Annotated in this window: 58 protein-coding genes and 4 tRNA genes (2 of these 62 cut by a window edge); 11 read left to right on the forward strand and 51 right to left on the reverse strand. The window is 38.3% G+C overall.

Going from position 1 to position 57,671, the window contains the following annotated elements; genetic code table 11:
* From rplF to DKG80_RS15020, 34 genes are all read right to left on the reverse strand, one after another.
* Positions 1-115: the beginning of a 50S ribosomal protein L6 gene (rplF, locus tag DKG80_RS14855; RefSeq protein ID WP_109832154.1), read on the reverse strand. The gene continues 437 nt to the left of window position 1, outside the view; the window shows 115 of its 552 coding nt (coding positions 1-115); the start codon lies at positions 113-115; the stop codon falls past the left edge of the window.
* A gap of 9 nt (positions 116-124) precedes the next feature.
* Positions 125-520 (reverse strand): 30S ribosomal protein S8, encoded by a 396-nt coding sequence (gene rpsH / locus DKG80_RS14860; RefSeq protein ID WP_109832155.1) that lies wholly within the window; start codon positions 518-520, stop codon positions 125-127.
* 75 nt (positions 521-595) lie between these two features.
* Positions 596-865 (reverse strand): 30S ribosomal protein S14, encoded by a 270-nt coding sequence (rpsN, locus tag DKG80_RS14865; protein ID WP_109832156.1) that lies wholly within the window; start codon positions 863-865, stop codon positions 596-598.
* Position 866: 1 nt separating this feature from the next.
* A complete protein-coding gene (gene rplE, locus DKG80_RS14870) occupies positions 867-1,424 on the reverse strand; it encodes a 50S ribosomal protein L5 (protein ID WP_109832157.1) in 558 nt (185 codons plus the stop codon).
* A gap of 1 nt (position 1,425) precedes the next feature.
* Positions 1,426-1,740, reverse strand: coding sequence for a 50S ribosomal protein L24 (rplX, locus tag DKG80_RS14875; protein ID WP_109832158.1), 315 nt, complete (start codon positions 1,738-1,740; stop codon positions 1,426-1,428).
* A 30-nt stretch (positions 1,741-1,770) separates the two neighbouring features.
* Positions 1,771-2,139, reverse strand: coding sequence for a 50S ribosomal protein L14 (gene rplN, locus DKG80_RS14880; protein ID WP_109832159.1), 369 nt, complete (start codon positions 2,137-2,139; stop codon positions 1,771-1,773).
* Positions 2,139-2,396, reverse strand: coding sequence for a 30S ribosomal protein S17 (gene rpsQ, locus DKG80_RS14885; protein WP_109832160.1), 258 nt, complete (start codon positions 2,394-2,396; stop codon positions 2,139-2,141). The genes rplN and rpsQ overlap by 1 nt, the downstream gene beginning before the upstream one ends.
* A gap of 13 nt (positions 2,397-2,409) precedes the next feature.
* A complete protein-coding gene (gene rpmC / locus DKG80_RS14890; RefSeq protein WP_109832161.1) occupies positions 2,410-2,604 on the reverse strand; it encodes a 50S ribosomal protein L29 in 195 nt (64 codons plus the stop codon).
* Positions 2,605-2,622: 18 nt separating this feature from the next.
* Positions 2,623-3,042 (reverse strand): 50S ribosomal protein L16, encoded by a 420-nt coding sequence (gene rplP / locus DKG80_RS14895; RefSeq protein WP_109832162.1) that lies wholly within the window; start codon positions 3,040-3,042, stop codon positions 2,623-2,625.
* A 39-nt stretch (positions 3,043-3,081) separates the two neighbouring features.
* Positions 3,082-3,804: a 30S ribosomal protein S3 gene (gene rpsC / locus DKG80_RS14900; RefSeq protein ID WP_109832163.1), complete on the reverse strand. Its 723-nt coding sequence runs from the start codon at positions 3,802-3,804 to the stop codon at positions 3,082-3,084.
* Between the two features lie 6 nt (positions 3,805-3,810).
* Complete coding sequence (gene rplV, locus DKG80_RS14905) at positions 3,811-4,191, reverse strand: 50S ribosomal protein L22 (RefSeq protein WP_109832164.1); 381 nt, start codon at positions 4,189-4,191, stop codon at positions 3,811-3,813.
* A 7-nt stretch (positions 4,192-4,198) separates the two neighbouring features.
* Complete coding sequence (gene rpsS, locus DKG80_RS14910; protein WP_109832165.1) at positions 4,199-4,474, reverse strand: 30S ribosomal protein S19; 276 nt, start codon at positions 4,472-4,474, stop codon at positions 4,199-4,201.
* Positions 4,475-4,477: 3 nt separating this feature from the next.
* On the reverse strand, positions 4,478-5,302 hold the full coding sequence (gene rplB / locus DKG80_RS14915; RefSeq protein ID WP_109832166.1) for a 50S ribosomal protein L2: 825 nt from the start codon (positions 5,300-5,302) through the stop codon (positions 4,478-4,480).
* A 10-nt stretch (positions 5,303-5,312) separates the two neighbouring features.
* The gene (gene rplW / locus DKG80_RS14920; RefSeq protein WP_109832167.1) at positions 5,313-5,600 is read right to left on the reverse strand and encodes a 50S ribosomal protein L23; all 288 of its coding nucleotides are present in this window, start codon (positions 5,598-5,600) and stop codon (positions 5,313-5,315) included.
* 4 nt (positions 5,601-5,604) lie between these two features.
* On the reverse strand, positions 5,605-6,234 hold the full coding sequence (gene rplD / locus DKG80_RS14925; protein WP_109832168.1) for a 50S ribosomal protein L4: 630 nt from the start codon (positions 6,232-6,234) through the stop codon (positions 5,605-5,607).
* 2 nt (positions 6,235-6,236) lie between these two features.
* Positions 6,237-6,869, reverse strand: coding sequence for a 50S ribosomal protein L3 (gene rplC / locus DKG80_RS14930; protein WP_109832169.1), 633 nt, complete (start codon positions 6,867-6,869; stop codon positions 6,237-6,239).
* 190 nt (positions 6,870-7,059) lie between these two features.
* Entirely contained in the window at positions 7,060-7,365 is a 306-nt protein-coding gene (gene rpsJ / locus DKG80_RS14935) for a 30S ribosomal protein S10 (RefSeq protein ID WP_109832170.1), read from the reverse strand.
* A 12-nt stretch (positions 7,366-7,377) separates the two neighbouring features.
* On the reverse strand, positions 7,378-9,483 hold the full coding sequence (fusA, locus tag DKG80_RS14940) for an elongation factor G (protein ID WP_109832171.1): 2,106 nt from the start codon (positions 9,481-9,483) through the stop codon (positions 7,378-7,380).
* Positions 9,484-9,495: 12 nt separating this feature from the next.
* Positions 9,496-9,963, reverse strand: coding sequence for a 30S ribosomal protein S7 (gene rpsG, locus DKG80_RS14945; RefSeq protein ID WP_109832172.1), 468 nt, complete (start codon positions 9,961-9,963; stop codon positions 9,496-9,498).
* Positions 9,964-9,982: 19 nt separating this feature from the next.
* Entirely contained in the window at positions 9,983-10,363 is a 381-nt protein-coding gene (gene rpsL, locus DKG80_RS14950) for a 30S ribosomal protein S12 (protein WP_084373612.1), read from the reverse strand.
* Positions 10,364-10,475: 112 nt separating this feature from the next.
* Positions 10,476-10,805 (reverse strand): DUF3467 domain-containing protein, encoded by a 330-nt coding sequence (locus tag DKG80_RS14955; protein WP_109832173.1) that lies wholly within the window; start codon positions 10,803-10,805, stop codon positions 10,476-10,478.
* On the reverse strand, positions 10,798-15,108 hold the full coding sequence (rpoC, locus tag DKG80_RS14960; protein ID WP_109832174.1) for a DNA-directed RNA polymerase subunit beta': 4,311 nt from the start codon (positions 15,106-15,108) through the stop codon (positions 10,798-10,800). Before rpoC ends, DKG80_RS14955 begins: the two co-directional genes overlap by 8 nt.
* A 58-nt stretch (positions 15,109-15,166) precedes the next feature.
* The gene (rpoB, locus tag DKG80_RS14965; RefSeq protein ID WP_109832175.1) at positions 15,167-19,039 is read right to left on the reverse strand and encodes a DNA-directed RNA polymerase subunit beta; all 3,873 of its coding nucleotides are present in this window, start codon (positions 19,037-19,039) and stop codon (positions 15,167-15,169) included.
* A 144-nt stretch (positions 19,040-19,183) separates the two neighbouring features.
* Entirely contained in the window at positions 19,184-19,564 is a 381-nt protein-coding gene (rplL, locus tag DKG80_RS14970; protein ID WP_109832176.1) for a 50S ribosomal protein L7/L12, read from the reverse strand.
* A 40-nt stretch (positions 19,565-19,604) separates the two neighbouring features.
* Positions 19,605-20,135: a 50S ribosomal protein L10 gene (gene rplJ / locus DKG80_RS14975; RefSeq protein ID WP_109832177.1), complete on the reverse strand. Its 531-nt coding sequence runs from the start codon at positions 20,133-20,135 to the stop codon at positions 19,605-19,607.
* A 56-nt stretch (positions 20,136-20,191) separates the two neighbouring features.
* Complete coding sequence (gene rplA, locus DKG80_RS14980) at positions 20,192-20,890, reverse strand: 50S ribosomal protein L1 (protein ID WP_109832178.1); 699 nt, start codon at positions 20,888-20,890, stop codon at positions 20,192-20,194.
* A 13-nt stretch (positions 20,891-20,903) separates the two neighbouring features.
* Positions 20,904-21,347 carry a 50S ribosomal protein L11 gene (rplK, locus tag DKG80_RS14985; protein ID WP_109832179.1) on the reverse strand — a complete coding sequence of 148 codons (444 nt, stop codon included), beginning with the start codon at positions 21,345-21,347 and terminating at the stop codon, positions 20,904-20,906.
* Between the two features lie 2 nt (positions 21,348-21,349).
* Entirely contained in the window at positions 21,350-21,907 is a 558-nt protein-coding gene (nusG, locus tag DKG80_RS14990; protein WP_109832180.1) for a transcription termination/antitermination protein NusG, read from the reverse strand.
* Between the two features lie 17 nt (positions 21,908-21,924).
* The gene (secE, locus tag DKG80_RS14995; protein WP_109832181.1) at positions 21,925-22,116 is read right to left on the reverse strand and encodes a preprotein translocase subunit SecE; all 192 of its coding nucleotides are present in this window, start codon (positions 22,114-22,116) and stop codon (positions 21,925-21,927) included.
* Between the two features lie 27 nt (positions 22,117-22,143).
* Positions 22,144-22,216: transfer RNA gene (locus DKG80_RS15000), tRNA-Trp, on the reverse strand.
* 113 nt (positions 22,217-22,329) lie between these two features.
* Positions 22,330-23,517, reverse strand: a complete 1,188-nt coding sequence (gene tuf, locus DKG80_RS15005) for an elongation factor Tu (protein ID WP_109832182.1) — start codon at positions 23,515-23,517, stop codon at positions 22,330-22,332.
* Positions 23,518-23,632: 115 nt separating this feature from the next.
* Positions 23,633-23,704, reverse strand: a tRNA-Thr gene (locus DKG80_RS15010).
* A 64-nt stretch (positions 23,705-23,768) separates the two neighbouring features.
* Positions 23,769-23,841, reverse strand: a tRNA-Gly gene (locus tag DKG80_RS15015).
* 38 nt (positions 23,842-23,879) lie between these two features.
* Positions 23,880-23,965 (reverse strand) — tRNA-Tyr (locus DKG80_RS15020).
* Between the two features lie 233 nt (positions 23,966-24,198).
* Between DKG80_RS15020 and DKG80_RS15025 the strand changes: the two genes are divergently transcribed.
* Positions 24,199-26,076 (forward strand): M1 family metallopeptidase, encoded by a 1,878-nt coding sequence (locus tag DKG80_RS15025; RefSeq protein ID WP_245907018.1) that lies wholly within the window; start codon positions 24,199-24,201, stop codon positions 26,074-26,076.
* Here the strand turns inward: DKG80_RS15025 and DKG80_RS15030 are convergent.
* A complete protein-coding gene (locus DKG80_RS15030) occupies positions 26,068-28,548 on the reverse strand; it encodes a M1 family metallopeptidase (protein WP_109832183.1) in 2,481 nt (826 codons plus the stop codon). The two genes, DKG80_RS15025 and DKG80_RS15030, sit on opposite strands and share 9 nt — an antisense overlap.
* Positions 28,549-28,896: 348 nt before the next feature.
* On the opposite strand from DKG80_RS15030, the gene DKG80_RS15035 reads away from it, so the two are divergent.
* Positions 28,897-32,094 carry a glycosyltransferase family 117 protein gene (locus DKG80_RS15035; RefSeq protein ID WP_109832184.1) on the forward strand — a complete coding sequence of 1,066 codons (3,198 nt, stop codon included), beginning with the start codon at positions 28,897-28,899 and terminating at the stop codon, positions 32,092-32,094.
* Between the two features lie 97 nt (positions 32,095-32,191).
* Here DKG80_RS15035 and DKG80_RS15040 read toward each other — a convergent pair whose 3' ends face one another.
* The 7 genes from DKG80_RS15040 to DKG80_RS15070 form a co-directional block, all read right to left on the reverse strand.
* Positions 32,192-32,515 carry a T9SS type A sorting domain-containing protein gene (locus tag DKG80_RS15040; protein WP_109832185.1) on the reverse strand — a complete coding sequence of 108 codons (324 nt, stop codon included), beginning with the start codon at positions 32,513-32,515 and terminating at the stop codon, positions 32,192-32,194.
* 122 nt (positions 32,516-32,637) lie between these two features.
* Positions 32,638-34,158 (reverse strand): NAD(P)H-hydrate dehydratase, encoded by a 1,521-nt coding sequence (locus DKG80_RS15045; RefSeq protein WP_109832186.1) that lies wholly within the window; start codon positions 34,156-34,158, stop codon positions 32,638-32,640.
* Between the two features lie 80 nt (positions 34,159-34,238).
* Entirely contained in the window at positions 34,239-35,456 is a 1,218-nt protein-coding gene (locus DKG80_RS15050) for an NADH-quinone oxidoreductase subunit D (protein WP_109832187.1), read from the reverse strand.
* A complete protein-coding gene (locus DKG80_RS15055; RefSeq protein ID WP_109832188.1) occupies positions 35,453-35,956 on the reverse strand; it encodes an NADH-quinone oxidoreductase subunit C in 504 nt (167 codons plus the stop codon). The genes DKG80_RS15050 and DKG80_RS15055 overlap by 4 nt, the downstream gene beginning before the upstream one ends.
* Positions 35,956-36,477, reverse strand: a complete 522-nt coding sequence (nuoB, locus tag DKG80_RS15060; RefSeq protein WP_109832189.1) for an NADH-quinone oxidoreductase subunit NuoB — start codon at positions 36,475-36,477, stop codon at positions 35,956-35,958. Before nuoB ends, DKG80_RS15055 begins: the two co-directional genes overlap by 1 nt.
* A gap of 73 nt (positions 36,478-36,550) precedes the next feature.
* A complete protein-coding gene (locus DKG80_RS15065) occupies positions 36,551-37,036 on the reverse strand; it encodes an NADH-quinone oxidoreductase subunit A (protein ID WP_245907019.1) in 486 nt (161 codons plus the stop codon).
* Between the two features lie 99 nt (positions 37,037-37,135).
* Positions 37,136-37,891: a TerC family protein gene (locus tag DKG80_RS15070; protein WP_109832191.1), complete on the reverse strand. Its 756-nt coding sequence runs from the start codon at positions 37,889-37,891 to the stop codon at positions 37,136-37,138.
* Between the two features lie 359 nt (positions 37,892-38,250).
* Here DKG80_RS15070 and DKG80_RS15075 point away from each other — a divergent pair, with 359 nt between their 5' ends.
* The 6 genes from DKG80_RS15075 (at position 38,251) to DKG80_RS15100 (ending at position 45,347) form a co-directional block, all read left to right on the forward strand.
* Positions 38,251-38,667 carry a DUF1987 domain-containing protein gene (locus tag DKG80_RS15075; RefSeq protein WP_109832192.1) on the forward strand — a complete coding sequence of 139 codons (417 nt, stop codon included), beginning with the start codon at positions 38,251-38,253 and terminating at the stop codon, positions 38,665-38,667.
* 398 nt (positions 38,668-39,065) lie between these two features.
* Positions 39,066-41,498 (forward strand): TonB-dependent receptor domain-containing protein, encoded by a 2,433-nt coding sequence (locus DKG80_RS15080; protein WP_109832193.1) that lies wholly within the window; start codon positions 39,066-39,068, stop codon positions 41,496-41,498.
* Positions 41,499-41,877: 379 nt separating this feature from the next.
* Positions 41,878-43,425, forward strand: a complete 1,548-nt coding sequence (locus DKG80_RS15085; protein ID WP_109832194.1) for a glycine--tRNA ligase — start codon at positions 41,878-41,880, stop codon at positions 43,423-43,425.
* Between the two features lie 125 nt (positions 43,426-43,550).
* On the forward strand, positions 43,551-44,192 hold the full coding sequence (locus DKG80_RS15090; RefSeq protein WP_109832195.1) for a hypothetical protein: 642 nt from the start codon (positions 43,551-43,553) through the stop codon (positions 44,190-44,192).
* Positions 44,138-45,025, forward strand: coding sequence for a zinc-dependent peptidase (locus DKG80_RS15095; RefSeq protein ID WP_162555910.1), 888 nt, complete (start codon positions 44,138-44,140; stop codon positions 45,023-45,025). The genes DKG80_RS15090 and DKG80_RS15095 overlap by 55 nt, the downstream gene beginning before the upstream one ends.
* Position 45,026: 1 nt before the next feature.
* On the forward strand, positions 45,027-45,347 hold the full coding sequence (locus tag DKG80_RS15100) for a DUF721 domain-containing protein (protein ID WP_109832197.1): 321 nt from the start codon (positions 45,027-45,029) through the stop codon (positions 45,345-45,347).
* Here the strand turns inward: DKG80_RS15100 and DKG80_RS15105 are convergent.
* Positions 45,344-46,759 carry a hypothetical protein gene (locus DKG80_RS15105; RefSeq protein WP_109832198.1) on the reverse strand — a complete coding sequence of 472 codons (1,416 nt, stop codon included), beginning with the start codon at positions 46,757-46,759 and terminating at the stop codon, positions 45,344-45,346. The two genes, DKG80_RS15100 and DKG80_RS15105, sit on opposite strands and share 4 nt — an antisense overlap.
* 110 nt (positions 46,760-46,869) lie before the next feature.
* A complete protein-coding gene (locus tag DKG80_RS15110; protein ID WP_109832199.1) occupies positions 46,870-47,244 on the reverse strand; it encodes a Fur family transcriptional regulator in 375 nt (124 codons plus the stop codon).
* Between the two features lie 94 nt (positions 47,245-47,338).
* Between DKG80_RS15110 and DKG80_RS15115 the strand changes: the two genes are divergently transcribed.
* From DKG80_RS15115 to DKG80_RS15125, 3 genes are read left to right on the forward strand one after another with little or no spacing between them, the layout of a single operon-like run.
* Entirely contained in the window at positions 47,339-47,974 is a 636-nt protein-coding gene (locus DKG80_RS15115; protein ID WP_162555911.1) for a hypothetical protein, read from the forward strand.
* Positions 47,975-47,980: 6 nt separating this feature from the next.
* Positions 47,981-50,296 (forward strand): TonB-dependent receptor, encoded by a 2,316-nt coding sequence (locus DKG80_RS15120; protein ID WP_109832201.1) that lies wholly within the window; start codon positions 47,981-47,983, stop codon positions 50,294-50,296.
* Between the two features lie 5 nt (positions 50,297-50,301).
* Positions 50,302-50,889, forward strand: coding sequence for an LURP-one-related/scramblase family protein (locus tag DKG80_RS15125; RefSeq protein ID WP_109832202.1), 588 nt, complete (start codon positions 50,302-50,304; stop codon positions 50,887-50,889).
* Between the two features lie 126 nt (positions 50,890-51,015).
* Here the strand turns inward: DKG80_RS15125 and DKG80_RS15130 are convergent, their stop codons facing one another.
* From DKG80_RS15130 to DKG80_RS15160, 7 genes are all read right to left on the reverse strand, one after another.
* Entirely contained in the window at positions 51,016-51,363 is a 348-nt protein-coding gene (locus DKG80_RS15130) for a hypothetical protein (RefSeq protein ID WP_109832203.1), read from the reverse strand.
* Between the two features lie 182 nt (positions 51,364-51,545).
* Entirely contained in the window at positions 51,546-52,169 is a 624-nt protein-coding gene (locus DKG80_RS15135; RefSeq protein ID WP_109832204.1) for a YceI family protein, read from the reverse strand.
* Between the two features lie 423 nt (positions 52,170-52,592).
* Positions 52,593-53,426 carry an ABC transporter ATP-binding protein gene (locus tag DKG80_RS15140; RefSeq protein WP_109832205.1) on the reverse strand — a complete coding sequence of 278 codons (834 nt, stop codon included), beginning with the start codon at positions 53,424-53,426 and terminating at the stop codon, positions 52,593-52,595.
* A 41-nt stretch (positions 53,427-53,467) separates the two neighbouring features.
* Entirely contained in the window at positions 53,468-54,361 is an 894-nt protein-coding gene (locus tag DKG80_RS15145) for an ABC transporter ATP-binding protein (RefSeq protein WP_109832206.1), read from the reverse strand.
* A gap of 45 nt (positions 54,362-54,406) precedes the next feature.
* Entirely contained in the window at positions 54,407-55,507 is a 1,101-nt protein-coding gene (locus DKG80_RS15150; protein ID WP_109832207.1) for an ABC transporter permease, read from the reverse strand.
* A gap of 351 nt (positions 55,508-55,858) precedes the next feature.
* Entirely contained in the window at positions 55,859-57,253 is a 1,395-nt protein-coding gene (locus tag DKG80_RS15155) for a CmpA/NrtA family ABC transporter substrate-binding protein (protein WP_109832208.1), read from the reverse strand.
* A 68-nt stretch (positions 57,254-57,321) separates the two neighbouring features.
* Positions 57,322-57,671: the end of an alginate export family protein gene (locus DKG80_RS15160; RefSeq protein WP_162555913.1), read on the reverse strand. The gene runs 952 nt beyond the window's last position; only the last 350 of its 1,302 coding nucleotides appear in the window; the start codon falls outside the window, past its right edge; it ends in the stop codon at positions 57,322-57,324.

The following is a 57,671-nucleotide window of genomic DNA, read 5'->3' on the forward strand; positions in this document are numbered from 1 at the left end:
TATCAATATCTCTAGACAAAGTACCTTTAGCTCCTTTCACTGAAACGTTACCACCCTTAACCGTTACTTCAACACCCTGTGGTAGCGCTACTGGTTTATTTCCTATTCGTGACATTTCTTATAATTAATAAACGTAGCACAATACTTCACCGCCAACGTTATGCTCCTTAGCCTGCTTTCCTGTAATTACTCCTTTTGAAGTAGACATAATCGCAACCCCTAGACCATTTAATACTCTAGGAACATTCCCTGCTCCAGCGTATTTTCTTAAACCTGGCTTACTTACTCTTTCTAAATGGACAATCGCAGACTCTTTGGTCTGAGGATTGAACTTTAGCGCAATCTTAATCGTACCTTGAACACCACTATCCTCAAATCTATAATTCTTGATGAACCCTTGATCCATAAGAACCTTAGTGATTTCCTTCTTTATATTAGAAGCAGGAATTTCAACGATTCTATGGTTCGCTTTGATGGCGTTTCTTAACCTTGTTAAATAATCTGCTATTGGATCTGTCATTACAGTATATACTTTTAAGCCCCTTTAAATAAACGGGGCTGCAAAGTTAGTTAATATTTTTTAAACTCTAAACTTTTACCAGCTTGATTTAGTTACTCCTGGTATCTTACCTGCGCTAGCCATTTCTCGGAAAGTTACCCTTGAAATGCCGAATTTTCTCATATAACCTTTAGGTCTCCCAGTTAACTTACATCTATTGTGTAGTCTAACTTTTGATGAATTTCTAGGGAGTTTATCAAGACCTTCATAGTCACCCGCCGCTTTCAATTCAGCTCTTTTAGCAGCATATTTAGCTACAAGCTTTTCTCTTTTTCGCTCTCTGGCTTTTATTGCTTCTCTTGCCATCTTAGTTGCTGTTTTTCTTTGCGAAAGGCATACCAAATGCCTTTAATAATTCATAACTTTCTTCATCTGTCTGAGCTGAAGTCACAAAAGTGATATCCATACCAGCGATTCGATTGATTTTATCGATAGATATTTCTGGGAAGATAATTTGCTCTTTAACACCTAAAGTATAATTCCCTCTACCATCAAAACCTTTATCCTTTACCCCTTGAAAATCTCTTACTCTTGGCAATGCAATGTTCATTAATCTATCCATGAACTCATACATCTTATCTCCTCTAAGAGTTACTCTTGCACCAATCGGCATATTTTCTCTTAGCTTAAAGTTAGAAATTGCCTTCTTAGACAAAGTAGCAACAGCCTTCTGACCAGTAATCATTGTCAACTCTTCTACTCCAGCGTCAACCAATTTTTTGTCCGCAACAGCATCACCGATACCTCTATTGATTGAGATCTTTTCGATCTTTGGTACTTGCATAGTCGACTTGTATTGAAATTTATCTTTCAATACTCCTACAACTTCGTCTTGATATTTTGTTTTTAATCTAGGAATAGCCATCTTATATTACCTCTCCTGTTTTCTTTGAATATCTTACCAACTTGCCCTTGTCATCAAGTTTTCTACCAACTTTTGTAGCTTCTCCTGTTTTAGGATCAACTAGCATCAGGTTACTGATGTCAATAGACGCTTCTACTTTTTTAATTCCTCCCTCAGGGTTTTCGGCAGAAGGTTTAGTGTGCTTAGTTACCATATTCAAACCCTCAACAATAGCTCTACCCTTAGATGGGATTACTTCTAGAACAGCTCCAGTCTTACCTTTAGAATTTCCTGAAAGTACTTTAACTGTATCTCCTTTTTTTATGTGAAGTTTCATTTTCTTAATTCTTCTAACTTGAAAAAATGATTAAAGTACCTCAGGCGCTAAAGAAACGATCTTCATAAATTGCTTTTCTCTTAGCTCACGAGCAACTGGACCAAAGATCCTTGTTCCTCTAGGCTCACCACCCTCATTCAACAATACCGCAGCATTGTCTTCGAATCTGATATAAGAACCATCCTTTCTTCTTATCTCTTTCTTAGTCCTTACTACTACTGCTTTTGAAACAGTACCTTTCTTAAGGTTACTTGATGAAATAGCCGACTTAACTGTAACAACAATCTTATCACCTACAGAAGCATATCTCTTACCAGTACCTCCTAGTACACGGATACAAAGTACTTCTTTAGCACCACTATTATCCGCTACGCTTAGTCTTGATTCTTGCTGTACCATTATTTAGCTCTTTCTAAAATTTCAACCAATCTCCATCTTTTGCTTTTGCTCAATGGACGAGTTTCCATAATTTTTACTGTATCACCTTCTCCACAATCATTCTTTTCATCATGAGCATGGAACTTTTTAGTTTGGCTCACAAATTTACCGTAGATAGGGTGTTTCATTTTACGCTCAACAGCTACAGTAATGGTCTTGTCCATTTTCGTGCTGACGACCTTACCGATACGTTCTTTTCTTAAATTTCTAGTTTCCATCTTGTAACCTTAATTATTGAGCTATCTCTTTCGCTCTTAGTTCTGTGCTAATTCTAGCGATCAATTTCTTTGCCTCTCTCAATCTCATAGGATTTTCGATAGGCGTGATAGCATGAGCGAATTTCAACTTAGCTAAGCCTTCTTTTTCAGCAGCCAACTTGCTTTTCAACTCATCGATAGACAATCCTTTGATTTCTGAATTCTTCATGACGCTTTATTTAAAAACTTAGTCTTGATAATCTCTACTAACTACGAACTTAGTTCTGATAGGAAGCTTTTGTTCAGCTAATCTTAACGCTTCTCTAGCAAGTTCTCTGCTAATACCTGCAGACTCGAATAAGATAGTTCCAGGCTTAACAGTAGCTACCCAATATTCTGGAGCTCCCTTACCTTTACCCATTCTTACTTCAGCGGGCTTCTTAGTGATAGGTTTATCTGGAAAAATTCTAATCCAAACCTGACCTTCTCTTTTCATAGCTCTGGTCATAGTGATCCTTGCAGCCTCTATTTGTCTACTTGTGATCCATCCTGGCTCCAAAGCCTTGATACCGAAAGTACCGAATGCTAAAGTATGACCTCTCTGAGCCACTCCCTTAATTCTACCTTTCTGTGCTTTTCTGAACTTGGTTCTTTTCGGCTGTAACATATTCTATATCTTTTAATCCTTTCGGATATGATTCAATATTTATCTTCTTGCTCTTTTTGGTGCATCACCACGACCTCCAGATCTTCTTCCTCCTCCTTGTTGGTTTTTAGCCCCAACGTTAGGTGATAAGTCTCTCTTACCGTAGATCTCTCCTTTGAAAATCCAAACCTTAATACCAATCTTTCCATAAATAGTATCGGCTTCAGATACCGCATAATCAATGTCAGCTCTCAAAGTATGAAGAGGAATTCTACCTTCTTTGTACTGTTCAGATCTTGCCATTTCAGCACCACCCAATCTACCAGAACATTTGATCTTAATCCCTTCGGCGCCAACTCTCATAGTAGCAGCTATTGCTTGTTTCATAGCTCTTCTAAAAGAAATTCTAGCTTTAAGTTGCTGAGCAATCGACTGACCTACTAAAACAGCGTCTAATTCAGGTCTTTTTATTTCGAAGATGTTAATCTGAAGATCCTTTCCGGTCAACTGTTTTAATTCTTCTTTGATCTTATCAACTTCAGATCCACCTTTACCTATAACTACTCCTGGTCTAGCTGTATGGATAGTAAGTGTGATTCTCTTGATAGTTCTCTCAATAACCACTTTAGCAATACCGCCCTTAGGAATACGAGCACTAATGTATTTTCTAATCTTAGTATCCTCAACTAATTTGTCAGGGAATGTTTTGCCGCCGTACCAGTTAGAATCCCAACCTTTGACAACTCCTAATCTAAATCCTACCGGGTTTACCTTTTGTCCCATTTCTAATTAGTTTTCAGCTTTTTCAGTATTAGTTTCCTCTTGTGCATTATAGCTATCAACTACTAATGTCACGTGATTCGATCTTTTTCTAATTCGGTGAGCTCTACCCTGTGGAGCAGGTCTCAGTCTTTTCAAGATTCTACCGCTATCGACATAGATCGCTTTTACGTATAGATCAGCCTCTTCGAGTTTTTGATCCTCATTCTTTGCTTCCCAATTAGAGATAGCTGAAAGAAGAAGTTTTTCAATTTTAGGAGCACCAGACTTAGCTTCGAACTTCAATACGTTCAAAGCGTGGTTTACTCTTTGGCCTCTAACCAAATCAGCCACAACTCTCATTCTTCGAGGAGAAGTAGGCACGTTATTTAATTTCGCTACAGCTTCCATCTATACCTTATTTCTTCTTGTCCTTTTTATTAATGTGGCCTCTGAAATTTCTTGTAGGAGCAAACTCTCCTAGTTTATGGCCTACCATGTTCTCGGTTACAAACACAGGAATAAATTTGTTTCCATTATGAACTGCGAATGTATGTCCCACAAAGTCTGGAGAGATCATTGATCTTCTTGACCATGTTTTAATCACAGTCTTCTTTCCAGAATCAGTCATAGCTTGAACTTTGTTATCAAGTCTAAAGTCGATGTAAGGTCCTTTTTTAAGTGATCTTCCCATTACTTATTTCTTCTTTTTACCAATGATCATTTTGTTAGAATACTTCTTAGGCGTTCTAGTCTTCTGACCTTTAGCCATCACACCAGTTCTAGACCTTGGATGACCTCCTGAAGACTTACCTTCACCACCGCCCATTGGGTGATCAACTGGGTTCATAGCAACACCTCTTACTCTTGGTCTCTTTCCTAACCATCTGTTTCTACCAGCTTTACCTAATCTCACATTCATATGATCACCATTAGATACAGTTCCGATAGTAGCTAGACAAGTAGTAAGCACCAATCTCATTTCTCCTGAAGGAAGTTTGACAGTTGCATACTTACCTTCTCTTGCCATCAACTGAACATAAGAACCAGCACTTCTCGCCATTGCAGCACCTTTACCAGGCTTAAGCTCGACATTGTGGATAATAGTACCAAGGGGAATTTCAGACAATAACAACGTATTACCAACCTCTGGAGCAACACCAGGACCAGACACTAGCGTCTGACCTACTTCCAACCCCGCTGGAGCGATGATATACCTTTTTTCGCCATCTGCGTAGAATACTAAAGCAATTCTAGCAGTTCTCATTGGATCGTATTCAATTGTCTTCACAGTAGCAGGAATACCATGCTTCTCTCTTTTGAAGTCAATTGTTCTTAATTTTTTTTTGTGACCACCTCCAATATTTCTAACAGTCATCTTACCGCTACTGTTACGTCCACCAGAACGCTTGGTAGCTTTTGTCAACGATTTCTCAGGAGTCGAAGTAGTAATCTCGTCGAAGACAGGAGCTACTCTGTACCTCGTACCTGGAGTCATCGGTTTAAGTTTTCTTACAGCCATCTTCTATAAATTATACTTCTCCGTAAAAATCAATAATATCTCCATCAGCAACCTGAACGATTGCCTTCTTGTATGCAGAAGTTCTTCCTGAAATGATCTTCGACTTTGTATACTTAGTCTTAGACTTACCAGGATAAACCATTGTATTCACACTTTCAACAGTAACGCCATACGCTTTCTCTACTGCCTTCTTTATCTCTACTTTGTTAGCAGATTTATCCACAACAAAACCATACTTACCAGCTTCGTTTAATGCAGATACCTTCTCGCTTACAATTGGTTTCTTTAATATGCTCATCTTCTTATTTCGTTAATAAGTTATGAATCTTATCTACTGAGCCTTCGCAAAGAATCAAGTTATCTGCATTTAATAGATCATATGTATTGATCTGGTCAGCAGTAACCACATTAGCTTTTTGAAGATTTCTTGATGACAAGAAAACGTTTTTGTTATCGTCACCTAACACTAAAAGGGTCTTTTTATCAGCTACCGACAGGTTAGCCAGTAGTGCCGAGTACTCTTTAGTTTTTGGAGCGTCGAACGCAAAATCCTCAACGATCGCAATATTCTTCTCAGTAGCCTTGTAAGACAAAGCAGACTTTCTCGCTAAAGACTTTAACTTTTTATTCAGTTTCAACTCATAATTTCTTGGCTTAGGACCAAATACACGTCCTCCACCTCTAAAAACAGGAGATTTAATACTACCAGCCCTTGCTGTTCCAGTACCCTTCTGCTTTTTAATCTTCTTAGTAGAACCAGCAATTTCGGCTCTCTCCTTTGATTTATGAGTTCCTTGTCTTTGGTGAGACAAGTATTGTTTCACATCCAAGTAAATAGCATGATCATTTGGCTCAACACCAAAAACATCCTTATTCAACTCAACAGTTCTGCCGGTGTCAACACCGCTCTTATCTAATACGGATACCTTCATGACTATTTCTCTAGAATTACAATTGAATTTTTAGGACCAGGAATTGATCCACTTACAACGATGAGGTTCTTTTCAGGAACAATTTTTAACACTTGAAGGTTAGTTACCTTCACTCTGTCTCCTCCTGTTTGACCTGCCATTCTCATTCCTTTGAATACTCTAGCTGGATAAGACGCACCACCAATAGAACCAGGAGCTCTCAATCTATTGTGCTGACCGTGTGTAGCTTGACCTACCCCCCCGAAGTTGTGTCTCTTTACTACACCCTGAAAACCTTTACCTTTAGAGGTACCAACAGCATCCACGAAGTCTTCGACTTGGAAAACATCCTCAACCTTTAGTTCTCTACCTAATTCTACTCCTCCTTCGAACTCTTCTCTAAAGTTTCGGAATTCAACAACATGTTGTTTAGGAGTAGTCTTCGCCTTTGCGAAGTGACCATTAAGAGCCTTCGTAGTACGCTTTTCTTTTCGCTCGCCATAGCCAAGCTGAATAGCTTTGTACCCGTCAGTCTCTTCATTCTTAACTTGCGTTACGACGCAAGGACCAGCTTCTATCAATGTGCATGCGACATTACGTCCATCGGCACTGTAGATACTAGTCATCCCAATTTTTTTTCCAATGATACCTGACATCTCAGTTTTTACTCAATATTATTTTTCAATAAAATATACCTTTTTTGACGCTCTATGCGCAAAAGGAGTGCAAAGATAGTGAAAATCAGACGTTAGCAAAACTTTCACTACAAAATATCGTTGGCTAAGAGCCAAAAAAAGAACCCCAATCAAAATCAGGGTTCTTAATATTTCTACAAAGTCTTATCTATCAGACTTTAATCTCAACATCCACACCACTTGGTAACTCAAGTTTCATCAATGCATCAACTGTTTTTGCAGAGTTTGAATAGATATCTACCAATCTCTTGTAAGTACAAAGCTGATACTGATCTCTAGCCTTTTTGTTAACATGTGGAGATTTCAAAACTGTAAACTTTTCTTTAATAGTAGGAAGTGGAATAGGTCCACTTACTACTGCTCCAGTAGTCTTTACAGCTCTTACGATCTTCTCAGAAGATTTGTCAACCAAGTTGTGATCGTATGACTTAAGTTTGATTCTTATTTTCTGATTCATAATTCAAATATTTTAAGCTTCAGCTCCCTGTGATTTTTTAATCACTTCTTCAGCGATGTTTCTTGGAACTGGATCATAGTGAGAGAATGTCAGCGAGGCCGTAGCTCTACCAGATGTCATTGTTCTCAAATCAGTCACATATCCAAACATCTCTGAAAGTGGAACGTCCGCTTTCACTAGCTGTGAGTTTCCTTTAACATCCATTCCCTTCATGATACCTCTTCTTCTGTTAAGGTCTCCTGTTACTGATCCAGTATATTCATCTGGAGTAACAATCTCAACAGCCATAATTGGCTCAAGTAAAACAGGACTAGCTTTCTTTGCAGCCTCTTTAAAACCTAGTCTCGCAGCTAGTTCGAAAGATAGTGCATCTGAATCCACGTCGTGGAAAGATCCATGATAAAGTTTAACCTTCATGCTATCTACAGGGAACCCAGCCAAAGGACCATTTTCCATTGCAGAAGTGAATCCTTTCTCAATTGCAGGGATAAATTCTTTTGGAATTACTCCACCCACAATTTTGTTATCAAACTGAAGACCTACTTTATCAAAGTCTTCATCAACGGGAGACAATTCAAATACGATATCAGCGAATTTACCTTTACCACCCGATTGCTTCTTGTAAACCTCTTTGTGATCTACTAGTGACTGAATTGCTTCCTTATAAGCTACCTGAGGAGCACCTTGGTTGATCTCAACCTTGAATTCTCTTTTCAATCTATCGATGATGATATCCAAGTGAAGCTCTCCCATACCTCTTAAAATAGTCTGCCCCGTATCATGGTCTGTTTCTACTTGTAGAGTTGGATCTTCCTCAACCAACTTAGCAATCGCCATACCTAATTTGTCTACATCAGCTTGAGTCTTTGGCTCAATAGCGTATCCAATTACCGGATCAGGGAAAATCATTGATTCAAGTACCACTTTACGGTCTTCACTGCAAAGTGTATCACCAGTCTTTATATCTTTAAAACCAACTACAGCTGCAATATCCCCAGCATGAAACTGATCAATTTGATTTTGCTTGTTAGCGTGCATTTGAAAAATTCTGGAAATTCTTTCTTTTTTCAATGTTCTAGTGTTGAAAACATAAGAACCTGAATTAAGTACTCCAGAATAAGATCTAGTAAAACAAAGTCTACCTACAAATGGATCTGTTGCTATCTTAAACGCTAAAGCCGTAAACGGTTCGTCTGCAGAAGGATTGATAACTACATCTTCTTCAGTATCTACATCGGTAGCAGTCATCTCTTTTCTATCAAGCGGAGATGGAAGCAACTCCATAACATAGTCAAGCATTGTTTGAACACCTTTGTTCTTGAATGCAGATCCACAGAACATCGGAACAAATGCCATATCAATTGTTGCCTTTCTAGAAGCTTCAATAATCTCCTCTCTAGTAATAGAGTCTGGATCTTCGAAGTATTTCTCCATCAATCCTTCATCGTATTCGGCAACAGCTTCAAGCAACTCTTCTCTATATTGATCAACGTCGTCAACCATATCTGCTGGAATTTCAACTTCCTCAAAAGTCATTCCTTGGTCAGCTTCGTTCCAGATCATTGCTTTTTTCTCTACTAGATCAACGACACCTTTAAAAGTATCTTCCGCTCCAATTGGTAATTGGAAAGGAACAGCTTTGGATCCTAATCTTTCTTTTACTTGCTTACAAACTGCAAGAAAATCAGAACCTGCACGGTCCATTTTATTTACGAAACCTAGACGTGCTACATTATAGTTATCAGCAAGTCTCCAGTTAGTCTCGGACTGAGGTTCAACACCATCAACAGCAGAAAACAAGAAAACCAAACCATCTAATACTCTCAAAGATCTATTAACCTCTACAGTGAAGTCAACGTGACCAGGAGTATCAATGATATTAATATGATAATCTTGATTCTTATATTTCCAAAATACGGTAGTAGCAGCTGAAGTAATAGTGATACCTCTTTCTTGCTCCTGCTCCATCCAGTCCATGGTAGCAGCACCATCATGCACTTCTCCGATCTTGTGGCTTACTCCAGTGTAATAAAGGATACGCTCTGTAGTAGTTGTCTTACCGGCATCAATGTGTGCAGCGATACCGATATTTCGCGTTAAGCTAAGGTCTCTAGCCATTTTTCTTTATGATTAAAATCTAAAATGTGAAAATGCTTTGTTTGCTTCAGCCATTCTGTGTGTATCATCCTTTTTCTTTACAGCTGCACCTTCACCTTTAGATGCAGCGATGATTTCACCAGCTAAACGCTCCTTCATAGTTTTTTCGCCTCTTGATCTAGAGTAGGAGATCATCCATTTGATACCCAGTGAAGTCTTTCTAGAAGGTCTTACTTCAATAGGCACCTGGAATGTCGCTCCTCCAACTCTTCTTGACTTCACTTCAACTGAAGGCATGATGTTGTTAAGCGCTTTTTTCCAAGTCTCAAGACCATTCTCACCTGTCTTCTCTTCTACTATTGCCACTGCATCATAGAAAATAGAATAAGCAATACTCTTCTTACCGTCTACCATTAGGTAGTTCACGAATTTAGATACCAAGGTATCCTGGAACTTAGGATCCGGAAGAATATATCTCTTCTTTGGTTTCGCTTTTCTCATTATTCTTTATTGTATATAATTATTTTTTATCCTTAGGCTTCTTAGCACCATACTTAGACCTTCTCTGAAGTCTACCACTTACACCAGCAGTATCCAAAGCACCTCTAATAATGTGATATCTAACACCTGGTAAATCTTTAACCCTACCTCCTCTGATCAGTACAATCGAGTGCTCTTGTAGGTTGTGGCCCTCACCTGGGATATAAGCATTGACCTCTTTACCATTAGTCAATCTTACCCTTGCCACTTTTCTCATCGCCGAGTTCGGCTTCTTCGGAGTAGTAGTATATACTCTAGTACACACACCTCTTCGCTGCGGACACGAATCCAAAGCCGGAGACTTTGACTTCGATACCAAAGTTTTTCTACCCTTCCTTACTAATTGTTGTATAGTAGGCATTTGTTATAATTTAATTTACTACCGTTCAAATTTTGGGAACGCAAAAATAGGGATTGCAAAATTTCTAGCAAAATTTCACAACCCCTATTTTAAATATATTTATGTCAGGCACTTACGCTTCGCCTACTGCACCTCCGAAATTCATTGGGAATTTTGGAGATTCTTCGACTTGCTTAATAGGTCCAAACATTTTTTCATATTTCTGAATATTCTCTTGAAGTGCCAAAAACAAACGCTTGGCATGCTCTGGAGTAACAACTACTCTTGATTTCACCTTAGCCTTTGGTACTCCTGGCATCAATCGAATAAAGTCGATAACGAATTCAGAATTTGAGTGAGCAATCATCGCAAGATTTGCATAAACACCTTCTGCGATTTCTTCAGACAACTCAATGTTGATTTGATTGCCCGCTTGTTTCTGATTTTCGTCCTGCTTATTCATTTTCTTGTAAATCTTTAGACCTTACAAATTCTTGCTTAGCAGAAACTAAGTTATCATACTCTTCTTGAGACCCAACGATTAAATCTCCGTATTCTCTTCTACCTGTACCTGCTGGTATCAAGTGTCCAACGATTACGTTTTCTTTCAATCCACTTAAATCATCCCTTTTACCTCTAATCGAAGCTTCACTTAAGACTTTAGTGGTTTCTTGGAATGAAGCAGCAGATATGAAGCTTTCTGTTCCTAGAGATGCTTGAGTGATACCTTGAAGCGTTGGTTTAGAAACCGCAGGCTCTGCACTTCTAACAACTGCCAGTTTTAGGTCTTTCCTTCTCAAGCTAGAATTTTCATCTCTCAACTGTCGAGAAGTGATAATCTGTCCAGCCTTTAAGTTAGCAGAATCACCAGCATCCGTCACTACTTTCATATCCAATACAGAATCATTCTCTTCCATAAATCTCTGTTTATCTACAAGCTGATTTGGTAGGAAGCTAGTGTCACCAGCATCTAGAATTATTACTTTCTGCATCATTTGTCTAACGATAACTTCAATATGCTTATCGTTAATTTTCACACCTTGCAGTCTGTATACCTCTTGAATTTCATTCACTAAATATTCTTGTACTGCAGTAGGTCCTTTGATAGACAAAATATCTGCAGGAGTTACTGCACCATCAGAAAGCGAATAACCTGCCCTTACAAAGTCATTATCTTGAACCAAAATGTGTTTAGAAAGAGAAACTAGGTATCTTTTCTTCACTCCATCTTTAGACTCTACAAAGATTTCTCTATTTCCTCTTTTGATTCCACCGTATGTTACCACACCATCAATCTCAGAAACAACAGCCGGGTTAGAAGGGTTTCTAGCCTCAAATAACTCTGTTACTCTTGGTAAACCTCCAGTAATATCTCTTGATTTACCCATTGATCTCGGAATCTTAGCAAGAATCTGACCTGCAGAAATCTTATCCCCAATATCAACCGCCAAGTGTGCCCCTACAGGTATATTATAACCTTTAGACTCATCCTTGCCTTCCACAACTACGGCAGGATTCTTTGTTTTATCTTTTGTATCGATGATTACTTTCTCTCTGTGACCGGTCTGCTCATCAGATTCTTCCTTATAAGTAATACCCTCAATTATCGAGTCAAACTCCACAGTACCATCGAATTCAGACAAGATCACAGCATTATATGGATCCCACGCACAAAGTTGATCTCCTTTCTTCACTTTTTTCTTGTTTTTCACATTCAAGAAAGCTCCATAAGGTACATGATTACTGATCAAAGTCTTACCTGTTTCAGGGTCGTTAATTTTAATCTCGCCCGCTCTACCCATTACTACGTCTACAGCATCTCCTTCAGAGTTAGTAGTTTTCAAAGATCTTAGCTCTTCAAATTCTACGACACCATCGAACTTAGCCTGGATCGTTGCTTCAACTGCAATGTTCGAAGCAGTACCCCCTACGTGGAATGTTCTCAATGTCAGCTGTGTTCCTGGCTCACCAATCGACTGGGCAGCGATCACACCTACAGCCTCTCCTTTTTGAGCCATTTTACCCGTAGCAAGATTACGTCCATAACACTTAGAACAAACTCCTCTCTTCGCTTCACAAGTAAGTACTGATCTAATTTCTACTTCTTCGATAGCTGTCTCATCAACTTGCTCAGCTAACTCCTCTGTAATCTCGATTCCTGCTGGAATAATCAATTCTTCGGAGATAGGATCGTACACATCATGTACAGATACTCTACCTAAAATTCTTTCAGACAATGGCTCTACAATATCCTCATTGTCTTTCAGTGCTGAAACAACAAGCCCTCTTAGCGTACCGCAGTCTTCTTCGTTTACTACTACATCTTGCGATACATCTACCAAACGTCTAGTCAAGTAACCCGCATCCGCAGTTTTCAATGCTGTATCGGCAAGACCTTTACGAGCACCATGCGTAGAGATAAAGTATTCAATTACATCAAGTCCTTCTTTAAAGTTTGAAAGAATTGGGTTTTCGATGATTTCACCTACAGAACCTTGAAGGTTTTTCTGTGGTTTAGCCATCAAACCTCTCATTCCTCCGAGCTGACGAATTTGCTCTCTCGATCCCCTTGCACCTGAGTGCATCATCATGTAAATCGAATTAAAACCTTGCTTTTCCTCTTCTAATTGCTTCATTAGTGTTGAAGTCAACATAGAATTGATTCTGGTCCAAATATCAATAACTTGGTTATATCTCTCGTTGTCAGTTATTAGACCCATTTGATAATTGGCCCATACTGCATCTACTTCTTCTTTGGCTTGTGCGACAAGTCCTTCTTTCTCCTCAGGAATGTTAATGTCACCAAGTCCCATTGACAAACCTCCCTTGTATGCCGACTGGAACCCTAAGTGTTTGATATCATCTAAGAACTGTGCAGTTCTAGCCATTCCAGTAATCTTGAAGACTCTAGAAATAATCTGTTGAAGCTTTTTCTTCGAAAGAAGCTCGTCTACGAAACCTACTTCCTCAGGAACGAACTGGTTAAATATAACTCTACCAGCTACCGTTTCAATAACTTTAGTTTCTAACTCACCTTCCTCAGTTCTAACCGTAGTTCTTACTTTGATGAAAGCGTGCTTTGATAGTTTTCCTTCGTTAATAGCAATTACTACTTCTTCTGCACTGTAGAAAGTCATACCTTCTCCAGCAACCTTCTCCTCATCTGTACTTCTTTTACCTTTAGTAACATAGTAAAGACCCAATACCATATCCTGAGAAGGTACAGTAATAGGAGCTCCATTTGCAGGATTTAAAATATTATGAGAAGCGAGCATTAAAATAGATGCTTCCAAAATAGCCTCATGACCTAAAGGTACGTGAACCGCCATTTGGTCACCATCAAAATCGGCGTTGAATGCCGTACATGCTAATGGGTGAAGTTGGATAGCTTTACCTTCAATCAACTTAGGTTGGAAAGCCTGAATACCAAGCCTGTGTAGTGTAGGAGCACGGTTAAGCAGAACAGGATGTCCTTTCAAAACGTTCTCCAATATATCCCAAACAACTGGGTCCTTTCTATCAACTATTTTCTTAGCAGACTTTACAGTCTTAACAATTCCTCTTTCTATTAATTTTCTAATGATAAAAGGCTTGAAAAGCTCAGCAGCCATTCCTTTAGGAAGACCACACTCGTGCATTTTCAATTCTGGTCCTACTACAATTACAGAACGTCCAGAATAATCAACCCTCTTTCCTAGTAAGTTTTGACGGAATCTACCTTGCTTACCTTTAAGCATATCGCTCAAAGATTTCAATGCTCTATTTCCATCAGATCTTACCGCATTCACTTTTCTTGAGTTATCAAAAAGAGAATCAACTGCTTCTTGAAGCATCCTCTTTTCATTTCTCAAAATCACCTCTGGAGCCTTAATATCAACCAATCTTTTCAGACGATTGTTTCTGATAATAACTCTTCTATAAAGATCATTTAAATCAGATGTAGCGAATCTACCTCCGTCTAATGGCACCAATGGTCTCAATTCAGGTGGAATAACTGGAACCATCTTAATTATCATCCACTCAGGCTTATTCTCAATTCTAGTCTTAGCATCTCTGAATGCCTCAACAACCTTTAACCTTTTCAAAGCCTCTGCTTTTCTCTGCTGAGAAGTATCTGTGGCAGCTTGGTGTCTCAAGTCATAAGATAAAGTATCTAAATCTATCCTTGATAAAGACATCTCCAAAGCCTCAGCTCCCATTTTAGCGATGAATTTGTTTGGATCATCATCATCAAGCATTTGGTTTTCCCTTGGAAGTTTATCCAAGATATCTAAATACTCATCTTCAGTTAAGAAGTCATGCCTGTTGATACCATCTTCTTCCTTGATACCTGGTTGAATAACCAAAAAACGCTCATAGTAAATGATTTGGTCAAGCTTCTTAGTAGGAATTCCCAGAAGATAACCAATTTTATTTGGTAATGATTTGAAGTACCAAATATGAGCTACAGGAACCACCAACTCGATGTGCCCCATTCTCTCTCTTCTTACTTTCTTTTCAGTAACTTCAACACCACATCGATCACAGATAATACCTTTATATCTGATTCTCTTATATTTCCCACAATGACATTCCCAATCCTTTACAGGTCCGAATATTCTTTCACAGAATAGTCCACCCATTTCTGGCTTATAGGTTCGATAGTTGATGGTCTCTGGTTGAGTAACCTCACCATGCGAGCTTTCCAGAATAGATTCGGGAGAAGCCAAACTTACTGTCACTTTCGAGAAGTCGTTGTTCAGCTTTTTGTTTTTTCTGAATGCCATAATTATATCTTGATATATGTTAATGTCCCGAGGTTAGTCGGGACTGTTGTTCAAAAAATTAGTCTAAAGTGATTTCAAGAGCCAAACCTCTTAATTCGTGAACGAGTACGTTGAACGACTCCGGAATATTAGGTTTGTTCATATTCTCACCTTTAACGATAGCTTCATAAGCTTTCGCTCTACCAATTACATCATCAGACTTGATAGTCAAGATCTCTTGAAGAACATTAGCAGCACCGAAAGCTTCCAGTGCCCAAACTTCCATTTCTCCAAAACGCTGACCACCAAACTGAGCCTTACCTCCTAATGGTTGTTGAGTAATCAACGAGTATGGTCCGATAGAACGTGCGTGCATCTTATCATCAACTAAGTGACCTAGTTTCAGCATATATGCTATCCCCACTGTAACAGGTTGGTCAAACCTTTCACCTGTCAATCCATCATATAGATAAGATCTACCGTACTCTGGAAGCCCTGCCTCTGCCAATTCTGCTGCAACCTCTTCCATAGTAGCACCGTCAAAAATCGGAGTAGCATATTTTCTACCCAATTTGTATCCAGCCCAAGCCAAAACAGTTTCATAAATCTGTCCTATATTCATCCTTGATGGTACACCAAGAGGGTTCAAACAAATATCTACTGGAGTCCCGTCTTCTAGGAAAGGCATATCCTCTTCTCTAACAATCTTAGCAACAACACCTTTGTTACCGTGACGACCTGCCATTTTATCACCTACTTTCAACTTACGCTTCTTAGCTACATAAACTTTCGCAAGTTGAACAATTCCAGCTGGAAGCTCGTCTCCTACCTCTAGAGTAAATCTTTCCCTTTTGAAAACACCTGAAATCTCATTTCTAGCTTTATTATAATTCTTAACAAGTCTCACAATAAGCTCATTTGCGTGATCATCATCTGTCCAGTTTTCTAGAATTAAATCTGAAATTAAATTCACTTCTTCTGGGACATGATAACTACTTTCATCTCTGAAGATATTCTTGTCAGGGAAAATGTTTTGATCAATGTTATTAGCATTGAACTTGACACCTTTTGACATGATCTCTTCTCCAAACTTATGCTTAACTCCTTGCGAGGTCATACCTCCGATAAGTTCGACAAGCTTTTCTATAATTTCAGTTCTGAGCGCCAAAAGATCTTTTGAGTACTTTGCTTTAAGCAATTCTACTTCCTTTTTAGCCTTTGCCCTAAGATCTTTATCCTTCTTAGGTCTTGAGAATAGTTTTGTATCTATAACAACACCTCTCAATGATGGAGAGGCTTTCAAAGAAGCATCCTTAACATCACCTGCTTTATCACCAAAGATAGCCCTAAGTAGTTTCTCCTCAGGAGTAGGATCCGACTCTCCTTTAGGAGTAATCTTACCAATTAAAATATCTCCTTCTTTGATCTCCGCTCCTACTCTGATAATACCGTTTTCATCAAGGTTTTTAACTGCCTCTTCTGATACATTAGGAATTTCAGACGTTAGTTCTTCTTCACCTCGTTTAGTATCTCTAACCTCCAATTCATATTCATCGATATGAATAGAAGTAAAAACATCATCCCTTACAACCTTCTCAGAAATCACAATCGCATCCTCAAAGTTATAACCTTGCCAAGGCATGTATGCCACTTTAAGATTTCTACCAAGAGCAAGCTCTCCTTTTTCAGTAGCAAAACCTTCACACAGTGCTTGACCTTGTTTAACCTTATCACCTTTATAAACAATTGGCTTCAGATTAATACAAGTATCTTGATTTGTTCTTCTGAATTTTATTAAATCATAAGTAGTTTCCTCACTGCCGAATAATACCAACTTCTCATCGTCGGTTCTATCATATTTTACGACAATCTTTTTTGAATCTACATATGTAATAACTCCATCTTTTTCAGCTAAAACTAACGATCGAGAATCCAATGCAACCCTTTTCTCTAAACCAGTACCTACAATTGGAGCTTGTGGCTTCAATAAAGGTACAGCTTGGCGCTGCATGTTCGATCCCATCAAAGCACGGTTCGCATCATCATGCTCGAGGAATGGAATCATAGATGCTGCAACAGAAACAATCTGGTTAGGTGCAACATCCATATATCTAAGCTCCTTAGGCCCTACAACAGGGAAATCCCCTTCGTACCTAGCTTTAACTTTATCATTTAGGAATTCTCCTCCATCATTTAATGGTGCGTTTGCCTGAGCAATGTTATGCGTATCTTCTTCCTCTGCCGTTAAATATTTAACGTCAGCGGACATATCAACAACACCTTCATTTACCTCTCTGTAAGGGGTTTCAATGAATCCCATTTGATTCACTTTTGCATGAACACAAAGAGAAGATATCAAACCAATGTTTGGTCCCTCAGGAGTTTCAATTGTACAAAGTCTACCGTAGTGAGTGTAATGAACGTCTCTTACCTCAAAACCAGCTCTTTCTCTAGAAAGACCTCCTGGTCCTAGTGCAGACATTCTTCTTTTATGTGTAATCTCTGCTAATGGATTAGTTTGATCCATAAACTGAGATAACTGATTAGTTCCGAAGAACGAATTGATTACCGATGAAAGTGTTCTTGCATTGATCAAATCAATAGGCTTGAACTCTTCATTATCCCTGACATTCATTCTTTCCTTGATCGTTCTAGCCATTCTAGATAGACCAACACCGAACTGTGCGTAAAGCTGTTCACCTACCGTCCTTACACGTCTATTACTTAAGTGATCAATATCATCCACAACAGCTTTTGAATTGATCAACCCTATCAAATACTTAACGATAAGGATTATATCCTCAGTGGTTAATACCCTTGAATCGTTAGAAAGATCCAATTGAAGCTTTCTATTAATTCTATATCTACCTACATCACCTAAATCATATCTCTTGTCTGAGAAGAACAAGTTGTTAATGATATCACGAGCGGTTTGCTCATCTGGTGCCTCAGTATTTCTTAATTGTCTATAGATCTGCTCTACTGCTTCTTTTTCAGAGTTGGAATTGTCTTTCTGAAGCGTATTGTAAATAATAGAGTAATCTGTAACGTTAACATCTTTCTTGTGAAGAATAATAGACTTAGATCCCGAATCTAAAATAATGTCAATGTCCTCTTCTGTAATTATAGAGTCTCTTTCAAGAACAACTTCGTTTCTGTCAATAGATACAACCTCTCCTGTATCTTCATCAACGAAATCCTCTGTCCAAGTTCTAAGAACCCTTGCAGCTAATTTTCTATCAACTACTTTCTTCAGTTCTTTTTTATTTGCTTCGATTTCTTCTGACAATCCAAACAAATCGAGAATATCTTTATCACCTCCATAACCTATTGCTCTTAATAAAGTAGTTACAGGGAACTTTTTCTTTCTATCGATATACGCATACATAACGTTATTTACGTCTGTTGCGAATTCAATCCAAGAACCTCTAAAAGGAATAATTCTCGCTGAATATAGTTTCGTTCCATTAGTGTGCTTACTCTGTGCGAAAAACACACCTGGAGACCTATGTAATTGAGATACAATAACTCTTTCTGCACCATTTATCACAAAAGAACCCTTCGGAGTCATATAAGGAATATTCCCTAAAAACACCTCTTGTTCGATAGTTTCAAAATCATCATTATCTTCATCATTACAAGATAATTTCAATTTTGCTTTCAGAGGCACCGAATATGTCAGTCCTCTATCAATACTTTCATCTACATTGTACTTTGGTGGGTCTACCATATAATCAATGAACTCTAGGACAAAATTGTCTCTAGAATCAGAGATTGGGAAGTTTTCTGAAAATACTTTGAACAGTCCTTCTTGCACCCTTTTTTCTGCAGGTGTTTCCAATTGGAAGAAGTCCTCAAATGACTGCAACTGAACCTTCAAGAAATCAGGATAATCTATCACTGATTTGATCGAAGAAAAATTGATTCTTTCAGATGTATTATTACTAGCCAAGGCAGTACTATTTATTTGTTATCAATACAAGAAATGTTTCGCATCCAAGATTTGGAAATATAGAAACAGGAAAAGACCTGACCCCGATGCATCGGGGCCAGGTCTAATATTTTAGACGTTTTTTAATTAAAAACCGTCAAAGAATTACTTAAGCTCTACTTCAGCTCCAGCTTCTTCCAATTGCTTCTTAAGACCTTCAGCTTCATCTTTAGCTAGACCTTCTTTGATAGCTTTAGGAGCTCCGTCTACAACTTCTTTCGCTTCTTTCAATCCAAGACCTGTTAGCTCTTTAACAAGCTTAACGATTGCAAGTTTAGCTCCACCTGGAGATTTTAAGATCACGTCAAAAGAGCTCTTCTCTTCTGCCCCACCTTCTTCTCCTCCAGCAGCACCAGCTACCATTACAGGAGCAGCAGCAGCAGCTGGCTCGATTCCGTACTCATCTTTTAAAATTTCAGCTAATTCATTTACTTCCTTTACAGTTAAGTTGACCAACTGCTCAGCGAATTCTTTTAAATCTGCCATTTTCTTACTATTTGTAAATTAATAATTTAAACCTTGATAATTAACGTTCGGACAAAGTCTTAAGCAACCCTGATAATGTTTGTCCTCCACTCTGTAGAGACGAAATAACATTTTTAGCAGGAGATTGCAACAATCCAATGACTTCACCAATAAGCTCATTCTTAGACTTAAGCTTGCTAAGCGCACTCAGGTGTTCGGCACCAATGAAGAGATCGTAATCGATGGAAGCTCCCTTCAAATGTGGTCTTTGGTCTTTATCCTCTTTTTGAAATTTCTTGATCACATTAGCAGGCACATTCGCTGCTTCTGCACTTGTAAACATAACTCCAGTAAATCCTTTCAAAACTGTATCATTAAGTTCTGAAAAATCACCTTCTACATTTTCAAGCGCCTTTTTGATCAAAGTGTTTTTGATAACCTTATATTCAATACCAGCCTCGAAGCACTTTCTTCTCAAGTTATTTACTTCTTCTACTGTCATACCTGATGCATCAGTAAAATAGAAATTACTTGTTTCTTTGAACTTCTCAGTTAGTTCTTGAATAACAAGGGCTTTATCTTCTTTTGTCATTTTAATTTCTTTTGTAATTCCAACGTATTTCTACGGTTGAATTAGTTAAAAGACTATTATAAACCCGCTATTGAACCTTTGTCAACAGAGATGCCAGCACTCATAGTACTAGACATGCTAATACTCTTAAAATAAGTACCTTTTGCACTCGCAGGCTTCAACTTTGAAACTGTCTGAATTAACTCCATAGCGTTTTCTTCGATCTTCTCTGGTGAGAATGACACTCTTCCGATACTTGCATGGATGATTCCAAATTTGTCTACTTTAAAATCAATTTTACCAGACTTCACTTCTTTTACTGCTTTAGCAACGTCAAGCGTAACAGTTCCAGATTTAGGATTTGGCATTAAACCTCTAGGCCCTAAAACTCTACCAATACGACCAACTTTAGCCATTACAGTAGGCATAGTTATGATAACATCTACATCAGTCCATCCACCTTCGATCTTCTTAATGTAATCATCTAACCCTACGTGATCAGCACCTGCATCTTTTGCTTCCTGTTCTTTATCAGGTGTACAAAGTACAAGTACTCTAGTTTCTTTACCAGTTCCATGTGGAAGTGCAACAACACCTCTCACCATTTGATCTGCCTTTCTTGGATCAACTCCTAACCTTAAGTCAACGTCAACTGATGCGTCGAACTTACTCGTAGTGATATCTTTTACTATCTGCGATGCCTCCGAAAGAGAGTAACTCTTTGTTTTGTCATACTTTTCTGCAGCTAGCTTTTGACTTTTCGTTAATTTTGCCATTTTAATTCAATAATTAATTGGCCCAAGGGGCGTCTCCTGTTACATTTATTCCCATGCTTCTAGCAGTACCCGCTACTTGTTTCATAGCAGACTCTACTGTAAAAGCATTCAAGTCAGGTAGCTTGGTCTCTGCGATCTCTTTCACTTGATCCCAGCTTACTGATCCTACTTTGTCTCTGTTTGGTTGTGAAGAACCTTTCTTAAGTTTCGCAGCATTCATCAAAAGAACAGATGCTGGGGGTGTCTTAATAACAAAGTCAAAAGATTTGTCACTGTAAATAGTAACAAGTACTGGAAGTACTTGACCTGCTTTTTCCTGAGTTCTGGCATTAAATTGCTTACAGAAATCCATTATGTTAAGTCCCTTACTACCTAGAGCAGGACCTACTGGAGGAGAAGGATTGGCAGCGCCACCCTTTATCTGTAATTTTAAGTAACCACTAATTTCCTTAGCCATTTTTACTCTACTTTTTCAACTTGAACATAATTAAGCTCTACAGGAGTATTTCGGCCGAAGATTTTCACCATTACATTCAACTTCTTCCTTTCTTCAAATACTTCTTCTACCGTACCTGTAAAACCACTAAATGGACCATCCATTACATTAACACTCTCTCCCACTATAAAAGGAGTATCAAGCTTTTCTTCTAGCTCGTCTACCTCTTCTACTTTTCCTAAAATTCGGTTAACCTCATTTTGTCTTAATGGAACAGGGGTCTTAGAAGGACCTCCATCATTTGAACCTAAAAATCCAATTACACCTGGTATATTAGTGATTGTATGTTGTACCTCACCGTGATTGATGTCTGCAGAAATCAAAATATAGCCAGGAAAGAAATTCCTTTCTCTGACTCTCTTTTTTCCATTTCTCATTTCATACACCTTTTCAGCAGGTATCATAACCTGAGGAATGTATTCTTCCAGATTCATCCTGACAATCTCCGTCTCCAAGTAAGATTTTACTTTCTTTTCTTGGCCACTGACAGCACGAACAACGTACCATTTTAAATCACTCATAGTACAGGACTTTAGACTTAAAGATTATTATAGTACCAATCCAACATATTCTCGAAACCGAGATCTATCAGACCAATGAATAACGCGAAGATCAGGGAAGCGACTAAGACCAGAATAGAAGAACTTTGAAGCTCAGAATACTTGGACCATGTAACCTTGTGGACCATCTCGTCATAAGATTCTTTAATAAAGTTGATCAATTTAGTCATAGTACAAACCTTAACGTTTTTAATTAGCACGGGTCGAGAGACTCGAACTCCCAACCGCTGGTTTTGGAGACCAGTGCTCTACCAATTGAGCTAGACCCGTGTGCGGTTTTCCTTAAAAAAGGACTGCAAAATTAGATGATTATTTCAGATAAACAAACGCACTTCATTAAAAAATGAAGTGCGTTGTTAATTTTATATCTACCGATTAGACGATTAGTCTAAGATTTCAGTAACCTGCCCAGAACCAACTGTTCTACCACCTTCTCTGATCGCAAATCTTAGTCCTTTTTCAAGAGCTACTTTATTGATCAAAGTTACTTCGATAGTAACGTTATCACCTGGCATTACCATTTCAACTCCTTCAGGAAGTTTAATCTCACCAGTTACATCAGTTGTCCTTAGATAGAACTGAGGTCTGTATTTGTTAAAGAAAGGAGTGTGTCTACCACCTTCTTCTTTTGAAAGGACATAAACCTCAGCTTTGAAGTGAGAGTGAGGATTCACAGAACCAGGCTTACAGATAATCATACCTCTTTTGATATCCGTTTTCTCGATACCTCTTAAAAGTAGACCAACGTTGTCACCAGCTTCACCTCTGTCTAAGATTTTTCTAAACATCTCAACACCAGTGATAGTTGAAGTCATGTCTTCAGCACCCATACCGATGATATCTACAGGGTCACCTGTGTTAGTAACACCTCTTTCGATTCTACCAGTAGCTACTGTACCTCTACCAGTGATAGAGAATACATCTTCTACAGGCATCAAGAAATCTTTATCTACAGCTCTTTCTGGTAATGGAATATACTCGTCAACAGCAGCCATCAACTCGTCGATTTTAGCAACCCACTCAGCTTCACCGTTCAATCCACCTAATGCTGATCCAGCAATTACAGGAATATCATCACCTGGAAAATCATACTCAGAAAGAAGCTCTCTTACTTCCATTTCAACAAGCTCAAGAAGCTCTTCATCATCTACCAAGTCAACTTTGTTCATGAACACAACTAGCGCTGGTACACCTACCTGTCTTGAAAGAAGGATGTGCTCTCTAGTTTGTGGCATAGGACCGTCAGTAGCAGCAACAACGATGATAGCACCGTCCATTTGCGCAGCACCAGTAATCATGTTCTTTACATAATCGGCGTGACCTGGACAATCAACGTGTGCGTAGTGTCTGTTTTCTGTTTGGTATTCGATATGAGAAGTATTGATTGTAATACCTCTTTCTGCTTCCTCAGGAGCGTTATCGATTGCACCAAAGTCTTTTTGCTCAGCAAGACCTTTGTCAGCTAATACTTTAGAGATAGCAGCAGTCAAAGTTGTCTTACCGTGATCCACGTGACCAATAGTACCAATATTCACGTGAGGTTTCGAACGGTCAAAGGTTTCTTTAGCCATGTCTGAAAATTCCTATTTTAGTTAAAAATTCTGTTAAATATAAAAATCACCATACAACAGTGCATGGCTAATTAAAAAATTCAAAACTCTAATGGATTACCTGAGGGAGAGAATGAGCCAACGACGGGATTTGAACCCGTGGCCTCTTCCTTACCAAGGAAGTGCTCTACCCCTGAGCTACGTCGGCTTGATTGAATCTATCCGACATTGCCAGGCAAGCCTTAGCTACATCGGCATAGTTTAATAAAAAGAGCGGGAGACGAGGCTCGAACCCGCGACCTACAGCTTGGAAGGCTGTCGCTCTACCAACTGAGCTACTCCCGCTTATTAAACATTTTGATGTCCTCGACATCAATGGCCAATGGTGGGGGGAGCAGGATTCGAACCTGCGAAGACATAAGTCAACGGAGTTACAGTCCGTCCCAGTTGGCCGCTTTGGTATCCCCCCAGTTATTTCAACATTTCAATGTAACTTTCCTCAATTGGCTGACCTTTTTAGCCCGTTTTTTTAAGGAAGTGCAAAAGTATAATCTTTTGTCTCTTATTCAAATTTTTCAAAATTTATTTTCAATCTCTTTTTTCTTCGTGATTGTTTTCATTTTGAATGGGCGGCAAAAATGCACTTATGCTTTCAATTTTCAATAGTTTTAGGAAGAATTTTCAAAAGAATTTTATGCTAACATGAAGTCATTTTACAGAAGCATTTCATTACCAACTACTTTGGCTGTTTTTATTTCTTTTTTTTCTTGTCAAACATCTAACGATTCAATCAACATGGATGCCATTAATAATGATAGTCACTCGTTCGCAAGACTAGGACAGTCTATAATCACTCATCTAAACTGGGACGCAAGAATTGATTTTAACAAAAAGAAAATCTTCGCCACCGCTACTTACCAAATAAAAAAGCTACCCAATGCTAAGATTATAGTCTTGGATACTAAAAATCTAAATATTCGCTCTGTTGTGAATGGGAATAATGAAACTCTTCCCTTTGAATTATTAGAACCACAGCACTTTCTCGGACAAGCTCTAAAAATTCAGCTAAGCTCTAATACTAAGCTAATTAGCATAACTTATGAAACTAATAAATCAGCTGAGGCTCTACAATGGTTGAGTCCGCAACAAACAGCTGACAAAACTTTTCCCTTTTTGTTTACACAATCACAAGCCATCCTTGCTCGTTCATGGATTCCTATTCAAGATTCTCCTGGAATACGATTCACATACGATGCAAAGGTTGAAGTACCTAAAAATCTAATTGCTCTAATGAGCGCTAATAATCCTACTAAGAAAAATGATTCTGGAATTTATAATTTTAAAATGGAGCAACCTATTCCTGCATATCTATTGGCTCTTTCAGCGGGAGATTTAGTCTATAAACCAATCAGCGATCGAAGCGGAGTATATGCAGAGCCTTCAGTTTTAGATGATGCTCTATATGAATTTGAAGATCTTGAAAAAATGATCTCTACAGCTGAATCATTATATGGTGAATACAAATGGGGTAAATATGACTTACTTGTCTTACCTCCAAGTTTTCCATTTGGAGGGATGGAAAACCCTAAATTAACTTTTGCCACTCCTACCATTTTGGCAGGGGATAAGTCTCTAACGTCTCTAGTTGCTCATGAGCTAGCTCATAGTTGGTCTGGTAATTTGGTAACGAATGCAACATGGGATGACTTTTGGTTAAACGAAGGGTTTACGGTCTACTTCGAATATAGAATTATGGAAGCTCTTTATGGAAGGGAATACTCTGAAATGCTAGCTTCATTATCAATGAATGGACTGAAGGAAGAATTAGAAAGTTTACCAGCTGAAGACACTCGTCTAAAACTAAATCTTAAGGGTCGTAATCCAGACGATGGGATGACTTCTATCGCTTATGATAAAGGATATTTCTTTTTAAGGTCACTAGAAGAAAAATTTGGGAGAGAAAAATTTGACTTATTTCTAAAGACTTATTTTTCTCAAAATGCCTACCAGAGCATCACTACTGAAAAGTTCATTGAAATTTTAAACAAACAACTTATAGAAGAGTATCAAATTGACTTACCAAAAGACTTTTTAAATGAATGGATATATACGCATGGACTTCCAAATGACTCTCCTACTCCATCTCCAGAAAAGTTTAAAACTGTAGATAAAGCAATCCTTCAGCTATTAAAAAACATGACCGCGTCCCAAATGAAGGATGAATTCAAAACAGATCAATGGTCTACACATGAGTGGATACAATTTGTCAGTGAGCTTCCAAACCAATTAGACTCTGTGCAATTGCGTTCTTTAGATGAAGTATTTGGTTTTACAAAATCTCAGAATAGTGAAATATTCTCTGTTTGGGCTAAAGTCTCTATTCAAAATAATTATCAGCCTTGCTACCCATACATTGAGTCTTTCTTAATAAAAACTGGTCGTCGTAAATTTCTAATGCCCCTTTATACCGCTCTAATTCAAACGGAAGAAGGTAAAAAATGGGCAAAAGAAGTTTATAAGAAAGCTAGACCTAATTACCATTATGTGGCTAGTAGTTCTATTGATGAATTATTAGAATAACTGATTTGACTCATACCAATTTATCAATTCTGGGTCTGATTCATTTTTTCTGATATCTTCCATGGCTTGCTCGGCACCGTTAGTATCTGAAATCAACATTAAAGTTTGATAGGCTGATAGTTTTGTTCCGTACTGAGCATGGGTTGTTGCTATGTGATACAACTGTCCAACGGCTATTTCTTTGAACTTAGTAGGAGCGCTTATGAGTTTCTCTGCATAGAGTTGAAGTAAAAAGTATATCTCTGAGTTCTTAAGTTGTTTAAACTTCGTGCTGTACCATGGAAATACAAAATCATCTTCTTTTTCATTCACAAATGGTGCCAATGCCAAGACTATATTGATATTAGTTTCAAGAGCGAAATTTTTAAAAACCGATTCGTGTAATTGCTGTCCATTTTCTTGAAACTGTGTTAACGCTGCACCTGCTACCATGTAAGATGAGTCGCCTATTGCTTTAGTAATAAATTGCTTATACTCTTCAAATGAAACCTGTCCTACATAATTGACAGCCGAAGCACGAACTTCGGATGATGAATCTTTCAGTAAAAGTGTTACACGATCTTTATAATCGTCAATTTTGAGTTTAGATGAACTTAGATAATTCAAGGTTCTTTGTTTTATTGTTGGATATGGATCTTCTAATCCCATTTCCACTATACTTTTTATAATCTTTTTGGATTTAAAAGAAGGAAGGCTATCTATTGTCTGAATCCTTCCATACAGATCCGATTTGTTTTTCATTTGTTCAAGTAGCTCCAACTCAGATTTATCATGATTAATCTCGGCTAGTAAATATCTATCACCATCAAACACTACAAGTTCAGGTTCTGATTCATACTTAAAAGTGTAGACTTCTAATCCATTTGTCATGACAACTGAATGGCGATGGATAATTCCTTCTACGGTTATATCAATAAATAGTGGAAGTTCATATACCATATCCATCCCTACAGAAGAATATTGCTCTGCGGTAATGGTCAAAGTTCCATCTTTATATTCATGGGTTACATCAATTATTGGATGTCCTGGGGTAAAATACCATTGGTCAAAAAACCAGTGCAAATCCTCTCCTAACAATTCTTCAAAAGCTAATCTTAAGTCTGCTACCTCTACGGATTGGTATTCATTTTTCTTTAAATAATGATGTACCCCAGCAAAAAACGCCTGATCTCCAAGATAACCTCGGAGCATATGTAGGACTGCTGCTCCTTTATTATAAGAATGTGTATCAAACAGATCATTTCGAGAGTCATAATAATATCTAATCAATGACTTTGCGCTATCATAGGATTCGGTAAAGTAAGCTTCCCTAGAGTTAAGTAATTCAAACTGAGCTTCGTCAATTCCATACTTATACTCTGCCCACAGATACTCACTATAACTTGCAAATCCTTCATTAAGTGTCAAATTTGACCAAGATTCACAGGTGACCAAATCTCCAAACCATTGATGAAACAGTTCATGCGCTATAATATCGTCCCAATTAAAATCGATGAGCTCACGCCTAGTAGCCTGAACTCCTTCCATAAAAACGGATGCTGTTGTATTCTCCATGGCTCCAGAGACAAAATCCCGGACGACAACTTGACTGTACTTCTGCCATGGAAACGGATAATCCAACAATTCTGAAAAATACTCTATCATCTCTGGGGTATGCCCAAAGATTGCCTTTGCATGAGCCTCATACTCTGGTTCGACTATGTATTCTAATTCGATATCATTCCAAGTATCCTTGACGGTTGCGTATTCACCTATGGCCATCATGAATAAATATGGTGCATGTGGCTGATCCATTTTCCAGATATCTGTTCTAATTCCAGATTGATCTGGACTCGCTTTTGGATTGATAAGAATGCCATTGGACAATGTTCTGTATTTATCTTGAACAGATATTTGGATCTCTTGAGTACACCTCTGATTGGGAGTATCAATAGTAGGAAACCACACTGAACTTGATTCTGTTTCTCCTTGTGTCCAAATCTGAAATGGTTTGTTAGGCTTGTCTTTAGACGGTTTTATGAAGTAAAGTCCTTTATCTTCAGTGATCACACCATCTCCTTTGGTCTTTACTAAATTAGGGTGTGCTGTATAGTCTATGTTTACCTCGAGAGTATCGAAACGATTAACTGGTCTATCTAGGTCTATAGCCAAGTTCAAACTATCATATTGATAATTCATAGATCTACCGTTGACCATTACCTTAGAAATCACCATCATTTTTGCATCAAGAACAAGACGAGTTTGTTCGTAATAATACGGTTTAAGGAACAAAAGGGCTTCTCCCTGCATCGTTTCATTCTCCCAATCAAAAGACACTTTTAATTCTGTATGAATAAGATCAAAATGATTTGTTTCTGAGCCTCTATAGACCGCAGATAATTCTTCGTTTTCTTGAGTATACCCCTTAGATATAAATACTGTTAATGAAAGAACTAGAAATAAGAATAAGATGGAATTCTGAATGCTTCGCATAAATGCACCGGTTAATATTTCTAACAAACAAAAGCGCTAAGTAACGTGAAAATCACAATATAAACTTGAACCTATAATAACAAATACAGCATTGTTTGATCTTATTTAATTTGGTTTGGGGAGAAATCTGTTGTTTTTAAACCTCTTAACTTTACAACTTTCATATCAGTATACATATGATTACATTTCAGTTTTTACTTCCTAAACTACTTTGTATTCTATAAACTATTGGCAGCACTCCTTCTTGATCTAAATCTACTTGAAAAGAGCTTAACATAAGTTAACGAAGCTTACCTCTGCCAATTAGGCAATAATTAGTATTTTCGCCTCTCACATCGCCAAATCGATATGCTGAATTATACGAAACTTAACAATATTATAGGCTGGTTAGTCTTCATCGCTGCGACAGTAGTATATGCTATGACAGTCGAACCTACGGCTAGTTACTGGGACTGCGGGGAGTTCATCGCAGTATCCTACAAGTTAGAAGTTCCTCATCCTCCAGGAGCTCCATTTTTTCTTCTAATTGGCAGAATGTTCTCTTTCCTAGCAATGGGTGATGTAGAACAAGTTGCCTATTGGATCAATATGGTAAGTGTAATTAGTAGTGGGTTTACGATTTTATTTCTATTCTGGTCTATTACTCACTTAGCGAAAAAACTTGTCAAAGAAGATAACATTATCGGTAATCTAGTTGTGCTCGGAAGCGGTTTGGTAGGTGCTTTAGCCTACACTTTTTCAGATTCATTTTGGTTCTCTGCTGTAGAAGCAGAGGTGTACGGTATGTCTTCTTTCTTTACCGCATTTGTTGTGTGGGCCATATTGAAGTGGGAAAATATTGAAGACCCTGCGAGTCAAAATAGATGGATGATCTTCATTGCATATATGGTAGGGTTGAGTATTGGGGTTCACTTGTTAAATTTAGTAACAGTTCCAGCTTTAGGACTTATTTACTACTTCAAGAAAAGACTAGAAGTGACTGTCAAAGGGGTGTTTGGAGCACTGATTGCTAGTGGCACTATCATCATAGTAATCATGGAAGGTATCATACCTGGTCTTCCCTCAGTTGCTGGTCAAATAGAAATCAATTTCGTTAATGATCTTGGACTTCCTTTCGGGTCTGGAATAGCAATTTTCATAGCAGCATTCTTCGGATATATTATCTACGGTATTGTATCCACTAGCAAAGGTGACAAATTGAGTCATTTGTTTTTATTGATCACTTCTGGAGTTATACTTTTTGTGTTGGTCAATGTTATTATAAGCGGAAGCCCTTTGAGATCTGTGGTCATAGCAGCGATCGCAACTATCGTAACTTACTTCGTCTCTAAAAAGAATATTAATAAAACGGCAATCATCGTTGCTCTAGGGATAGTACCAGGAATAGCTGTCTGGTATCTATTTTGTGAAGGTACTAAACACGAAAAATATATTGAAAACCTGAGTGTAAGCGGATTCAATACGATTATGCTATCCTTCGCATTTATCATTATTGGGTACTCTACTTACAGTATAGTATTAATCAGATCAAACTACGATCCTCCTATTGATGAAAATAATCCTGAAGATGTACTGAGTTTCGTATCTTATTTGAAACGTGAGCAATATGGTAGCCGTCCACTTGTACATGGTCAGTACTTCACTGCTGACGTAGTAGATCAAAAGAAGGGAGAAGCGGTTTATAAAAAAGGGAAGGAAGAATACGAAGTAGCAGACTTCAAACTGGACTATATCTACGACCCAACCCAAACAACTATTCTTCCAAGAGCCTGGAGTAGTCAACCTGCCCATGCACAAAAATATCGTGACATTATTGGATTACGAGAAGGTGAGAAACCTAGCTTTGCTGACAATATAGCTTTCATGCTAAAGCATCAATTGGGTACCATGTACTTCAGGTACTTCATGTGGAATTTTGCAGGCCGAGCTTCAGATATACAAGGAGCTGGGTGGCTAGGCATTAATGATGCTCTAGAAGAAGTCCCCGCTGAATTGGCAAATAATAAAGGGCGAAATATCTACTTCATGATCCCATTGCTTTTGGGAATAATTGGTCTAATATTTCAATACTATAAGGACACTAAAAACTTCGCATTTGTAGCTATGCTATTTTTCCTGACTGGCGCAGCTATTGTTCTTTATTTAAACTCTCCTCCTATCGAACCTAGAGAAAGGGATTACATCTACGCTGGTTCATATTATGCATTTGCATTTTGGATTGGTCTGGCAGTAATTGCGATCTATGAAGGATTGAAGAAATTATTAAATATAGGTTCAATAGCAGCTGTGATTGCTATAGTAATTGGTTTAACTGCTCCAACTATAATGGCAGCTGAAAACTGGGATGACCATGATAGATCTAATAGATATTTTTCTGTAGACTCTGCTAAAAACTTCTTAGCATCATGTGCTCCAAATGCCATCTTATTTACTGGTGGTGATAATGACACCTTCCCGCTCTGGTATGTACAAGAGGTAGAAGGATTCAGAACTGACGTAAGGGTAGTGGTATTAAGCTACTTCAATACAGACTGGTACATAGCGCAAATGATGCGAGACGCATACGAATCTAAACCATTACCATTTGGACTTACTTTAGATAACTATGTTCAAGGTGGTCTCAATGATTATTTACCATTGAGAGAACTCCCAAGTATTAAAAACGGAATGATCGATGCTCGTCAATTTATTAAGCTGATTAAGAACGAGCACCCCGCTCTTCAATTGCCAACGAGTATCAGTAAGTATAATTCGGTGCCTGCTAAAAAATTCTCTCTTAATGTAGATACGGCTGCCGTTCTAGCTAAGGGTATTATTCCTGAACAGTTCGCTGATAAAATGGTGTCAAAAATGCAATGGAGCATGAAAGGTCGTGGTCTTGAGAAAAAGGATTTGGCAATACTTGACTTGATAGTGAATAACAACTGGGAACGACCTATATATTTTAACAATACATCGGCATCATCTGTAAATCTCAACTTGAAACAGTTCATGGTTCAAGAAGGGAATGCATTTAGGTTATTACCTATCAAAAACGATAAGCAAGGCATGTTCGTCGATACTAATATGATGTATGACAACATGATGAATAATTTCTACTGGAGAGAGCTAGATAACCCTAATGTTTATTATTCTGAAGATTATCGAAATTTCGTCCTTAATCACAGAGCTTCATTCAACACATTGATTGAAAACCTACTGATGGAAGGAGATACTGTCAGAGCTAAGCAAGCAGTGGAAGAAACACTTGCACGAATGCCAGATGAAGTAATTCAATTTGATCATTTCAGTGTACAGGTCGTAGGCTTCTTGTTGGAGCTTGGTGAGAAAGAAAAAGCTGATAAGATCGCAAATAGAATTGGTGATCGTGCTAATGAAATGCTTGCTTACTTATTCATGAAAGGCTCTAGAGATACTTTCGCTCTCCAAAAGAATCTTGTATCACTTAATGAACTATCAAGAACTTATCGTCAATACAATGATCCAGATCTGGCTTTGAAATTCGAAAGAATGTTTAGCCAATATTACGGTATGATGGCTCCATAATTCCTAGAAGAATTCAGCTCTGAGTAGACAAACTCATTGACATGAAAAAGCCCGTACGGTAAACCGATACGGGCTTTTTCTTACCAAATAAGTTATACTACTTTTTCAAAAATCTAAAAGTCTCTTTGTATCCTGATGCCGTAGCAATTAGGTAATAGTATCCATCACTAAATTTACTAACATCTATTTTGTATTTAGTTTCAGTCAACTTAATGATATACGCCTCTTGATCATTGCCAATCATACTCTTGATCTGAAGAGATGGATTATCTATATAATCTGGAAGTTGAACAAAAATGAAATGTGAAGTAGGGTTTGGGTATACTTCTAGAGAAGAGTCTTGCTTATTAATGCCTATCTGGGCCTCTGCTGATCCAGCAAGGCTTATTGATAATAATAATATGGTTAGACATCTTTTCATGTAAAGGAGTAATCTTTAATTTATGATTTCATTGAATATAGCAACATTCGGCAAAAGATTTGGTATACCATGTTCACTTTCGACTAAAAATTAGATTTAATAGACGAATACTAAGATCTAAACTAGTTTTCCCTTAATGAACGAAAAGCTTTTCCAAGATTATCAATAATATCTGAAGCTATCAGAGACTCCATAGAATGTTCATCTACATAAATATCTGCTGCTAAGCCATGAATATAAACTCCTAATATGGCAGCTTCTTCCCCACTATACCCTTGACCAATCATAGCCGTGATAATACCCGTCAGTACGTCACCACTTCCGGCAGTTGCCATTCCTGGATTCCCTGTGCTATTAAAAAACACTAAACCATCTTTTGTAACTACGCTTGTATTAGCTCCTTTAAGAACCACGTTGACATTGTACTTTCTAGCAAATTCTATCTGAAGCACAAGCCTTTCATAATCATCTGACCAGCTTCCTACCAGCCTTTTGAATTCACCAGGATGAGGTGTAAGTACTGTATCTACTGGGAGTTTTTGAAGCAATTTTTTATCAGAAGAAAGGATATTTAAAGCATCTGCATCTATTAGTAATCCACCTTTAGTAGAAGAAATTATTTGCTCAACTACCTTTTTGGTTTGATACTCAGTACCTAATCCAGGACCAATCCCTATAGCGTCATAATTACTAATCTTAGGTGCTACTGTAAAAAACTCCTCTCCTTGATTCTCATCTACCATGGCTTCAGGTAATGCAGTTTGGAGTACGTTAGTACCACATTTTGGAACAGCAACTGTCAAAAGGCCAGCTCCCGATTTTAAACAAGAATGACTTGCCAATATAGAAGCTCCAATCTTACCCTTACTTCCTGCAATAATCAAGTCACGCCCCATCTGTCCTTTGTGAACATATTTTGATCTACTCTTCAATATTGAAGCAATAAATTCTGGGGTTGTTTGATACATCTTAGATGGAAGGTTATTCACAAAACCTTGATCTAAACCAATATCAACTATAGAAACACGACCACAAAACGAATCGTTTTCAGGTAAGAAAAAAGGAAGTTTAGGTACTTGAAAAGAAATTGTCTGATTAGCTCGAATGATTTCGCCATTTTCTACCTTATCACTGCTTCCCAAGCCAGAAGCTATATCTACGGATACTACTTTTAGTTCCGATTGATTAATACAAGTTATTAAATCCGCATATACTCCCGTAACAGGTCTTGACAATCCAGAACCAAATATGGCATCAATGACAACATTATATTGCCCCAACTCGGGAAAATTCTTCCTTGAGGTAATAAAGTGAGGTTCCAAATACTTATTGAGTAATTCAAGATTAGTGCTAAAATCCTTTGTCCCTTTTTCAGCATCTCCGATTACTGCTACAGACACCTTATAACCTGCTTCAATAAGTAACCTTGCAATAGCTAGACCATCCCCGCCATTGTTACCTGTCCCAGCAACAACGAACACTGAATAGTTCAAATCATATAACTCTATAAACCTATTAAAGAATGCCTCTGAAGCACGCTCCATTAAATCTATTGAAGCAATGGGCTCATTGGTAATAGTAAATTGATCCGTTTGTCGGATGGCCTCCGCATCAAGGACTTTCAGGCAGAGATTAAGTTTCATGAAAATTATTTTTGATAATAAACAACATAAAGGTACTTACTCGTACCCCATGATGAAAAACTTAATACCAACAAGGTTATTTATCTATCAACCTCCCCCATCACAAAATCAAGCGAACCTATAATAGCTATTAAATCTGCAATCATATGACCTCTAGATATATCAGCTAATACCGATAAATTAGAAAACGAACAGCCACGAGCTTTACAACGAACAGGAACATCGGACCTTCCATCTGTACGAAAGAAAAAGCCAAGTTCACCTTTAGGGTTTTCAGATCTAGTGTAAAAATCTTGGGCCTTAGGTCTTACTTTCTTAGGCACCGCCGAGCGAGGGTCAAAATCTCTAGTTCTTTTGTAGTCTCCAGTTAATTTCTCAAGACACTGTTCAATGATCTTTACCGATTGTTTTACCTCTTCTACTCTTACCCAGGTTCTATCCCAACAGTCTCCTGTTGTCCCCATTTTTCCTGTTCCGATAGGTACCTCAAAATCAAGCTCTGGATACACAGAATAGCCATCTACTTTACGCAGATCATATTTTAATCCTGAACCTCTCAATATTGGCCCTGTTACACCATAGTTGATAGCAAGATCTCTTGAAAGTACTCCAATATTGGCTGTTCGCTCTACAAAGATTTTATTTCCAATAAGCACATTATCTAACTCAGCAAGTTTTGGTTTTAGATAATTGACAAACTCAAGACACTTCTCTTCAAAACCTACTGGTAGATCATAGAATAGACCTCCTACCCATATATAATTGTATAGCATACGAGCTCCACTGACCCACTCTAACATTCGTAAAATATGCTCACGATCTCTCATCAGCCATAGAAATGGTGTAAAAGCACCAATATCTAAGCCATAGGTACCTATCGCTACAAAGTGAGAAGCAATCCTATTCAACTCTGCTACAAGTACTCTTATGTACTCTACTCTTTTCGGAATATCATTTTCAATCCCTAGCATTTTCTCGACTCCCATCACCCAAGCATGCTCTGAGTTCATAGCTGCGACGTAATCCATTCTATCTACAAATGGAATGCCTCCGATGAAAGAGACCGACTCAGTATGTTTTTCAAAACACCTATGTAAATAGCCTAAGTGAGGAACAACGTCGACCACTATCTCTCCATCAGTCACGACTTCTAATCGTAATACACCGTGAGTAGATGGGTGCTGAGGCCCTATATTTAAGACCATTTCCTCTGTCTTCAGATTCTTTTCTGTATAGACATTTGGAGCAGATTCGTTGAGATTGGATGGGTGATATTTATATTCTATTGCCTGACTCATATGCGATCTTCCTCCTCCCTGATGGTTTTCATTCCTCGATACTCTTGAGGTTCGACATAGTCCTTGCGAAGAGGGTATCCTTCCCAGTCTGCGGGCATTAAAATTCTTCTTAAATCAGGATGATTTAGGAACTTAATCCCAAATAAGTCATACGCTTCACGCTCGTGCCAATTTGCAGTTTTCCAAATCTGAGTAGCGCTTTCAACCTCAGGATTTTCTCGATCCAAAGTAACCTTGAGCATCAGCGAATGTTCTAAAGGAATGGAGTACAAAGTATAAATCACTTCCATGCTATTAACCTCTGGTCCGTTATCAATTGCCGTAATACATGATAACATATCAAAATACGCTTGGTCACTTGAATGTAAGAAGTCAAGTACTTCTAATATTTTTTCTGTTCGAACCTCCAATGTTGCAGGTGTGGAATTTTCAACGACACCTAAGACAGACTCATCTCCTAACTTCTCCTCGATTAACTCTTTAAATCCTTGAATATCCATCAATCCATTTTTTCAATGATCTCACGTAATCCTTCTGGCTCTCCAAAGTTTTCTTGTTCAATCTTTTCTCTAAGTTTAAGAATACCGCCAATCAACGCTTCAGGCCTAGGAGGACACCCTGGTACATAAACATCAACCGGAATAATTTTATCTACACCTTTGACCACATGATAACCATGCTCCCAATATGGTCCACCACAGTTGGAACACGATCCCATAGATATAACATAGCGAGGCTCTGCCATTTGTTCATATAATCTACGAACTCTATCAGCCATTTTATAAGTTACTGTACCAGCAATAATCATTACATCTGACAGTCTAGGGGAAGCCCTTGGGATCACTCCGTATCTGTCTAAGTCATAAGCCGAACTATAGGCTCCCATCATCTCGATCGCGCAACATGCTAATCCAAACCCCATAGGCCAAAGACTTGATAACCTGGCCCAATTAGTTAGATCTTCGAGGTTACTTACGATTACACCTCCATTGTTAAATTTTTGATCGAGTAATCCTTTCATCTATTTTTTTAATGTTCAGTATTGTCGGTTAAGAAATACGGATGATTGCTTATTCTTCAGACTTCACTGCTTTCTAAGAATATTTGGCATTGATTTTATCATAGAGTGAGTCAGGAACTTTCGACTCTACTTTTACGACTTTAACTTCTGGTTTTTCCCAATCCAAAAAACCTTTTGCCCAAACATATGCAAGTCCTACTGCTAATATTAAAATGAATAACCCCATCTCTACGAAAGCTAGAAACCCCCATTGTCCTCCTGTATTATTATTTAATTCCTCGTTTCCAAAAACAATAGCCCATGGAAACAAAAACAAAAGCTCTGTTTCGAATAGTACAAAAACTAATGCAACTACATAAAATCTAATGTTAAACTTCCCCCATGCAGTACCTGTAGGATCTTCTCCACACTCATAGGTAGTTAACTTTTCTTCGTTGGGGCGTCTGGGTCTAAGTAACCAACTGATTACCATCGGCCCCAGAATGGCTACTAACCCACCTAAAGCAAACACTAGAATAATCTGATAATTGGAAATTTGCATAGCCGCAAAACTAATCATAATGGACAGATATTAGAAGTCAGGCTCGCATCTCCAACGAAATATCTAAAGATCAAGTTCTAGTTATTGAAAGGAATAGTATGACTAAAGCAAAGAGAATTATTCTGCCTCTTCTTTCACCTTACGTTTCAATTGGACAGGTGAAAGCTTCTTCTTTTTTCTACGGATACGAATATTGATCATTTCTACCACCAATGAGAAGAATACGGCGAAATAGATATATCCTTTTGGTACATGGTGTCCAAATGCCTCGATCATTAGCATAAATCCTATCAAAATCAAGAACGAAAGAGCCAATACCTCCAAGGAAGGATGACTACTGATATAATCACTAATCTTACCTGCGAAGGTCATCATAATGAACATCGCTATTATAACAGCTGTAATCATTATCATCAGTTGATCAGTCAAACCCACTGCAGTCAAAATAGAATCAAAAGAAAAAATAATATCAAGCATCACTATTTGAGCAATAGCAGAAGGTAATGAAGTTGTTTTTCGAACAGTATGCTGTTCTTCTATTGCCTCCATTTTGTGATTCATCTCTAGAGTACTTTTTCCAATAAGGAAAAGTCCCCCAGATAACAGAATCAAATCTCTACCACTAAATCCATGATCAAAAACTGTAAAAAGTGGTTGTGAGAAAGTGATAATCCAAGTAATGGCACTCAGTAAACCAATCCGCATAATTAAGGCCAATGAAAGACCTACCATTCTTGCTTTACCTTGTTGATCTTTGGGAAGCTTATTGGATACGATGGATATGAAAATAATATTATCCACTCCAAGTACAATCTCTAAAAAAGTAAGGGTCAATAGGGCTACAAGTCCCTCTACAGTTAGAAACGCTTCCATGTTATACGTTGACTTTTATTGATTGGTAATCGATTAAGTATTCATTGAATTCCTAACGTTCATATGCTAGGCAGTCTTACAATTGTAGACAAAATTGATAAGGCTTTTGAAAAAATAGAGAAATTCCAACCACTTAAATAGGTAAATCCCCTAAAACTTAAAACCCAACACTATCTACAAACCCTGTTCAGAGGCTAAAAATGGCATTTCATTGAATTTTCCATATTGACACAGCGATATTGTAGCCGATATCCCTATTTCTATAAATACGGAAATCCTGTATTCTATTAAATAATGGATTACTTCAACTTTGGAAAACTAAACTCGAATATCCATTTGTCATAACACTTGAACGAAATATGAAAGGCTTCTTCATAAGATCAACAAAAGTTACTCCCTCGGTGTATTTCAACCCGCAGAAACAAATTCTTGACCTTAGAGGAAAATCAAGTCCTGAAAATCCAGTTTCATTTTATACTCCTTTGTTCAAGTATTTGGAAGCTTACCCTAAAGCAGCTCAAGATAAATTAATAGTCAATCTGGCTTTCGAATATTTCAACACCAGTTCCAGCAAGTGTATTTTTTTAATCCTAGATAAACTGAAAAAGATTCATGCAGCTGGTAAAAAAGTAGTAGTGAATTGGTTTCACGAAGAAGATGATGAAGATATGATGGAAGCTGGAGAGGATTATAGTTCTTTTTTCGACTATGAGTTCAACTTCAAAGAAGTACCAGAAATAACAGTATTAGGAGGCCAATCTACCACAGCAGCATAAAAACAATCGAAATACATTAAACGATTAAAATATGAAACCAAAATTTAGACCTTCGAAAAAAACAGTTACACAGATTGCTCTTGGAGCATTTTTAACTTACGGTTTTGTGTTAGCATGCACGCTTCTTAGCGTGGTTTAGTTAGGTCTTCTCTATTTATATGATAAGGCATTAAGTAGACGCTCTGAGGTAGTGGTTTTAATCAGTGTGTCTCAGCCAGCTATGGAATCATTATAATTATGAGATGACTTTATCACAAGGTCTTGGCTTAATTGTCAAGACCTTTTTTTATTTTTAGGATACTTTGGCTCATTTATTGCTAGTAATCACAGACGCATAACCCATCCCTTTATTATTACAATCTTAGCTCACCGAGCTAAACAATAAATTGGTACCAGACATGAAGCTGAAAGCTCTAATTACAATCATTATCATTTCATCTAGTATTCACCTATCCGCTCAAAATAAATACGAAATCGGTGGTCAAATCTTTGATGAAATGGCTATGCCGGTACCCTTTGCCAATGTAGGCTTTTTCCTTGCTGGAGAGACTGTTCCTGTGGGAGGTTGTGCATCCGATTTTGACGGCTTTTTCAAGTTCGATCTTGAACCAGGACTTTATAACATTCAAATTTCTTTTATAGGATATAAGACGTTTCACTTAGACTCGGTACAGGTGAGTACTGACGCTACTCTACCCTCTATACAAATAGAACCTGATGCACAAAAGCTCAAAAATGTAGTGATACAATCAGAAAGACCTACTATTCAAACCACTCCTGGGGTCAAAACTTATAATGTAACAGAAACTGCTGCTTCAGAATCTTCAAACGCACTAGACGTGCTAAAAAACATTCCTTCCGCCAATGTAGACGCGGACGATCAAATTACCATGAGAGGAAGAAAAGTCACTATTATGATAGATGGAGTGGAAACCAATATTGAAAATATATTGGAACAAATACCCGCTGATCAAATAGAAAGTATTGATGTCATCAACAACCCTTCGGCTAAATACGACACTCAAAATGGAGAGGGGGTACTGAACATCAAACTTAAAAAAAGTAAGAAAACTGGATTCAGTGCCTATACTGGGATGAGAATCGGCAACGATGGAATGTACAATCCATCAGCAGGCGGATCATATACCAAAGGCAAATTTTCAGTAAGTGGCGGCGCCAATCTCAATTGGAATATTTTTAAAGACAATGGATCTAGTTACAGAACAAGCTATAGAGTAACTGACACATTAGTCTCTGGTCTTGACACTACGTATATCAGAGAGCCTAATTCTTTTCAAGATCAAGATTTTGCTAGCCATGATGACCAGTTCAAACAAAACTATAGACTCAAAGGAAGGTATCAATTAAATGATCAGAGTAACGTAGAGTTGAACTTAAACGGAGGCCTTGGAAGCTATGATAAGCTTAGAGAATATCATCAAGACTTCTTCAGCAAAGACACCGTCTTAACCAGGATGTCAGACAGGGAAAGAAAAGGAACTTATGATAGCTATTGGTACAAAGTCAGTGCGCAATACAAATGGAAAGAATATGAAGGTCATGAATTCCGAGCTAGAGTAGACTTCTACGAAGGAGACAGGCAAGACAATTATACTTTTCTAGATTCTTTGTTTACAGCCGAAGGAGAATTTAATCGAGTAAATAGACTCGATCTGATAGAGGATGGTAACAATGAGAAAAACTTCAGATCTAAAATAGACTATGAAAAACCCCTTTCAGGAGGTCACAGCTATGAAATAGGAGCTAGTATGAGTCTGCGATCGGTCATCAGAGACTACCAATACTCAAGAATAGACAGAGATGACATGATCACTTGGTTAAAAGATACTGCTCGGTCCAACGTCTACGACTATGATGATCAAAACTACAGTGTCTATGTATTAGTCAAAGGTCCGACCGTATTCGTTGATAAATTGACCTATTCGGCAGGGCTTAGATTCAACACCGCATTACTCAGTCCTAAGTCAAGAACTGATACTGTAGACAACTCTTCAGATCATTATTATTGGTCTCCTTCGTTTCAGTTAGCATATGAGATCAATGACTCGCAAACCTTGTCCTTCAATTACTCTACGAAAACAAAATTGCCCTCCTACTATAGACTTAACCCGTTCATTACCTACTATGGCCCTACTCGTGTATTCTATGGAAATGCACAATTGAAACCTGAAGAAATCAACACTTTTGATCTCTCTTATGACATTTCATTATTAGATGATAAGTTATTTTTAGGCGCGAGCACATATTATAAATCCATCTCTAACATCACTATCAGATACAGATTCGATAGTGAAGATGAAGATGGTAATAGCATCGTCAATCAAACATTTCGAAATGTGAATAGTGGCGAAACATACGGCTTTGAAATAATAGAAACTTGGAAAGTAATTAAACCTCTAAAAATAAAATCCAGCTTCAACTGGTACACTGCTACTTTCGCTACTTTCTCAGAGACTTACAATAGAATAGTCACCCGAAACGGAACTAATTACAACTTCAAAACCAGTACCGATTTAGAAATAAACAAGAAGCTATCTACTCAACTTTCTTTCAATTATTTCAGTACCAGAGTAACTGCTCAAGGATACTATGAGCCTAATTACTTCATGAATTTCTCTGCTAGACAAAAACTACTCAAAGATGACCGATTGAGTCTAAGTTTCAGATGGACAGATGTGCTTCAATCATGGAACAGAGATCGAGTAGTCGATCAAGAAGACTCATATTCCTCGACAAGTGAATACTCTAGAAACCAAAGTAGGTATTCGATCACTGCTAGGTATAGCATCAATAAAATGAAGTTCAGTTAAATAAAATTTCATTCCGAACTGGTCGGCTGTCATTCGGGTATGGTCGTGGATCGATAGGGCATGGTCGGCAGTCTTTCGGGCATGGTCGTGAATCGTTAGGGCGTGGTCGGCGGTCATTCGGGCATGGTCGTGGATCGTTAGGGCATGGTCGGCAGTCATTCGGGCATGGTCGCGGATCATTAGGGCGTGGTCGGCAGTCATTCGGGCATGGTCGTGGATCATTAGGGCGTGGTCGGCAGTCATTCGGGTATGGTCGTGGATCATTTGGGCAATACCTCCTACTTACTTTTTCGATTAAGAGTCAAAGTACATCAGATAAGATAATCTATATAACTGTCAATATCCTTTTGCATATTTTCCGTTCGTATATCTTTGCGCCATGGCAAAAAATGACGATCAGAATCTATTGAAGAAAATCGTATCTCACGCTAAAGAGTACGGTTATGTGTTCCCATCTAGTGAAATATATGACGGGCTGAGTGCGACCTATGACTATGGTCAGTATGGCGTAGAGTTGAAGAACAATATCCGAAACTATTGGTGGAAAGCCATGGTGCAGATGAATGAAAACATCGTAGGTATCGATGCTGCCATCTTTATGCATCCTACCACTTGGAAGGCTTCTGGACACGTAGATGCTTTCAATGACCCGATGATCGACAACAAAGACTCCAAAAAAAGATATAGAGCTGATGTATTGATCGAAGAGCATATCGCTAAAATCGAAGCTAAAATCGACAAAGAAGTGGCTAAGGCTGCTAAGAGATTTGGTGATGATTTTGATGAGGCTCAGTTCAAAGCTACCAACCCAAGAGTTCTTCAGAATCAAGAGAAAATTGATGCCATCAATGAGCGATTCGCTAAAGATATGGCGGAGGAGAATTTTGAAGATCTAAAACTTCTAATCGAAGAATTGGGTATAGCTGACCCTGTAAGTGGGTCTAAGAACTGGACTGAAGTTCGTCAGTTCAACTTAATGTTCAGCACTGAACTTGGTTCTTTAGCGGATGGTGCTAGTAAAATCTACTTAAGACCAGAGACGGCTCAGGGTATATTCGTGAACTACCTGAATGTACAGAAGACTGGTCGTATGAAGCTTCCTTTCGGAATCGCTCAGACGGGTAAGGCTTTTAGAAACGAAATCATCGCTCGCCAGTTTATCTTCCGTATGAGAGAGTTTGAGCAAATGGAGATGCAATTCTTCATCAAGCCTGGTACAGAGATGGAGTGGTATGAAAACTGGAAAAACAAGCGTATCAACTGGCACAAGTCTCTGGGAATGGGTGAGGAAAATTATAGATTTCATGATCACTTAAACCTTGCTCACTATGCCAACGCGGCGTGTGATATCGAGTTCAACTTCCCAATGGGTTTCAAGGAACTGGAAGGAATTCACTCAAGAACTGATTTTGACCTGAAGGCTCACGAAGAACATAGTGGTAAGAAACTTCAGTTCTTCGATAATGAAACTGATGAATCGTATGTTCCTTATGTGGTAGAAACTTCTATTGGTTTGGATAGAATGTTCCTAGCGGTATTGTCTAGTTCATATGAAGAAGAAACTTTAGAGGATGGTAGTTCGAGAACTGTATTGAAGATCCCTTCAGTATTAGCTCCAGTAAAAGCTGCTGTACTTCCTTTGGTCAATAAAGATGGTCTTCCTGAGAAAGCAAGAGAGATTTTGGATGAGTTGAAATTCTCTGTGAATGCTCAGTACGATGGTAAGGATGCCATAGGCAGAAGATATAGAAGACAAGATGCGATCGGTACTCCGTATTGTATTACTGTTGATCATCAAACGCTAGAAGACGGAACTGTCACGATTCGTGAAAGGGATTCTATGGAACAAAAAAGAGTCTCTATAGATGAGGTGGTAAAAGAAATCGAAGCTGCAGTGGACTTGAAGCCGTTGCTGAAATCTTTATAATTCGTAAATTGTCCAATGAAGCTCCTCGAACTTAGGGTACGGGGCATCAGGTTTTATTTAAGCTCGCCCCAAGGGTCAGAAATCAACCCAATGGGCTGTCGCGCTGCGATTGAATTAATTAGCCAATGGACTTTATACTAATCATCGGACTGGCTCTTTTCCTTTTTGGGATAGGGCTTATCTCTCCGAAACTCTGGAATCTCTTTTCTATCTGGAAGCGAACTTCCTCTATGGGGCTCAAACTAGATGGGAAAGAGATTTTTTCTTTGACCAAATTCTATGAATTAGAAAACTGGTTTTTGGAAGCTTGCCAATCGTTCAAAGAACTCAATCCTAAAATATCAGTAGTCGATATTGTTCGCCATCACATGGCGGATGGAGATACTTTGGCTTTTCTGGATAAGTACAGAGGCTTAGTAGAAAAACAGGCTGATATCAGTTTTCAAGATGCCTTGATGCTAGACTTATCTGGAAAAAATGTCAATGCTGACAACCCTGAAACGGATCTAAGACTGGCTCTTGAGTTTACAATAGATAATTATCGATTCAACTATCTCGGACTCATTAAAATCAAATCCACCAGCCGAAATTGGGTCAATACCCAACATGATGCTATCCAAGGCAAAATATCTTCAGCGATCAAAACTTGGATGACTGTAAACGGAGAACCTACGTCTGAAGCGATTCTTGAAAAAGTATTAAATGATAGTTTTTGGCAAACTACCTGTCATGGAACTATCAAGAACCAAACAATAAATATCAATTGACTTTACTACATTCCTTCTTATTGGAGATACAATCTTCTCACTCATCTGACGTCAGAGATGGTGCTTTATTTGCTTTGATCTCATTTTTATTAATATTCATATTAGCTGCAAGTGGCCGAGTACAAATGGGATTCGTAGTGCCAGGTTTTCCTACCCCATTACGAAGAAGCAGAAAGAAAATTCTGTCAGAGTATTTCCCATTTTATAAAAACCTTCCTTCAGACCAGCAGAAAGTATTTGGTCAACGTGTCCAAGCTATTATTCTTTCGAAGACTTTTTATGGAAGAGGTGTAAAAGTAGATGAGGTGATGAGGGTTTTGATTTCAGCATGCGCGGTACAGCTGACCTTTGGACTTCCTAAAATAATGCTGTCGCATTTCACACGAATCATCATCTACCCAAATGATTACTATTCTACCATCAATAAACAATATCACAAGGGTGAAATCAACCCTAGACTGAAAGCTATTGTGCTTTCTTGGCATCACTTCCTAGATGGGTACGTCAAAAAGAATGACGGTATTAACCTTGGTCTTCACGAAATGGCTCATGCGCTTCATTTAGAAAATATTATATCTAATGATGAATATAACTTCCTAGACCAAGGAGCTCTGGCTCAATGGCGAAAGGCTGCTTCGGAGGAAATGATGAGAATCAATAGTGACCCCAGCCACCTATTTAGATCTTACGCAAGTGTCAATGAGCATGAGTTTTTTGCTATCGCTGTGGAGAACTTCTTCGAAAGAAGTGAACAATTCAATGCGCAATTACCACACCTCTATCACTTGATGACGCTAATTTTGAGGCAAAACCCATTAAGTAATTCTCTTTAAGATGGCGAAGAAAAATCCACATCCTGCTAGCGTTAGAAATAAACACACTGCCTCCGTCAAGGATGTCATAGATGCTATGCTCAAGTCATACAACTTAGAGAAGCGATTTGATCAAGCCAATATATCCACTGCTTGGGAAAAGATTATGGGTTCGGCTATAGCCAATAGAACGGATCATATAGAAATGCGAGATAGTGTATTGATAGTCAAACTAAATTCTGCCCCCCTCAAACAAGAACTAAACGCTGCCAAGCATAAAGTGATAGAACTGATCACCAAAGAATTTGGGAGACGAGTGGTGAAAGATGTGCTGTTTATTTAGTCTTTGACCTCGTTTTTAGCAAACTGTTTGAGTTCTTTCGACATGCTCTGAGCTAACTGTCTAGCCGCATCACCGATCAATTTAGGTGTAGAAGATGGTTTAGTCTTGGCGTCGTCCATAGCTCGTTTATCTCCTGATAGAAATACATACCACTCGGTAGTCCAAGATTCTTTATCACTAAGTTCTCTTGCCCAAACTACACGGCCACCTTTGGCTACTAATCGGTATTTTACCGCTGCCGAAGCTTTTACTGTCTTTACTTTTTTCTTGGACTTAGCTGTTACTTCTTTCTTCACATCTCGTTTTTTCTCCTTACCATCCTCATCTTTATAAGTTTCTTGTCCTACTACTACTTCTCTAGAGAAAACCTTTTCGCCACTATCTTCAGTAATGGAAGATGTTCTACAGGCTCCCAATTTGCCAGTAAGAACATAGTCCGCATTTCTGATTTGATCTAGATCTCCAGAACTCATATCGAATTTTGATTCATTCAAACTGGCTGTAGTATTTGATTTCTTGCTATCGGATATATTGAGTGAATTGACCAAACCACGAGCCAGTGCATAAGTCACATCTGTCGCTGCATTCTTTTCATACCCTCTCACCTCTATGAATTCTATATTTTCTTTTCTCAGCTGAGAAGTAATCAATCGGGTCATTTCATTGACTGATTCCGCATCGCACTTATCTCCTCCAGACTCTATAGGCATCACACCTATGCTCACTGTGCCTCTCTGTACTGCTTGCTCGTATAGTCCATCTGCGTCTTTGTAATTTTGAACATAGCCTTGCGCGTATGCAAATCTCCTTGCAGCTCTTCTATTCGCTTGCTTATTATCAGGGCCAATATTGAAGTGAGATAGACCTTCCTTGTAGTGCATCTCTGCCGCTTTTCTCTTTCCTTTCTCAAATGCCACCAAAGCTCGATTGACCTCTGAACTGTATGGCTCTGCTATCTGAATCTCTACTTTAGCATCTTTTTTCTTGACAGGTGTGAATTTAGAAGCAGGCAGTTTTCTCAGTACTTTGTTGTACTTATTCATGGCTACGTACATGTTGTAGATTTCTGCTTGTTTGGTTACTGTTCCATCGCCTTTGAACTCAGCAGTAGCGACTTTATGCTCATCTATTTTTCTCAAATTACTCTCTACCTGAGCAGTATAGTAGGTTCTCAACACCTCTTGAGCATTGGATATGTCTTTCTTTTTAGAAGCTATTTCCAGTGCATATGAGGCACACAATAGGGCATTGTCAATTCTATTTTTCTTTCTTTCTTTCTTGGCTTGAGAGTTATAATAAGAAGGTTTCTTATCTCCTTTAGGCTCAAAATCTACAATTTTGAAATTGGGCTGAGCATGCGCTAATACAATTGATCCAAGAAAAAGTACTACGGTAAAAAGAAAATTTGACATGCTATTAGCGTCTGATGAATTACTAAAATACCGAATCGCAGGGAAACTTCAGAATAGGCAGATACTTGACAAATGTTTATACCACAGATTTTAATGAAAGAACCTATCGTTTAACTAGAACATTGGGCACAAACTCCTGAGACTACATGAAGTGAATCTTTTACTTGATAACCGTCTGGTAAATCTACTTGCGGCTTGACTGTATCTAAGCAAAAGACCTTATTACAAGACTCACAACTAAAATGAACATGATTATGAGAATGTTCATGATCTCCACAATGATGACAAGCCGCAAAGCGCATCACTCCATCAAAGTCAATCACCTTATGCACTCGGCCTTCATTGACAAGTCTATCCAAAACACGATAAACTGTCACTCTATCACATAAATCCTTGAGCTGAGTCTGAATATCCTTATGGCTCAATGCTCCTTCAGACTGTTCTAGCAGCTCCACTATAGCTGTTTTACTTTTAGAGTTTCTCATTTTTATCGCAACTGTATTGCATTTAATATTTGAAAGACGATCTTTGCAACTTTGTTGCATTTAATGTTTCCAATACACTAAAATACATATGAATATGAAAATATTTAATAAATCACTACTTGTAGCCGCTTTGGCTGCCTCAGTAATGTTCACTTCTTGTGATGAGGAAGAAACCGAAATTCCAAATGAAAATGAACTCATTACTACTGTGATTCTTGAGTTATATGATGAGTCAAATCCAAATAACGAAGTTCATTTACATTGGGAAGATATAGACTTGGATGGTAAACCGGAAATAGAGACTGAAGCTCTAGCTGCCAACACTACTTATCATGGTCATATTGAATTTTTGAATGAACTTGCTGAAAAAGATGAAGATGATCATGACGATGAGGATGGTCATAATCACAGAACGCTAGAAGATGATCACGATCATGACCACGAACATGATCATGGCTATGATGTAACTGAGACGATAGAAAAAGAAGATGAGGATCACCAAGTATTCTATGTAGTTGACCCTGCAGACCTTGCTACTATCGAGTATGAGGATGAGGATGGAAATGGAATGCCTTTAGGTCTTGAAATAGAACTGACTACTGGCGATGCTGGTACTGGTACCCTCAACATTGTTTTGAAGCATGAGCCTACTAAATCAAAGGATGCCACTTTGGAAACTGCTGGTGGATCTACTGATATAGATGTAAAGTTTGACATTACCGTAGAATAAGCTTAAGTGCGAACATTTTTTTTTGTATTAATATTTCTGGCTTCATCCTATGGGTGGAGCCAGAATTGTAATATTACCTATCAAGGTCAAATTCTTGACCAAATGTCAGGACTTCCTAAGTGCTATGCTTCGATTATGATTTTAGAATCTAGTCAAGGTATGATCACAGATTCTTTGGGAAGATTTGAATTTAAAAATATCTGTCCTGGTCAATATCATATAAAGGTTACTCATGTAGGTTTTACTCCAGAAAACTTATACGTAGACCTTCAAGAAAACAGTAACCAAACCATCTCTCTTGATCGCAATGATGAGTTATTAGATGAAATTCTAGTACATGGTGAGACAGTAGAGTCATTGACAAAAGTCAGTAATGTACTTTCACAAGAGAAAATTCTATTCGAAGCCAATAACAACTTAGCAGATCTCGCAGCAGTAATCAGTGGAGTAAATGTAGTAAAAAACGGCCCTGGTGTTTCAAAACCAGTAATACATGGCTTGTATGGTAATAGGGTCACTATCCTCAATAATGGCATCAAACAAGCAGGTCAAAGATGGGGAAATGACCACGCTCCTGAGATAGATTTATTTGTAGCAGATCATCTAGCTGTGATAAAAGGTGTCGCAGGACTTGAGATTAGTGGCGGCTCTCTTGGTGGAGTACTTGAGATACACCCTGGTCCAATAGCGAATGACCCTCACCTTCATGGTGATGTTAATTATATTTTTCAGTCCAATGGACTAGGTCATACGCTGAATAGTAAAATTCAAAAAGGAAATGACATCGATCAATGGAGAATCGTCGGTACCGCTAAACTAATTGGTGATGCTAAAGCTCCTGGCTATTTTCTGACCAATACTGGTCGAAGAGAATCAAACTTCGCGGGACAGTGGAATCATTCAATGTCTAAGAAATGGAAAATCAATTCCTATTACAGTTTCTTTCATACGGATATAGGAATACTCAAAGGGTCACACATCTCTAATACGAGAGACCTTAAATCGGCACTTACAGTCAAAGAACCATTCAATAATGACGATAACTTTAGTTACAAACTGGAATCACCAAGACAGAGTGTAAACCATCACCTTCTTCTTCTAGAAAGTAATCATAGTCTCTCCGAGACTAGCCAACTCAGTCTAAAATACGCTGGTCAATTAAATCGAAGAAATGAATTCGATGTCAGAAGAGGTGGTGAATCTAATACACCTGCTGTAAGTATGTCCCTTAATTCTCAATATCTAGAAGCTACTTTAGCCAAAGACGTTAATGTTAACTTAAGTTATCGAGCAGGGTTGCAATACAACTACCTGATCAACAAGAATCATAATGGAACGACCGGTAGGCTACCTCTAATACCTGACTATAATTCACAAATCCCTGGGGCGTTTTTAACTTTTCAAAGAAGCTATCTTAAAAGCATTTTAGAGTTTGGCTTGAGGTATGACTTGGTCACACAAAACGTCAGAAATATAGAAAGAAATGATATTGGCAACCTTGAGGTATACAAATACAACAATCTAGCTCATAATTTTTCTGTAGCTGCGGGAGTGAGTAGAGACTGGAATACGAATTTCACTAGCAAATTAAACATTGGTTTTGCACAAAGGGCTCCTGAAGTAAATGAGCTCTATAGTGATGGAGTACATCAAGGGGTAGCTAGCTATGAAAAAGGAGACCCAGATCTAACAGCCGAACATTCGGTCAAAGCTATTCTTTCGAATGATTACACTATTGGACGTAAATTATTTCTTCAAACAGTATTCTATGGTCAGTACTTTAAAGATTACATTTATCTCAAACCAGCAAATGACACTACAACTATTAGAGGTACTTTCTGGAAATTTGATTACGATCAGACTGACGCACTGTTATTAGGTGCTGATTTTAACTTTAGTTACACACTCTCTCATCACTACAAACTAGACTTTGGATATGCTCATTTGTATGCTCAAGATCTGGTCAATAATATTCCATTGGTATTCATGCCTTCCAATGCCCTTACAGGACGGCTTACATATACAATTGATGATCAAGGAGTATTAAAGAACAATAGTGTATCGCTAGGGGGAAAATATGTATTGGAAAGAGACATTATTCCTCAAGTAGAACAAGAAGAGCTATCACCTCCTCCTCCGTCGTATGTGCTTATTAACATTAGTGCTAGCACAAGTATTCTTATAAATAAGTCTATAATCAATATTAGTTTCAAAGTTGAGAATTTATTGAATACAGAATATCGTGATTATCTGGATAGGTTAAGGTATTTTGCAGACGCATCGGGAATCAATGCGGTGCTAACACTTAACTATAAATTCTAATAAACATGAATCCAGTACTAAATCGAAACTTGTTCTTCGTAAAAGAACACGTGGGGATGTTCAAAGCATCTAACAACTACAACATCCATGATCCAGAAAACCAAGAAGTGATCATGGAATGTAGAGAACCTAATCTAGGAGTCTTCACCAAAATCTTTCGATTCACGGACTACAAAAGAATGACACCATTTGAAGTGGTTCTTACGGACACTCAAGGGAACAAAGTCTTGACCGTGAAAAGAGGTGTTTCTATTTTCTTATCTGAAGTTCAGGTATTGGACGAGAATGACCAATTGGTAGGGATGTTCAAGCAGAAATTTTTCTCTATCGGAGGGAAATTCGATATTCTAAACCCTTCAGGCGAAGTACTATGTCAACTAAAAGGGAAATGGACTAGTTGGGATTTCAAGTTTATCAAAGACAATGTAGAATTCGCTCATGTAAGTAAAAAGTGGGCGGGTCTTGGTAAAGAAATGTTTACCACTGCCGACAACTACATGTTGGAAATCAATGACCAGGTACCAGCGGACAATCCTATGCGTCAATTGATCTTAGGAGCTGTGATGGTTATAGACATGGTTCTTAAAGAGTAATCTTTACTCTAAAAAAAGAAATACGAACTTAGTGTATCATTCTTCGCACAAGATTGGATGGTACGCTAAGCTCTTCAATACTTTATTGCAACCCTGCAATAGAACTCCGTGAAACAATTACCATTCTTAGAAGGTCAGACGTAACGTTTGGTTGATCGCATGTAGTCCTTGGTTGATCAATTGTAACGTCTGGTTGATCACATGTAATCCTTGGTCGATCAATTGTAACGTCTGGTTGATCACATGTAATCCTTGGTCGATCAATTGTAACGTCTGGTTGGTCACATGTAATCCTTGGTTAATCAGTTGTAACGTCTGGTTGGTCACATGTAATCCTTGGTTAATCAGTTGTAACGTCTGGTTGATCGCATGTAATCCTTGGTCGATCAATTGTAACGTCTGGTTGATCGCATGTAATCCTTGGTTGATCAGTTGTAACGTCTGGTTGATCACATGTAATCCTTGGTTAATCAATTGTAACGTCTGGTTGGCCGCATGTAATGATCGTATGGCTAGGCACTAATCCCTTTTTGCATTTTGTTAGAGTTACTCACATTTAGCAATTCATCTATCAAAGGGGCATGGAGCAATAGAGAAGCATAAAACTTTCATGAAGCTACCATACTGAATAGCCTCATGAAAACTTTATCATCAGATTACTTAATCAATGGCACTGAAAGTACTACATCCACATCTGGCCATAGTTTGGATACTCCATCGTCACCAGTATGTAGTCCCTTACATACCTCATTCAAAGCTGCAATAGCTGCGCTACCGTTCCAAGTAGTCACATCTACTGCTGTGGTTACAACTAAGGCAGTATCATTGACAGCGTATGTATATGGGGTATTGGCAGACATACCATTCATCGTAAATTCAATTTCACCTTTACCATCAGCAGCACTTAAGATCTTTCCTTTAATCTCAGATGTGTTGAATGTGCCAAAAAATGAGGCTTTAATCTTTGGGTCTCTGATTACATTGTTAGAGTTGACTGTACTTGTTGGAATAGTAATTTTACCACCAGCCAAAATCTCTTCAGCAGTACCACTGATTTTATCAGCTTCTATATTCAAAGTATCGAATGTCCCTCCTACTCCAGATCTGGAAGTAAACTTATAGGCTGTCCATTTCAATGAAGCTCCATTGGTCTTTACTTTCAATGACGGAACGGCTTCTGCAACTGGCTCAGCTATGGTTGTTTCTTTCTTAGCGCTTTTACTACAAGACATTACTACAACTGCCAAAACGGCAAATAATAAGGTTTTGAAAATATTCATGATATATAGATTTATTTAAAGTGCGCCTAAGTTAAAAAACATTCTCAAAGGATCACTGAATCGTTTATCGCGTTTGACAGCCTCCGACAGATTAAGTTCAACTAGAGAATTAAAATTCGAAACCATTCAACTCTGAAGATATCACAGTTCTTTAATAAGTAGAGAGCAAAAAAATACCAGCCGGACTCCTCCGACTGGTAGTACTAACTTTTACTAAATCTATTGTAGTTCTCTAAAACCTTAATCGCAGGGCGTTAGCCCGGTTTGATTGAATTTCCCCGCCCCTTTTGACTAGATAACTGAAGATAACCAGTACGCTGGATAGGGAGCTTCTTGAAAGATTCGAGATAGAACTCTGGGATAAATGAAGAGCCAAAACCTTGAAAGCCTAGGTTCTCAATTGGTGGACTTTTGACATGGCTCTTAGTGATTCAAGAAATTCATTAAATAACCTCTGTAATCATAATAATCTGGATGCTCAAGAATTTCTTTTCTTACCCTTGGACGTTCGTATGGAATCACAAGCTCATCGCCAATCTTAGCAAAAGGCCCACTGGTCATCATGATCACACGGTCAGCCAAGAATATTGACTCATCTACATCGTGAGTAATCGCTATAGCTGTTATCTTTTCCTTTTGCCATACTTCTAATAGCACATCTTGCAGCTCTCCTCTAGTCAAGGAATCTAGCATACCAAAGGGCTCATCTAGTAGCAATACTTTTGGCTTAAGAGCAAATGCTCTTGCAATACCTACACGCTGCTGCATGCCTTGAGAAAGCTCTAGTGCTTTCTTATTAAAATCATTGCCTAGACCTACTTTATCTAAGTAGTATTTACAAATATCTAATTTCTCTTGTTTAGAGCCATGAGGAAAGACTTGCTTCACTCCTATCAGTACGTTTTCTAATGCTGTCAACCAAGGGAATAAACTTGGAGACTGAAATACTACAGCTCTATCAGGACCTGCTCCATGAATTTGCTCTCCATCCACTTTAATCTTACCCGCAGATATGTCATTCAATCCTGCAATCATGGTCAAAAGCGTGGATTTACCACAACCTGAGTGACCAATAATAGAAATGAATTCACTCTGTTTCACACTAAGCTGAAGATCTGAAAGCACCGTGTAGTCACCTTTTGGTGTAGGATATACTTTGGCTAAATCCTCTATCTTGAGCATGTCAGGTCTAGTATCTATTTCAGGCAATGAAGCCTTCGATTTTTTCTGAACTAATTCTTTATCTAATACTTCCATAATGTGTGCTTTTTGCTATCAGTATTCACCAATAGTTGGGTTTAAATGTGTTTTGACCTTTCGTAATCAGTCTCTGAAGGCTTTTTACCCCACTTGATCCACCCTGGCATCACTGGTTTCAGATCCGGAAGGGTGTACTCGGCATGTTGTTCAGCCTTTCTATTCTCCCCTAGCTCTATCAAATACTCGACGATTTTAGTTCTCAGTTTTTTGTAATTAGGGTCTTGGTTGATCTCTGTGATCACCCTTGGTCTAGCAAAATCCACTTTAAACTCTGGCCCGAGCGTTGCATTTGGACCAGGAGTCAATGGAATTATTCTATCTGCCATGATGATTCCCTCGTCCACATCATTGGTGATCAGCAGACAAGTTTTCTTGTCCTCACCCCAGATTTTTACGATCTCCTCCTGTAGCGTACCTCTGGTCAATGCATCCAATGCAGATAATGGCTCATCCATCAAAAGCATTTTAGGATTCATCGCCAATGCTCTTGCTACTGAGACTCTCTGTCTCATACCTCCTGATAGCTCAGCAGGACGTTTGTCAATCGCATGTGTCAAATTTACCATCTCCACATACTTGCGGATTTGAGCATCTTTTTCTTTTTTGGAAGCGCTTTTCATTACTTCATCGATTGCCAGTTTCACATTGGAGTAAACTGTCAACCACGGAAGAAGAGAATAGTTTTGAAAAACTACACCTCTATCTGGCCCAGGACCTGTGATTGGCTTACCGTTTAGCAACACCTCCCCTTCGTCAGGGAAGTGAAGACCATTGATCAAATTGATCAATGTAGTCTTACCACTACCAGTAAATCCAACGATGGCAAGAAATTCTCCTTCCTCTACTGATAGATTGATGTTCTTCAACACCTCTACCTTATCTTTTCCCGTCCCGTAGGACTTTGATACATTTCTTAATTCTAAAAAAGCCATGTCTTCAATATTTTAAAGTTTGAATACTTATCACTGAATTGCCAATTAAGCAACATCAGCTTTGTTGAAAGACATGAATTTCTGGATAGTAGCCATGATTCTGTCAAGTCCAAAACCAATCATACCAATGACGAACATCGCTACAATAATTTTGGCGTTAGAATCATTCGCTCCATTTTGGAATTCCTCCCATACAAATGATCCTAGTCCTGGGCTTTGAGCCAATAACTCAATAGCAATCAATACCATCCATGCTACAGAAAGAGTAATTCTCAATCCTGTAAAAATCATCGGTAATGAAGATGGTAATACCACTTTAAAAATATTTTGAAATACGTTTAGCTTTAGAACTTTAGCTACGTTTACGAAGTCTTTATCTACCGTCGCTACTCCCATAGAAGTATTAACCAATGTTGCCCACATCGCGCAGAGACCAACAGATATAAAGGAGATCATGAATGATTTATCAGAATCTGATTCACTCAAAAGTGTCTTGACAATCATGAATACAAGTAACAACCATACTACTGGAGATACTGGTTTCAAAATCTGAATGAACCAGTTGATTGAAGTTCTTAAAGTGGTACTTAATCCTATAATAATACCTACCGGTATTGCGATCAATGCAGCAAGAAGGAATCCTGCAAACACCGTTTTCAAACTAGTCTGAATTTGATCTACGAAAGATGGACGTCCTGTATACTTAATAGGAGCTTCACCTTTCTCTGCTCTCTTAGCATTAATCTTGGCAGTCTTCTTCGCAAACTCTTCTTTCTTCTCAGAAATCGTCCAGTGATCAGCAAGCAATGTTTTATACGCCGCCCAGACTTTGGCAGGAGATGGTAGTGTATTTGGTTGGCAACTTACATCACCTGATTCGATACATTTCTGCATCTCTACAGCTGCAGCTTCACCCTGCTCTGATCTAGCTTTCTCTATTCGGGCATTAGCATCTTTGTCATATAGAGACTGCGCTCCCATTCCCCAGATCACTAGGAATGTTAAAATCGACACGAGTGGAAAGATGGCTTTCTTTACAAAAAGCACCGCGTTTTTTTGTGGCTGTTCACCTACGCATAATCTAACTAATGGCTCTAGAAATCCTAGACCAATTAATCGCAACACTTTGATGATTGAATCTTTCATGTGAATAGTATTTTGTTGTTAACTGTCACATGGAATTTGCATGAAGTGACAATCCAAGCTAATGGGCGCTGTCTTGTCATGCTCATTTCATGAGTACTTGATTTAGTAATTCTTGTGGTCATAGCCTAGTGCTTATCTCAAGACCTGACCGGTTATAATTCTTCTATATTTTTCTACTTGTATGATACTTTGAAAAATCAGGGAGAGACTCTCGCCCCTCCCGTCAAAGCACCCATAATTTTCTTTTGTCAGGTTGATTACTCTAATTTTTGTTGGTTTAGGTTGGGTTAATAAACCTGACAGGTGTTTGACCTGTCAGGCATGATATGTTGATTAGATCTTTATTAATTATCAGTCTTTGTTTCCTACAGGGAAGCTATTAATGTATCCGATTGGATCTTTACCATCATAAGTAATACCATCGATGAAGTCCGCTGTTGGAGCTTTGTAACCATCCGTAGTAGGAATTTCATCTTTAGTCAAGTAACCTTCTTCAAGTAGAAGAGCTGCTGCTTTCTCCCAGATATCTGGTCTGTAGATATTCTTAATAGTCTCAGAGTACCATCCAGCTGGCTTAGATTCAGGAATCTGTCCCCATCTTCTCATCTGAGTCAAGAACCAAGTTCCGTCAGAGTAGAATGGATATGTCGCGTGGTATCTGAAGAATACATTGAAATCAGGCATTGATCTCTTGTCTCCTTTTTCGAATTCGAAAGTACCTGTCATTGAGTTTGCGATTACTACAGAGTCAGCACCTACATACTCAGGCATAGAAAGTATACCTACTGCTTGTGGTCTATTACCTTGAGCATCTAACCACTTACCTGCTCTGATCAATGCTTTAGTGATCGCAACAGCAGTGTTAGGATATTTCTCAGCGAAGTCTTTTCTCATTACGAAAACCTTCTCTGGGTTATTTTTCCATACATCATAGTTAGTAGTCACTGGCACACCGATACCTTTGAATACAGCTTGCTGGTTCCAAGGCTCTCCCACACAGTATCCATAGATAGTACCTGCCTCTAGAGTAGCTGGCATTTGTGGTGGAGGAGTTACTGAAAGAAGAACGTCAGCATCTACTTGTCCTTGAATATTGTCAGCAGTATAAAAACCAGGATTGATTCCTGCTGCTGCCAACCAGTATCTGATCTCATAGTTGTGTGTAGAAACTGGGAATACCATACCCATTTTGAATGGTTTACCATCCGCTTTGTAAGACTCGATTACTGGCTTGATAGCGTCTGCCTTGATTGGATGAACTGGCTTACCGTCTTCTCCTACTGGCACGTTTGGCTTCATTTTAGACCATACATCGTTAGAAACAGTGATACCGTTACCATTAAGGTCCATAGAAAATGGCGTAATTAATTCAGCTTGTCTACCAAATCCAGCACCTGCAGCGATAGGCTGACCAGCCAACATGTGAGAACCGTCTAACTGTCCGTCAATCACTCTATCAAGAACGTTCTTCCAGTTTGATTGAGCTTCAATCGTAACGAAAAGTCCTTCGTCCTCGAAGTAACCAAGCTCTTTTGCAATAGCAAGTGGAGCCATATCTGTCAACTTAATAAAACCGAAAGTCAATTCTGGCTTTTCGATTTCTAGCTGAACTGTTTTGCTAGTTTCCTCTTCAGCTACCTCTTCGGTAGATTCAGATTTCTTAGCTCCACCGCACTGACTCAATAGAACCAATAGCGCGGCGAATACGCTAAGTCTTACGAATAAATTATTAAAAACTTTTTTCATGAGTTTTGATTTTCAATGTTTATAACGAGCCTCATATGAGGCTCGCGTTAGTATTATTAGTGGATTGATTACAAGAATTTAGGCTTGAAAGTCAACTGCATCCATGCCCAGTTCTGTCCTGCTTTGTGATCTCCTCCATAAACAGAAGACATGTATGAAGTAGCAAACATTTTAGAATAACCTAAAGTGAAGTTAAAGTCAGCTGACACTTGGTAGATATACACAAAGTCTAATTCAGTACCGAAGAACCCATCAGATTGAATACCCTCTGGAGCCAAAGTAGTTTTGAATACATGTGGCATCACTACCAACTTAGACTTCTCTCCTGTTTTGAAAACCGCTTTAGCGTAAATATCTGTTAAACCTTGACCACCTTTAACAGACTCCCCTACGTAGAAATAATCCATAAAACCATAAA

Source organism: Reichenbachiella versicolor (assembly GCF_003171675.1).
GTDB classification, from domain to species: Bacteria; Bacteroidota; Bacteroidia; order Cytophagales; family Cyclobacteriaceae; genus Reichenbachiella; species Reichenbachiella versicolor.

Bases quoted from the DNA above. Each gene is read 5' to 3' on its own strand.
- DKG80_RS15070 (WP_109832191.1), bottom strand. From the start codon at position 37,891: ATGGAAGCGTTTCTAACTGTAGAGGGACTTGTAGCCCTATTGACCCTT.
- DKG80_RS15150 (WP_109832207.1), bottom strand. From the start codon at position 55,507: ATGAAAGATTCAATCATCAAAGTGTTGCGATTAATTGGTCTAGGATTT.
- rpmC (WP_109832161.1), bottom strand. From the start codon at position 2,604: ATGAAGAATTCAGAAATCAAAGGATTGTCTATCGATGAGTTGAAAAGC.
- DKG80_RS15075 (WP_109832192.1), top strand. From the start codon at position 38,251: ATGAAAGGCTTCTTCATAAGATCAACAAAAGTTACTCCCTCGGTGTAT.
- rpsJ (WP_109832170.1), bottom strand. From the start codon at position 7,365: ATGAATCAGAAAATAAGAATCAAACTTAAGTCATACGATCACAACTTG.
- DKG80_RS15065 (WP_245907019.1), bottom strand. From the start codon at position 37,036: ATGATTAGTTTTGCGGCTATGCAAATTTCCAATTATCAGATTATTCTA.
- DKG80_RS15090 (WP_109832195.1), top strand. From the start codon at position 43,551: ATGGACTTTATACTAATCATCGGACTGGCTCTTTTCCTTTTTGGGATA.
- rplA (WP_109832178.1), bottom strand. From the start codon at position 20,890: ATGGCAAAATTAACGAAAAGTCAAAAGCTAGCTGCAGAAAAGTATGAC.
- rplV (WP_109832164.1), bottom strand. From the start codon at position 4,191: ATGGAAGCTGTAGCGAAATTAAATAACGTGCCTACTTCTCCTCGAAGA.
- DKG80_RS15140 (WP_109832205.1), bottom strand. From the start codon at position 53,426: ATGGAAGTATTAGATAAAGAATTAGTTCAGAAAAAATCGAAGGCTTCA.
- DKG80_RS15145 (WP_109832206.1), bottom strand. From the start codon at position 54,361: ATGGCTTTTTTAGAATTAAGAAATGTATCAAAGTCCTACGGGACGGGA.
- rplX (WP_109832158.1), bottom strand. From the start codon at position 1,740: ATGAAACTTCACATAAAAAAAGGAGATACAGTTAAAGTACTTTCAGGA.
- DKG80_RS15050 (WP_109832187.1), bottom strand. From the start codon at position 35,456: ATGAGTCAGGCAATAGAATATAAATATCACCCATCCAATCTCAACGAA.
- tuf (WP_109832182.1), bottom strand. From the start codon at position 23,517: ATGGCTAAAGAAACCTTTGACCGTTCGAAACCTCACGTGAATATTGGT.
- rpoC (WP_109832174.1), bottom strand. From the start codon at position 15,108: ATGGCATTCAGAAAAAACAAAAAGCTGAACAACGACTTCTCGAAAGTG.
- DKG80_RS15040 (WP_109832185.1), bottom strand. From the start codon at position 32,515: ATGAAAAGATGTCTAACCATATTATTATTATCAATAAGCCTTGCTGGA.
- fusA (WP_109832171.1), bottom strand. From the start codon at position 9,483: ATGGCTAGAGACCTTAGCTTAACGCGAAATATCGGTATCGCTGCACAC.
- DKG80_RS14955 (WP_109832173.1), bottom strand. From the start codon at position 10,805: ATGAATAAGCAGGACGAAAATCAGAAACAAGCGGGCAATCAAATCAAC.
- DKG80_RS15115 (WP_162555911.1), top strand. From the start codon at position 47,339: ATGAAAATATTTAATAAATCACTACTTGTAGCCGCTTTGGCTGCCTCA.
- rplD (WP_109832168.1), bottom strand. From the start codon at position 6,234: ATGAAGGTATCCGTATTAGATAAGAGCGGTGTTGACACCGGCAGAACT.
- DKG80_RS15025 (WP_245907018.1), top strand. From the start codon at position 24,199: ATGAAGTCATTTTACAGAAGCATTTCATTACCAACTACTTTGGCTGTT.
- DKG80_RS15030 (WP_109832183.1), bottom strand. From the start codon at position 28,548: ATGCGAAGCATTCAGAATTCCATCTTATTCTTATTTCTAGTTCTTTCA.
- rpsG (WP_109832172.1), bottom strand. From the start codon at position 9,963: ATGAGAAAAGCGAAACCAAAGAAGAGATATATTCTTCCGGATCCTAAG.
- rplK (WP_109832179.1), bottom strand. From the start codon at position 21,347: ATGGCTAAGGAAATTAGTGGTTACTTAAAATTACAGATAAAGGGTGGC.
- rpsC (WP_109832163.1), bottom strand. From the start codon at position 3,804: ATGGGACAAAAGGTAAACCCGGTAGGATTTAGATTAGGAGTTGTCAAA.
- rplN (WP_109832159.1), bottom strand. From the start codon at position 2,139: ATGGTACAGCAAGAATCAAGACTAAGCGTAGCGGATAATAGTGGTGCT.
- rplW (WP_109832167.1), bottom strand. From the start codon at position 5,600: ATGAGCATATTAAAGAAACCAATTGTAAGCGAGAAGGTATCTGCATTA.
- DKG80_RS15035 (WP_109832184.1), top strand. From the start codon at position 28,897: ATGCTGAATTATACGAAACTTAACAATATTATAGGCTGGTTAGTCTTC.
- DKG80_RS15055 (WP_109832188.1), bottom strand. From the start codon at position 35,956: ATGGATATTCAAGGATTTAAAGAGTTAATCGAGGAGAAGTTAGGAGAT.
- rpsN (WP_109832156.1), bottom strand. From the start codon at position 865: ATGGCAAGAGAAGCAATAAAAGCCAGAGAGCGAAAAAGAGAAAAGCTT.
- DKG80_RS15045 (WP_109832186.1), bottom strand. From the start codon at position 34,158: ATGAAACTTAATCTCTGCCTGAAAGTCCTTGATGCGGAGGCCATCCGA.
- secE (WP_109832181.1), bottom strand. From the start codon at position 22,116: ATGACTAAATTGATCAACTTTATTAAAGAATCTTATGACGAGATGGTC.
- DKG80_RS15155 (WP_109832208.1), bottom strand. From the start codon at position 57,253: ATGAAAAAAGTTTTTAATAATTTATTCGTAAGACTTAGCGTATTCGCC.
- rpsQ (WP_109832160.1), bottom strand. From the start codon at position 2,396: ATGGAAACTAGAAATTTAAGAAAAGAACGTATCGGTAAGGTCGTCAGC.
- rplP (WP_109832162.1), bottom strand. From the start codon at position 3,042: ATGTTACAGCCGAAAAGAACCAAGTTCAGAAAAGCACAGAAAGGTAGA.
- DKG80_RS15080 (WP_109832193.1), top strand. From the start codon at position 39,066: ATGAAGCTGAAAGCTCTAATTACAATCATTATCATTTCATCTAGTATT.
- DKG80_RS15085 (WP_109832194.1), top strand. From the start codon at position 41,878: ATGGCAAAAAATGACGATCAGAATCTATTGAAGAAAATCGTATCTCAC.
- rplC (WP_109832169.1), bottom strand. From the start codon at position 6,869: ATGTCAGGTATCATTGGAAAAAAAATTGGGATGACTAGTATCTACAGT.
- rpsH (WP_109832155.1), bottom strand. From the start codon at position 520: ATGACAGATCCAATAGCAGATTATTTAACAAGGTTAAGAAACGCCATC.
- DKG80_RS15105 (WP_109832198.1), bottom strand. From the start codon at position 46,759: ATGTCAAATTTTCTTTTTACCGTAGTACTTTTTCTTGGATCAATTGTA.
- DKG80_RS15125 (WP_109832202.1), top strand. From the start codon at position 50,302: ATGAATCCAGTACTAAATCGAAACTTGTTCTTCGTAAAAGAACACGTG.
- DKG80_RS15135 (WP_109832204.1), bottom strand. From the start codon at position 52,169: ATGAATATTTTCAAAACCTTATTATTTGCCGTTTTGGCAGTTGTAGTA.
- rpsS (WP_109832165.1), bottom strand. From the start codon at position 4,474: ATGGGAAGATCACTTAAAAAAGGACCTTACATCGACTTTAGACTTGAT.
- rplL (WP_109832176.1), bottom strand. From the start codon at position 19,564: ATGGCAGATTTAAAAGAATTCGCTGAGCAGTTGGTCAACTTAACTGTA.
- nusG (WP_109832180.1), bottom strand. From the start codon at position 21,907: ATGAGTGATTTAAAATGGTACGTTGTTCGTGCTGTCAGTGGCCAAGAA.
- rplB (WP_109832166.1), bottom strand. From the start codon at position 5,302: ATGGCTGTAAGAAAACTTAAACCGATGACTCCAGGTACGAGGTACAGA.
- rpsL (WP_084373612.1), bottom strand. From the start codon at position 10,363: ATGCCTACTATACAACAATTAGTAAGGAAGGGTAGAAAAACTTTGGTA.
- DKG80_RS15110 (WP_109832199.1), bottom strand. From the start codon at position 47,244: ATGAGAAACTCTAAAAGTAAAACAGCTATAGTGGAGCTGCTAGAACAG.
- rplE (WP_109832157.1), bottom strand. From the start codon at position 1,424: ATGGCTATTCCTAGATTAAAAACAAAATATCAAGACGAAGTTGTAGGA.
- DKG80_RS15100 (WP_109832197.1), top strand. From the start codon at position 45,027: ATGGCGAAGAAAAATCCACATCCTGCTAGCGTTAGAAATAAACACACT.
- rplJ (WP_109832177.1), bottom strand. From the start codon at position 20,135: ATGACAAAAGAAGATAAAGCCCTTGTTATTCAAGAACTAACTGAGAAG.
- nuoB (WP_109832189.1), bottom strand. From the start codon at position 36,477: ATGAAAGGATTACTCGATCAAAAATTTAACAATGGAGGTGTAATCGTA.